This window comes from Photobacterium sp. GB-50 (genome assembly GCF_003026755.1).
In the GTDB taxonomy this organism is placed as follows: domain Bacteria; phylum Pseudomonadota; class Gammaproteobacteria; order Enterobacterales; family Vibrionaceae; genus Photobacterium.
This window is the reverse complement of sequence record NZ_PYNX01000020.1, coordinates 1-57,671: the sequence shown is the minus strand read 5'-3', so window position 1 is coordinate 57,671 and position 57,671 is coordinate 1. Positions and strand designations below refer to the sequence as shown.

The 57,671-nt window shown below is 43.3% G+C and carries 59 protein-coding genes and 3 pseudogenes (1 of these 62 running past the window's edge); 42 read left to right on the top strand and 20 right to left on the bottom strand.

Features of this window, described 5'->3' with window-relative positions:
- Positions 1-657, bottom strand: the 5' portion of a protein-coding gene (dnaN, locus tag C9J41_RS18310) for a DNA polymerase III subunit beta (RefSeq protein ID WP_107261420.1). It extends 444 nt beyond the left edge of the window; 657 of the gene's 1,101 nt are visible here — the first part of the coding sequence; its start codon is at positions 655-657; the stop codon falls past the left edge of the window.
- A 1-nt stretch (position 658) separates the two neighbouring features.
- Positions 659-2,065 (bottom strand): chromosomal replication initiator protein DnaA, encoded by a 1,407-nt coding sequence (gene dnaA, locus C9J41_RS18305; RefSeq protein ID WP_107208098.1) that lies wholly within the window; start codon positions 2,063-2,065, stop codon positions 659-661.
- A gap of 465 nt (positions 2,066-2,530) precedes the next feature.
- On the opposite strand from dnaA, the pseudogene C9J41_RS18300 reads away from it, so the two are divergent.
- The 9 genes and pseudogenes from C9J41_RS18300 to mnmE form a co-directional block, all read left to right on the top strand.
- Positions 2,531-2,764: pseudogene (locus C9J41_RS18300) on the top strand (transporter substrate-binding domain-containing protein); the annotation flags it as partial.
- Between the two features lie 51 nt (positions 2,765-2,815).
- Positions 2,816-2,995: pseudogene (locus C9J41_RS22080) on the top strand (amino acid ABC transporter permease); the annotation flags it as partial.
- 53 nt (positions 2,996-3,048) lie between these two features.
- Positions 3,049-3,276: a hypothetical protein gene (locus tag C9J41_RS18290; RefSeq protein ID WP_233220420.1), complete on the top strand. Its 228-nt coding sequence runs from the start codon at positions 3,049-3,051 to the stop codon at positions 3,274-3,276.
- A gap of 204 nt (positions 3,277-3,480) precedes the next feature.
- Complete coding sequence (rpmH, locus tag C9J41_RS18285; protein ID WP_005372258.1) at positions 3,481-3,618, top strand: 50S ribosomal protein L34; 138 nt, start codon at positions 3,481-3,483, stop codon at positions 3,616-3,618.
- 15 nt (positions 3,619-3,633) lie between these two features.
- The gene (gene rnpA / locus C9J41_RS18280) at positions 3,634-3,990 is read left to right on the top strand and encodes a ribonuclease P protein component (protein ID WP_005372259.1); all 357 of its coding nucleotides are present in this window, start codon (positions 3,634-3,636) and stop codon (positions 3,988-3,990) included.
- Positions 3,957-4,214, top strand: coding sequence for a membrane protein insertion efficiency factor YidD (gene yidD / locus C9J41_RS18275; protein WP_083784444.1), 258 nt, complete (start codon positions 3,957-3,959; stop codon positions 4,212-4,214). Before rnpA ends, yidD begins: the two co-directional genes overlap by 34 nt.
- A gap of 2 nt (positions 4,215-4,216) precedes the next feature.
- Complete coding sequence (gene yidC, locus C9J41_RS18270) at positions 4,217-5,851, top strand: membrane protein insertase YidC (protein WP_107247616.1); 1,635 nt, start codon at positions 4,217-4,219, stop codon at positions 5,849-5,851.
- Between the two features lie 151 nt (positions 5,852-6,002).
- Positions 6,003-6,665 (top strand): annotated as a pseudogene (gene yidC / locus C9J41_RS18265) (membrane protein insertase YidC); the annotation flags it as partial.
- Between the two features lie 113 nt (positions 6,666-6,778).
- Positions 6,779-8,146, top strand: coding sequence for a tRNA uridine-5-carboxymethylaminomethyl(34) synthesis GTPase MnmE (gene mnmE / locus C9J41_RS18260; protein WP_107208095.1), 1,368 nt, complete (start codon positions 6,779-6,781; stop codon positions 8,144-8,146).
- Positions 8,147-8,209: 63 nt separating this feature from the next.
- Here the strand turns inward: mnmE and C9J41_RS18255 are convergent, their stop codons facing one another.
- On the bottom strand, positions 8,210-8,761 hold the full coding sequence (locus tag C9J41_RS18255; RefSeq protein ID WP_107208094.1) for a cobalamin adenosyltransferase: 552 nt from the start codon (positions 8,759-8,761) through the stop codon (positions 8,210-8,212).
- A 135-nt stretch (positions 8,762-8,896) separates the two neighbouring features.
- Here C9J41_RS18255 and C9J41_RS18250 point away from each other — a divergent pair, with 135 nt between their 5' ends.
- The 22 genes from C9J41_RS18250 (at position 8,897) to C9J41_RS18145 (ending at position 29,896) form a co-directional block, all read left to right on the top strand.
- Positions 8,897-9,844 carry an ABC transporter substrate-binding protein gene (locus C9J41_RS18250; RefSeq protein WP_233220334.1) on the top strand — a complete coding sequence of 316 codons (948 nt, stop codon included), beginning with the start codon at positions 8,897-8,899 and terminating at the stop codon, positions 9,842-9,844.
- Positions 9,837-10,871: an iron ABC transporter permease gene (locus tag C9J41_RS18245; protein WP_107208092.1), complete on the top strand. Its 1,035-nt coding sequence runs from the start codon at positions 9,837-9,839 to the stop codon at positions 10,869-10,871. Before C9J41_RS18250 ends, C9J41_RS18245 begins: the two co-directional genes overlap by 8 nt.
- Positions 10,868-11,629, top strand: coding sequence for an ABC transporter ATP-binding protein (locus tag C9J41_RS18240; protein ID WP_107292769.1), 762 nt, complete (start codon positions 10,868-10,870; stop codon positions 11,627-11,629). The genes C9J41_RS18245 and C9J41_RS18240 overlap by 4 nt, the downstream gene beginning before the upstream one ends.
- Before the next feature lie 374 nt (positions 11,630-12,003).
- A complete protein-coding gene (gene mioC / locus C9J41_RS18235) occupies positions 12,004-12,450 on the top strand; it encodes an FMN-binding protein MioC (RefSeq protein WP_107292768.1) in 447 nt (148 codons plus the stop codon).
- Positions 12,451-12,876: 426 nt separating this feature from the next.
- On the top strand, positions 12,877-14,766 hold the full coding sequence (gene mnmG / locus C9J41_RS18230) for a tRNA uridine-5-carboxymethylaminomethyl(34) synthesis enzyme MnmG (protein WP_107208089.1): 1,890 nt from the start codon (positions 12,877-12,879) through the stop codon (positions 14,764-14,766).
- A gap of 10 nt (positions 14,767-14,776) precedes the next feature.
- On the top strand, positions 14,777-15,397 hold the full coding sequence (gene rsmG / locus C9J41_RS18225; protein ID WP_045153763.1) for a 16S rRNA (guanine(527)-N(7))-methyltransferase RsmG: 621 nt from the start codon (positions 14,777-14,779) through the stop codon (positions 15,395-15,397).
- 16 nt (positions 15,398-15,413) lie between these two features.
- Positions 15,414-16,211, top strand: a complete 798-nt coding sequence (locus C9J41_RS18220; protein WP_105061258.1) for a ParA family protein — start codon at positions 15,414-15,416, stop codon at positions 16,209-16,211.
- An 8-nt stretch (positions 16,212-16,219) separates the two neighbouring features.
- Positions 16,220-17,119: a ParB/RepB/Spo0J family partition protein gene (locus C9J41_RS18215; RefSeq protein ID WP_107208087.1), complete on the top strand. Its 900-nt coding sequence runs from the start codon at positions 16,220-16,222 to the stop codon at positions 17,117-17,119.
- 177 nt (positions 17,120-17,296) lie between these two features.
- Positions 17,297-17,686, top strand: a complete 390-nt coding sequence (locus C9J41_RS18210) for a F0F1 ATP synthase subunit I (RefSeq protein ID WP_107208086.1) — start codon at positions 17,297-17,299, stop codon at positions 17,684-17,686.
- Between the two features lie 8 nt (positions 17,687-17,694).
- Complete coding sequence (gene atpB / locus C9J41_RS18205; protein ID WP_107208085.1) at positions 17,695-18,498, top strand: F0F1 ATP synthase subunit A; 804 nt, start codon at positions 17,695-17,697, stop codon at positions 18,496-18,498.
- Positions 18,499-18,562: 64 nt separating this feature from the next.
- The gene (atpE, locus tag C9J41_RS18200; protein ID WP_005372317.1) at positions 18,563-18,820 is read left to right on the top strand and encodes a F0F1 ATP synthase subunit C; all 258 of its coding nucleotides are present in this window, start codon (positions 18,563-18,565) and stop codon (positions 18,818-18,820) included.
- Between the two features lie 79 nt (positions 18,821-18,899).
- The gene (gene atpF / locus C9J41_RS18195) at positions 18,900-19,370 is read left to right on the top strand and encodes a F0F1 ATP synthase subunit B (RefSeq protein WP_005372318.1); all 471 of its coding nucleotides are present in this window, start codon (positions 18,900-18,902) and stop codon (positions 19,368-19,370) included.
- Positions 19,371-19,386: 16 nt separating this feature from the next.
- Positions 19,387-19,920 carry a F0F1 ATP synthase subunit delta gene (atpH, locus tag C9J41_RS18190; protein ID WP_045130846.1) on the top strand — a complete coding sequence of 178 codons (534 nt, stop codon included), beginning with the start codon at positions 19,387-19,389 and terminating at the stop codon, positions 19,918-19,920.
- Between the two features lie 16 nt (positions 19,921-19,936).
- Entirely contained in the window at positions 19,937-21,478 is a 1,542-nt protein-coding gene (atpA, locus tag C9J41_RS18185) for a F0F1 ATP synthase subunit alpha (protein ID WP_005372324.1), read from the top strand.
- Between the two features lie 44 nt (positions 21,479-21,522).
- On the top strand, positions 21,523-22,389 hold the full coding sequence (atpG, locus tag C9J41_RS18180; RefSeq protein WP_005372328.1) for a F0F1 ATP synthase subunit gamma: 867 nt from the start codon (positions 21,523-21,525) through the stop codon (positions 22,387-22,389).
- A 32-nt stretch (positions 22,390-22,421) separates the two neighbouring features.
- Entirely contained in the window at positions 22,422-23,828 is a 1,407-nt protein-coding gene (atpD, locus tag C9J41_RS18175; RefSeq protein WP_107208084.1) for a F0F1 ATP synthase subunit beta, read from the top strand.
- A 17-nt stretch (positions 23,829-23,845) separates the two neighbouring features.
- Positions 23,846-24,268, top strand: coding sequence for a F0F1 ATP synthase subunit epsilon (locus C9J41_RS18170; protein ID WP_107208083.1), 423 nt, complete (start codon positions 23,846-23,848; stop codon positions 24,266-24,268).
- 242 nt (positions 24,269-24,510) lie between these two features.
- On the top strand, positions 24,511-25,869 hold the full coding sequence (glmU, locus tag C9J41_RS18165) for a bifunctional UDP-N-acetylglucosamine diphosphorylase/glucosamine-1-phosphate N-acetyltransferase GlmU (protein WP_107261430.1): 1,359 nt from the start codon (positions 24,511-24,513) through the stop codon (positions 25,867-25,869).
- Between the two features lie 215 nt (positions 25,870-26,084).
- Positions 26,085-26,855, top strand: coding sequence for a DeoR family transcriptional regulator (locus tag C9J41_RS18160; RefSeq protein WP_107247624.1), 771 nt, complete (start codon positions 26,085-26,087; stop codon positions 26,853-26,855).
- 25 nt (positions 26,856-26,880) lie between these two features.
- Positions 26,881-28,716: a glutamine--fructose-6-phosphate transaminase (isomerizing) gene (gene glmS / locus C9J41_RS18155; protein WP_107261432.1), complete on the top strand. Its 1,836-nt coding sequence runs from the start codon at positions 26,881-26,883 to the stop codon at positions 28,714-28,716.
- A 241-nt stretch (positions 28,717-28,957) separates the two neighbouring features.
- Positions 28,958-29,335, top strand: coding sequence for a helix-turn-helix transcriptional regulator (locus C9J41_RS18150; protein ID WP_107208079.1), 378 nt, complete (start codon positions 28,958-28,960; stop codon positions 29,333-29,335).
- Between the two features lie 168 nt (positions 29,336-29,503).
- Entirely contained in the window at positions 29,504-29,896 is a 393-nt protein-coding gene (locus tag C9J41_RS18145) for a helix-turn-helix transcriptional regulator (RefSeq protein WP_107208078.1), read from the top strand.
- A gap of 61 nt (positions 29,897-29,957) precedes the next feature.
- Here the strand turns inward: C9J41_RS18145 and ilvA are convergent, their stop codons facing one another.
- The 5 genes from ilvA to ilvG all read right to left on the bottom strand — a co-directional run bounded on the left by ilvA (position 29,958) and on the right by ilvG (position 36,286).
- Complete coding sequence (gene ilvA / locus C9J41_RS18140) at positions 29,958-31,511, bottom strand: threonine ammonia-lyase, biosynthetic (RefSeq protein WP_107208077.1); 1,554 nt, start codon at positions 31,509-31,511, stop codon at positions 29,958-29,960.
- A gap of 5 nt (positions 31,512-31,516) precedes the next feature.
- The gene (gene ilvD, locus C9J41_RS18135; protein WP_107208076.1) at positions 31,517-33,358 is read right to left on the bottom strand and encodes a dihydroxy-acid dehydratase; all 1,842 of its coding nucleotides are present in this window, start codon (positions 33,356-33,358) and stop codon (positions 31,517-31,519) included.
- 80 nt (positions 33,359-33,438) lie between these two features.
- Positions 33,439-34,371 (bottom strand): branched-chain-amino-acid transaminase, encoded by a 933-nt coding sequence (gene ilvE, locus C9J41_RS18130; protein WP_107247627.1) that lies wholly within the window; start codon positions 34,369-34,371, stop codon positions 33,439-33,441.
- 20 nt (positions 34,372-34,391) lie between these two features.
- A complete protein-coding gene (ilvM, locus tag C9J41_RS18125; protein ID WP_005372349.1) occupies positions 34,392-34,640 on the bottom strand; it encodes an acetolactate synthase 2 small subunit in 249 nt (82 codons plus the stop codon).
- Positions 34,640-36,286: an acetolactate synthase 2 catalytic subunit gene (gene ilvG, locus C9J41_RS18120; protein ID WP_107292764.1), complete on the bottom strand. Its 1,647-nt coding sequence runs from the start codon at positions 36,284-36,286 to the stop codon at positions 34,640-34,642. Before ilvG ends, ilvM begins: the two co-directional genes overlap by 1 nt.
- A gap of 390 nt (positions 36,287-36,676) precedes the next feature.
- Between ilvG and C9J41_RS18115 the strand changes: the two genes are divergently transcribed.
- On the top strand, positions 36,677-38,203 hold the full coding sequence (locus C9J41_RS18115; RefSeq protein ID WP_107208074.1) for a YifB family Mg chelatase-like AAA ATPase: 1,527 nt from the start codon (positions 36,677-36,679) through the stop codon (positions 38,201-38,203).
- A 65-nt stretch (positions 38,204-38,268) separates the two neighbouring features.
- Here C9J41_RS18115 and C9J41_RS18110 read toward each other — a convergent pair whose 3' ends face one another.
- The 4 genes from C9J41_RS18110 to C9J41_RS18095 all read right to left on the bottom strand — a co-directional run bounded on the left by C9J41_RS18110 (position 38,269) and on the right by C9J41_RS18095 (position 40,872).
- A complete protein-coding gene (locus C9J41_RS18110) occupies positions 38,269-38,871 on the bottom strand; it encodes a thiol:disulfide interchange protein DsbA/DsbL (protein WP_107208073.1) in 603 nt (200 codons plus the stop codon).
- 74 nt (positions 38,872-38,945) lie between these two features.
- Positions 38,946-39,932 (bottom strand): serine/threonine protein kinase, encoded by a 987-nt coding sequence (locus tag C9J41_RS18105; RefSeq protein WP_107208072.1) that lies wholly within the window; start codon positions 39,930-39,932, stop codon positions 38,946-38,948.
- Between the two features lie 298 nt (positions 39,933-40,230).
- Positions 40,231-40,497, bottom strand: a complete 267-nt coding sequence (locus tag C9J41_RS18100; RefSeq protein WP_005372361.1) for a YihD family protein — start codon at positions 40,495-40,497, stop codon at positions 40,231-40,233.
- Positions 40,498-40,671: 174 nt separating this feature from the next.
- Entirely contained in the window at positions 40,672-40,872 is a 201-nt protein-coding gene (locus tag C9J41_RS18095) for a hypothetical protein (RefSeq protein WP_107208071.1), read from the bottom strand.
- Positions 40,873-41,218: 346 nt separating this feature from the next.
- Here C9J41_RS18095 and C9J41_RS18090 point away from each other — a divergent pair, with 346 nt between their 5' ends.
- Together C9J41_RS18090 and C9J41_RS18085 are read left to right on the top strand one after the other, a co-directional pair.
- Positions 41,219-41,899 carry a FadR/GntR family transcriptional regulator gene (locus C9J41_RS18090; protein WP_107208070.1) on the top strand — a complete coding sequence of 227 codons (681 nt, stop codon included), beginning with the start codon at positions 41,219-41,221 and terminating at the stop codon, positions 41,897-41,899.
- A gap of 174 nt (positions 41,900-42,073) precedes the next feature.
- Entirely contained in the window at positions 42,074-42,733 is a 660-nt protein-coding gene (locus tag C9J41_RS18085) for a hemolysin III family protein (protein WP_107208069.1), read from the top strand.
- A 63-nt stretch (positions 42,734-42,796) separates the two neighbouring features.
- Here the strand turns inward: C9J41_RS18085 and C9J41_RS18080 are convergent, their stop codons facing one another.
- The 5 genes from C9J41_RS18080 to def all read right to left on the bottom strand — a co-directional run bounded on the left by C9J41_RS18080 (position 42,797) and on the right by def (position 48,585).
- The gene (locus C9J41_RS18080; protein ID WP_107208068.1) at positions 42,797-44,242 is read right to left on the bottom strand and encodes a TrkH family potassium uptake protein; all 1,446 of its coding nucleotides are present in this window, start codon (positions 44,240-44,242) and stop codon (positions 42,797-42,799) included.
- A 6-nt stretch (positions 44,243-44,248) separates the two neighbouring features.
- The gene (gene trkA / locus C9J41_RS18075) at positions 44,249-45,625 is read right to left on the bottom strand and encodes a Trk system potassium transporter TrkA (protein WP_107208067.1); all 1,377 of its coding nucleotides are present in this window, start codon (positions 45,623-45,625) and stop codon (positions 44,249-44,251) included.
- Positions 45,626-45,745: 120 nt separating this feature from the next.
- Entirely contained in the window at positions 45,746-47,026 is a 1,281-nt protein-coding gene (rsmB, locus tag C9J41_RS18070) for a 16S rRNA (cytosine(967)-C(5))-methyltransferase RsmB (RefSeq protein WP_107294879.1), read from the bottom strand.
- A gap of 88 nt (positions 47,027-47,114) precedes the next feature.
- A complete protein-coding gene (gene fmt / locus C9J41_RS18065) occupies positions 47,115-48,059 on the bottom strand; it encodes a methionyl-tRNA formyltransferase (RefSeq protein WP_107247629.1) in 945 nt (314 codons plus the stop codon).
- 16 nt (positions 48,060-48,075) lie between these two features.
- Positions 48,076-48,585, bottom strand: a complete 510-nt coding sequence (gene def, locus C9J41_RS18060; RefSeq protein WP_045084609.1) for a peptide deformylase — start codon at positions 48,583-48,585, stop codon at positions 48,076-48,078.
- A 357-nt stretch (positions 48,586-48,942) separates the two neighbouring features.
- Here def and C9J41_RS18055 point away from each other — a divergent pair, with 357 nt between their 5' ends.
- From C9J41_RS18055 to C9J41_RS18040, 4 genes are all read left to right on the top strand, one after another.
- Positions 48,943-50,004 (top strand): LysM peptidoglycan-binding domain-containing protein, encoded by a 1,062-nt coding sequence (locus C9J41_RS18055; protein WP_107247630.1) that lies wholly within the window; start codon positions 48,943-48,945, stop codon positions 50,002-50,004.
- A 6-nt stretch (positions 50,005-50,010) separates the two neighbouring features.
- Entirely contained in the window at positions 50,011-51,108 is a 1,098-nt protein-coding gene (gene dprA, locus C9J41_RS18050; protein WP_107287972.1) for a DNA-processing protein DprA, read from the top strand.
- Between the two features lie 2 nt (positions 51,109-51,110).
- Entirely contained in the window at positions 51,111-51,584 is a 474-nt protein-coding gene (locus C9J41_RS18045; protein WP_005372379.1) for a DUF494 family protein, read from the top strand.
- Between the two features lie 92 nt (positions 51,585-51,676).
- Complete coding sequence (locus C9J41_RS18040) at positions 51,677-52,252, top strand: topoisomerase DNA-binding C4 zinc finger domain-containing protein (protein ID WP_107287971.1); 576 nt, start codon at positions 51,677-51,679, stop codon at positions 52,250-52,252.
- Between the two features lie 43 nt (positions 52,253-52,295).
- Here the strand turns inward: C9J41_RS18040 and C9J41_RS18035 are convergent, their stop codons facing one another.
- Entirely contained in the window at positions 52,296-53,414 is a 1,119-nt protein-coding gene (locus C9J41_RS18035) for a 5-(carboxyamino)imidazole ribonucleotide synthase (RefSeq protein WP_107294878.1), read from the bottom strand.
- Entirely contained in the window at positions 53,414-53,902 is a 489-nt protein-coding gene (gene purE, locus C9J41_RS18030; protein ID WP_005372382.1) for a 5-(carboxyamino)imidazole ribonucleotide mutase, read from the bottom strand. The genes C9J41_RS18035 and purE overlap by 1 nt, the downstream gene beginning before the upstream one ends.
- A gap of 194 nt (positions 53,903-54,096) precedes the next feature.
- Between purE and C9J41_RS18025 the strand changes: the two genes are divergently transcribed.
- From C9J41_RS18025 to C9J41_RS18010, 4 genes are all read left to right on the top strand, one after another.
- A complete protein-coding gene (locus C9J41_RS18025; RefSeq protein ID WP_107208059.1) occupies positions 54,097-54,654 on the top strand; it encodes an L-threonylcarbamoyladenylate synthase in 558 nt (185 codons plus the stop codon).
- Between the two features lie 12 nt (positions 54,655-54,666).
- Positions 54,667-55,575: an oxygen-dependent coproporphyrinogen oxidase gene (gene hemF, locus C9J41_RS18020; RefSeq protein ID WP_107208058.1), complete on the top strand. Its 909-nt coding sequence runs from the start codon at positions 54,667-54,669 to the stop codon at positions 55,573-55,575.
- Between the two features lie 63 nt (positions 55,576-55,638).
- Positions 55,639-56,460 carry a shikimate dehydrogenase gene (gene aroE / locus C9J41_RS18015; RefSeq protein ID WP_107208057.1) on the top strand — a complete coding sequence of 274 codons (822 nt, stop codon included), beginning with the start codon at positions 55,639-55,641 and terminating at the stop codon, positions 56,458-56,460.
- A gap of 5 nt (positions 56,461-56,465) precedes the next feature.
- Positions 56,466-56,729 carry a DUF1488 domain-containing protein gene (locus tag C9J41_RS18010; RefSeq protein ID WP_107247637.1) on the top strand — a complete coding sequence of 88 codons (264 nt, stop codon included), beginning with the start codon at positions 56,466-56,468 and terminating at the stop codon, positions 56,727-56,729.
- A gap of 53 nt (positions 56,730-56,782) precedes the next feature.
- Here C9J41_RS18010 and C9J41_RS18005 read toward each other — a convergent pair whose 3' ends face one another.
- On the bottom strand, positions 56,783-57,331 hold the full coding sequence (locus C9J41_RS18005) for a gamma carbonic anhydrase family protein (RefSeq protein ID WP_107208055.1): 549 nt from the start codon (positions 57,329-57,331) through the stop codon (positions 56,783-56,785).
- Positions 57,332-57,671 lie beyond the last annotated feature (340 nt).

Genomic DNA, 57,671 nt, shown 5'->3' with positions numbered 1-57,671 from the left:
ACCAATTTGAATGTTGACTAACGATTCGGGGTTATCAAATAGACGAACCAACTCTAATACCCCTTTACGCGGTACGATAATTTGCTTCGTTGGTAATTCATGACCTGTATCAATCGCACACACCGCCATACGGTGGCCGTCAGTTGCGACTGATCGTAAATGCTGACCATCAGTTTCAAACAACATACCATTTAAGTAGTAACGAACATCTTGGTTAGCCATTGAAAACTGCGTGCTATCAATCAACTGACGCATACGGCCTTGTTCAAGCGTAAATTCAACTTCGCTTTGCCAATCTTCAATATTTGGGAAATCAGCAGCAGGCAGTGTGGTTAATGTATAACGGCTACGGCTTGAACGAATAAGTACGCGATCACCTTCGTAACTCACCGAGATAGTGGCATTACTTGGTAAACCACGACAAATATCGAGGAACTTACGAGAAGGTACAGTAACCGTACCGGATTCATAATCCCCTTCAAGGGCAACCTTGGCGATAAGTTCAACTTCAAGATCGGTACCCGTCATCGACAAGCAACCATCTTCTACTTTCAACAAGATATTACCTAAAATAGGCAATGATGGACGACCACCAAGTGCCGCAGCAACTTGTTGTAAAGGCTTTAATAAATATTCGCGTTCGACGGTAAATTTCATATCAAGACGACAATGTTCTAATTAGGTTTGAATAATCTTCTTTAATATCGTGGCTCTCTTCACGCAGTTGCTCGATCTTACGGCAAGCATGAAGCACGGTAGTATGATCGCGACCACCAAAAGCATCACCGATCTCAGGAAGACTGTGGTTGGTCAATTCTTTTGCCAGTGCCATTGCCATCTGACGAGGACGTGCAACACTGCGAGAACGACGCTTAGACAACATATCTGCCATCTTTATTTTATAGTATTCAGCAACAGTCTTCTGAATATTATCTATCGTGACCAGCTTTTCTTGCAGTGCTAGTAAGTCACGCAATGCTTCACGAACAAAATCAATCGTGATCGCACGACCAGTGAAGTTTGCATTGGCAATAACACGGTTCAATGCCCCTTCTAATTCGCGGACATTTGAACGAAGACGCTTAGCAATAAAGAACGCCACTTCATCAGCCAGACGAATATTATGATCTTCCGCCTTCTTCATTAAAATAGCAACGCGTGTTTCAAGCTCTGGCGGCTCAATTGCCACCGTTAAACCCCAACCAAAACGTGATTTTAATCGATCCTCAACCCCGTTAATTTCACGCGGGTAACGATCTGAAGTCAAAATGATTTGCTGATTACCTTCTAATAACGCATTAAAGGTATGGAAGAACTCTTCTTGAGAACGCTCTTTATTAGCAAAGAATTGAATATCATCAATCAATAATGCATCAACGCTACGGTAATAACGTTTAAACTCTTCAATCGCATTATTTTGTAAGGCTTTGACCATATCCTGCACAAAACGTTCTGAATGCATGTAAACCACTTTGGCGTTCGGTTTACGGTTAGCAATCGCATTACCGACCGCATGCAATAGGTGCGTTTTACCTAACCCGGTACCGCCATATAAAAACAATGGATTATACGCCGCTCCCGGATTATCAGATACCTGACGACACGCCGCTAAACCTAACTGGTTAGATTTACCTTCAACAAAATTATTAAAATTATGTTTTGGGTTGACGTTAGAACGGTATCCACCTGGCGATTCATTTTGCACCGGAGAAGGCGCAGACGCTGGCTCATGGTGGACGGCTGGTTGAGGTTCTACTTCAGGTTTTGATTTTGGCAAAGTAAAAACAGGAGGCGCAACTGGCTGCGGCGGTGCTGCAACAGGTTTGCTCCCAACTTCAAAATGCAGGCTCGGTGCATCTGCACCACAAAACTCATTAAGTAGCCGATTGATGTTATTAAGATATTTATCGCGAACCCAATCTAATACAAATCGATTAGGAGCAAATAATGTCAAAGTATGATCATTTAATTCAGCCTGAAGCGGACGTAGCCACATACTGAATTCTGTCGCAGGGAGTTCTTCTTGAAGGCGTTGAAGGCACTGCAACCATAGCGAAGATGACAAGGTAGACTCCACACTGAATAAACAAAACATAAAAGGAAGATAATTTTATACTCGCTGAACAAGGATCACCAGTAAAGAGATCGCAGAACCAGTGAATAAGATCGAACTTATGCACATAGATCGCACAACAAGATGTAAGATCAGCACAAATTAACCCACCATTACCCACAGCTATATTAACACAGCTAGCACAAAGATAAGTCTTTCATTCCCCGTTTAATGCTATTTTTACTTAAGAATGACCATTTTATCATCGCCAATTATCATCCACAGGGAAAAGTTTTCATTGTGGGTAACCTTTTCTATCAATTTCCTCGCTCAGACATACAAAAAAGACATGATGACACACGGTAATATGCTAGCAATTAAACAAATAGTTATTTCAGATAGCTGTTAATTATTATTTAGTGCCAAGGCAGAATTGATTACGCACATAAAACACGACGAATAAAAGGTAAATATCGAATGAAAAATGGGATTACACCGACCATGGTTGCCATAACGCTGGTTGCATGTTCTACCACCAGCGTTATGGCAGAAACTATGGTAAAAGTCGGTATGTCAGGACGTCATTTCCCTTTTACATTTGTTAGTAACAACAAATTACAGGGATTTGAAGTCGACCTATGGCATGAGATAAGTCAACGTAATGACTATAAGGTTAAATTTGTTATCGCAAGTTTCTCTGGATTGTTTGGACAATGATAAACAGGGCGTATTGATACTATTTCAACCAAAGGGTTTGATAACGGCTTACCTCAGATCATAATCATACCAAGCTTGGTCGGGCTAGATGCATTTAGCGCAGCCGTGATGAGTCTTAGCCTGCATTATGCCGCTTACATGTCTGAAAGTATTCGTGCTGCAATTATAATAGGGGGTGATCGAAACCAACGCTTATCCAGCAGCACTCTTAGGCGGTTAACAACAACGTATAAGCATTGGTCAAGCAATGGCATTAGACGCTGAATGATTGTTACTTGATGAGCCAACATCAGTGTTGGATCCCCCTATGGGTAAATGAGGTATTAAGCTTGATCAAACAATTAGCGCAACAACAGCAAACCATGTTGATCATTACTCATAAATTACAGTTTTCCCGTGAAGTCGCCGATAGCGTGATCTTCATCGCTGACGGCGAATTTGTCGAGCAAGGACCACCACACCAGATCTTCAGTCAACCTAAGGATCTACGGCCACAAGCGTTCTAAACACAAATTGAGATCCAATAAGGATCCTTGAACTTCGGCTAATAAAAAGTATAATGCAGCGCCCGTTGCCAGTTACACGTATATTTATTGACTCTTTGTTAGTCAGTGATTACAATTCCGCCTCTTTGTTAGAGGTGTTTGACTAATTTAAGTCAAAGACTGGTAACACACTTAAAAACTGATCAGTTAATTTAAGGTAACAAAATGTCTAAACGTACTTTCCAACCAACTGTTCTTAAGCGTAAGCGTACTCACGGTTTCCGTGCTCGCATGGCTACTAAGAACGGTCGTGCAACAATCAATGCACGTCGCGCTAAAGGCCGTAAGCGTCTTTCTAAGTAATCATCGACGATTATTTTGAAGAACTACGCTTTTTCTCGGGAGTTACGCTTGTTAACTCCCGAACATTATAAAACTGTCTTCCAGCAAGCTCATCGTGCTGGCTCTCCTCACTTAACTATTCTTGCCCGTTCTAACGAACTAAACTGCCCCCGTCTTGGTCTGGCTGTTCCAAAAAAACAGATTAAAACTGCTGTAGATAGAAATCGCTTTAAACGCATTGTGCGTGAAAGTTTTCGTCTGAAACAACATCAGCTTCCAGCAAAAGACTTCGTAGTGATTGCAAAGAAATCAGCTAACGAGTTGAGCAACGAAGAACTCTTCAAGTTGTTAGATAAGTTATGGCATCGCCTGTCTCGCCCTTCGCGTGGCTAGTCGTTGGACTAGTCCGCTTTTACCAAATGGCAATCAGTCCTCTCCTTGGGCCACGATGTCGTTTCACTCCGACCTGCTCTCAATATGCGATCGAAGCTGTAAAAACGCATGGAGCGCTAAAAGGTTGTTGGTTAGCGGCGAAACGTCTATTAAAATGTCATCCTTTAAATGACGGTGGTTACGACCCCGTTCCGCCTACTAAGCATAACGACAGAGAACATTAACTATGGGTTCCCAACGTAATATTCTGTTAATTGCCCTACTTTTTGTCTCATTCTTATTATTTCAACAATGGAATGCTGACAAAACCCCTAAGCCTCAAAGCCAAGGTGTAGCGCAACAATCGACACAAAGCAGTGATATCCCGTCACATTCTGCTGAAGGTCAGCCTCTAACTGATCAAACTAGCTCACAAAACTTAATTACCATAAAAACGAATGTACTGGAATTAACAGTCGATACGCTTGGTGGTGATGTAGTTGATGCTAAGCTGCTAAAATACAACAACACACTCGATTCAAAAGACCCGTTTGTACTGCTTAATGATACAGATGGTCATGAATACATTGCACAATCAGGTTTAATCGGCCCGAATGGTGCTGATTCTCAACAAGGTGGCCGTGCGCAATACAGCGTAACAGCAAAAGACTTTGTAATGGGTCCTGATCAAAATGAATTACGTGTACCGATGACATTTACTAAAGATGGCATCAATTACACCAAAACATTTGTTCTTAAGCGTAATGATTACGCTGTTAACGTTGATTACACCGTTGCGAACAACACAGATAAAGCAGCAAGCGTGCAGATGTATGCACAGCTTCGTCATAAGCTAAGTGATTCAGGCGGTAGCCTAACTATGCCTACTTACCTTGGTGGCGCATATTCTGCAAACGATACTAAGTACAAGAAATACAGTTTCGACGACATGAAGGAGAAGAACCTTGATGTTGCTGCGAACGAAGGTTGGGTTGCTATCATGCAACACTACTTTGTTTCTGCTTGGATCCCACGCGATGGCGCAGATCAAACGTCTCAAGTTTACTCTACAACTAGCAACGGTAACGGCTATATTGGTGTACGCATGCCAATCGAAACAATTGCACCTGGTAAGAGTAAAGAAATCAAAGCAACACTTTGGGTCGGTCCTAAGCTACAAAACGAAATGGCTGCAACGGCGAAGAACCTTAACCTAACAGTTGATTACGGTTGGTTATGGTTCATTGCTAGCCCGCTACACAAGCTATTATCATTTATCCATAGCCTTGTGGGTAACTGGGGTATTGCAATCATCATCCTAACGTTTATCGTTCGTGGTGCGATGTATCCACTAACAAAAGCGCAATACACGTCGATGGCTAAAATGCGTATGCTTCAGCCTAAGATCCAAGCAATGCGCGAGCGTCTAGGTGATGACCGTCAACGTCAAAGCCAAGAGATGATGGAACTGTACAAGAAAGAGAAAGTTAACCCACTGGGTGGCTGTCTTCCTATCTTACTACAGATGCCAATCTTCATTGCACTGTACTGGGCATTAATGGAATCGGTTGAATTGCGTCACGCGCCATTCTTCGGTTGGATCCATGACTTGTCAGCACAAGACCCGTACTACGTGCTACCTATCTTAATGGGTATCACTATGTTCTTTATCCAGAAGATGAGTCCGTCAACAGTGACAGACCCTATGCAGCAGAAGATCATGACCTTTATGCCGGTTATGTTTACTTTCTTCTTCCTGTTCTTCCCTTCAGGTCTAGTACTTTACTGGTTAGTGTCAAACATCGTTACACTGATCCAGCAAACGATTATTTTCCGTGCCCTTGAGAAAAAAGGCTTACACAGCAGTAAAAAAGCGAAGTAATCTTCTCTAGCACTAAAAAGGCGACCCTCGGGTCGCCTTTTTTATTTGCATTACTCGGACTTTAGTACGAATATTATTGGTTAAAATTTAATCTTTCTATGGCAGAGCCCGGCACGACATTATGAATCCAGATTTAAATACAGCAGCACTCCCTGATTACGGTTGGTCATCATTTATCGCCACTCCCTTACATGAACTTCTTGCATTCATTCATGGCATCGTGGGTAACTGGGGCGTCGCCATCATTATTCTAACGTTGATTGTCCGTGGCTTAATGTATCCACTAACTAAAGCGCAATACACATCAATGGCTAAGATGCGTATGCTGCAACCGAAAATCCAAGCGATGCGTGAGCGTTTCGGCGACGACCGCCAACGTCAAAGCCAAGAGATGATGGCGCTGTACAAGAAAGAGAAAGTTAACCCATTGGGTGGCTGCTTACCTTTGCTAATACAAATGCCCATTTTTATTGCGCTTTATACCGTATTGAATCTATCTACAGAGCTGCGTAACGCGCCCTTTTTTGGGTGGATCCAAAACTTATCAGCGCAAGACCCATACTATGTACTGCCGATTTTAATGGGTATCACTATGTTCTTTATCCAAAAGAATAACCCCTCTACCGTCACTGATCCCATGCAAAAGAAAATCATGACGTTTATGCCTGTAATATTCACGGTTTTCTTCTTGTACTTCCCTGCTGGACTTGTGCTGTACTGGTTAACCTCCAATATTGTCACCTTGATCCAACAAACCATTATTTTCCGTAAATTAGAACAGCAGGGCTTACATAATCGAAAAAAGACGAAGTAAGAGAATATTTGCACTGAGGTGGCTTTTTAGCCACCTTTTTTATTTGCCTAATTAGGTGTTACACGCAACACTAGTTTACAATTCCCCTGTTTTTATCAAGCAAAGCCAAGGTTATGAATCAACACATCGATACTATCGTCGCTCAAGCGACACCGCCGGGTCGTGGTGGCGTCGGCATCATCCGCGTTTCAGGTCCTAAAGCCAAAGAGGTTGCGCTTGCTGTTGCAGGTCGCGAACTGAAAACGCGTTACGCTGAATACCTTCCTTTTAAAAATGAAGATGGCACCGCACTGGATCAAGGCATCGCCCTCTTTTTTAAAGGCCCTAACTCATTTACTGGCGAAGATGTGTTGGAACTCCAAGGTCATGGTGGCCCTGTACTGATGGATATGATGATCCGTCGTATCTTAAAAATTGACGGGATCCGTGCAGCACGTCCTGGTGAGTTCTCAGAGCGCGCCTTTATGAACGATAAGCTCGATTTAGCGCAAGCAGAAGCGATTGCCGACTTAATTGATGCAAGCTCTGAAGAAGCGGCAAAGAGTGCGTTTAAATCACTGCAAGGGGCATTCTCAACCAAAGTAAATGAACTGGTTGAAGCCTTGATCCATTTACGTATTTTTGTAGAAGCAGCAATTGATTTCCCAGAAGAAGAAATTGATTTTCTTTCTGATGGTAAAGTCGGTGGTGATTTAAATGGCATTATCGAGCGCTTAAATGCAGTACGTAAAGAAGCCAACCAAGGCGCAATTATGCGTGAAGGCATGAAAGTCGTCATTGCGGGTCGCCCTAATGCAGGTAAATCTAGCCTGTTGAATGCTCTATCTGGTAAAGATAGCGCGATTGTGACAGATATTGCAGGTACGACTCGTGACGTATTGCGTGAGCATATCCACATTGATGGCATGCCTCTGCACATTATTGATACTGCAGGTTTGCGTGAAGCCTCTGATGAAGTAGAGCGCATTGGTATTGAACGTGCGTGGGATGAAATTGAGCATGCTGATCGCGTTCTGTTTATGGTTGATAGCACCACGACAGATGCGACCGATCCCAAAGAGATCTGGCCTGATTTCATTGAGCGTCTGCCGGCTGATATGGGTTTAACTGTGATTCGTAACAAAGCAGAGCTTACCGGTGAACAAGCGGGTATCTGTCATGCCAATAATCCAACCTTAATTCGATTATCAGCACGTACAGGCGATGGCGTAGATGCCCTACGTGAACACCTAAAACAATGTATGGGTTTCTCTGGTACCACTGAAGGCGGCTTTATGGCTCGCCGCCGTCACTTAGATGCCCTAGAGCGTGCCGCTGAGCACCTCGATATTGGTAAAGAGCAGCTTGAAGGCTTTATGGCAGGTGAAATTCTTGCTGAAGAGTTACGTCTTGCTCAACAACACTTAAGTGAGATCACCGGTGAATTTACATCGGATGATTTACTCGGTCGTATCTTTACCTCGTTCTGTATTGGTAAGTAAATACTAACCATTGATAACAGAAACAAGAAAACGTCATATATCTTTGATATATGACGTTTTTTATTATTTTTTATCTTCACTTTTCGGCGCTTTAGGATAATTAATACTGATATATTCTGGCTCTTCAATACCCGCTTGTTGGTTTAATACTCGGGTCAATGCAAAATAGTAGTTCACTAACAAGTTAGTAAAGCGCGGTAAGGTCTCTGGTACATTTTTACCCGAAGCGTCCACTAACACTAATTGACGAACCACTTTCTTCGCTAAACTTCGACATTGATGCAACAGCACAACCGAACCAACACCACGAGGCAAAACAAAGCGTTTATTGTTATCCGTTACCTGATCTCGGAAATGGTGGTAATCCGATTTGAGTTTCTCGATATCAGTTTCAAAAATCCCACATTTTCCCCGAATAGAACCATTGAGATGGAACAGATGTGGCTGTAACCATGCTAATGATTGGCGGATCTCCCCCTCTTCAAGTTGAGATAATGCCAGCCCTGTATAGGTGCATAATTCATCGGTTAGAATTTCAAAATCACACAGGGGGGAGTCTTCAAATATAAAGGGATAAGCCAGCTCATCAATATCACCTGAGAACTTTAATGTCATTGGTACCACCTTAAGATAACGAATCCTGCGATATTAACAGAGTGATACACGACTGTAATTGACAGCATAATCAAAATCGCTAACTATGACGCCACCTTTTGTTCGCCCAAGGAAGAGCGACAAGCAGCCTTTATCATGCTTTCGATGACTATTATGCGCCAATTTTTTCATGCTTTTTCACTGTGTACCATATTACTACTCAGCAGCCCAAGTAATGCTGAACAAGCAACAACCTACCCGCTTACAGTAATGGATGCGACTCAGAAAATGGTCTCTCTCAACAACCCACCATTGCGTGTATCATCAAAAAGTATGTTCAGTGATCAGGTATTAATTGAATTACTACCAGCTCATCAAATCACAAGCTTAAGTCGATTAAGTAACGATCCGACTTACTCTTTGATCGCTAATAAATTACCGACAACAATCCCACTATTGGATCTGAATATTGAACGCACTATCGCTAACCAACCTGATTTACTGATTGCAGCCAATTGGAGCGACCAACAAAAAGTGAATATCCTGCGTCAAGCAGGTATCAATGTTTTTGTATTTAATACCGTATATACATTAGCTGATATTGAAAAAAACATTCTCATGTTAGGTAAATTAGTTAATCAAAACCAACGCGCTCAGCAGTTAGTCGAGACGATGGATCGTAAATTAAAACAACACGTCATCATTCCCAAGCACCGACTTACCGCCGTTGAATACACCCCATGGGGCGCATCAAGCAACCGCCAATCAACCATTAATACCATTTTTGAGCAAGCAGGCTTAATCAATGCCATTGCTGCAACCCAAGGGGATAAATACGGTCAAGTACCACTGGCAAAAGAGCAGTTATTACTTATCAATCCTGATGTCATTATTGTTCCTGGAACCTGTGGTAAAGATACCAATGATAGCAGTAACACCTTTCGTCAGGAGTTATTAAACGATCCTTCACTGCAACAATTAAACGCCATAAAACACCACAAAGTGATCTGTTTGCCTCAAGCACTACGTTCAACAGATAGCCAGTATATTGTTGATGCCATTATCTATTTAAACCATCGCGTTTATGGCAAACCTCATGCCTAAATTAGCAACTTCCTATCAGTGGTTACTGACGAGCGTCATCTTTATTATTACTGTTATAGCGTATCTCAGCTTAGGCTCTGTCTCTATCCCAATAACAGATATCACAGGTCTGCTACATACTTATCTCGTCCAAGGTAGCCACGCAGCAGCGGAGCAATATCCACTCGCCAATGCTATCGTGCTCCATATTCGCCTCCCCCGTGCTTGTGCCGCCATATTAGCGGGTGGTGCATTAGCCCTTGCTGGTGCTTGTAGCCAAGGATTATTTAAAAACCCCTTGGCCAGCCCTGATATTTTAGGGATCAGTGCCGGTAGCAGCTTTGCTGCTGTTATCGCCATCGTCACAGGGATCAGTGCCACAGCTATAGGTTGGCTACCTCTTTTCACGACTATTGGTGCACTTACTAGCGCTTTATTGGTGTATATGCTCGCGGCTAAATCTCACCAACAAGGACTATTTATTATCTTGGCAGGTCTCGCAGTATCAAGCTTGCTAGGAGGCTTAACCATGGGCGTATTACTGACTGCACAACAATATGAGATCAGCGAGTTTGTCTTCTGGACAATGGGAGGATTAGACTCTCGCATCTGGCAACAGTTGCTATGGCCCACACCGATCATTGTTATTGCAGCAATCGTGCTGTTACGCCATGGCCAAGTTTTAAACTTGCTGGCTTTAGGTGAACAAAATGCCCATGGTATGGGCGTTAATGTCAGGCGCAGCCGATTCACATTACTGGTATTAACCACCGTACTCACCGCAATGGCTATTGCGGTAGCAGGCCCGATTGGCTTTATCGGCTTAATCGTACCGCATTTGGTTCGCCTTCTTTTAGGACCAGATAATCGACGGTTACTGCCATTTTCAGCTATTTTCGGCGCTTTATTTTTATTACTGTGCGATCTTCTAGCGCGAACCGTGATCGCTCCCAATGAATTGAAAACAGGGATCATTACCGCCGTGATTGGTGGCATTTATTTTATTGCCCTATTGATCCGTAGTCAGTACCAAGGGATAGCCCAATGAATACGATCATTCAAGCCAAACACCTTTCTTTTCAGCAAGGAAACAAGCCGTTATTAACCGATATCAATTTCACAATTGGCGCAGGTGAACTGGTTGGGATTATTGGTCCAAATGGTGCAGGAAAAAGTACATTATTAAAGTGTTTAGCGGGCTATTTGACGCCGTCATCTGGCGAGATATTTCTCAAAGAAAAACGACTTTCCAGTTATCGTCACCAACAACGTGCACAGCACATGAGTTATCTCCCCCAACATACAGAGCCAGCGTTCGCTTTTTTAGTCAAAGATGTAATTGGTTACGGCCGCTACAGCCACAACAACCCAATAAGTGACAAAGAGTTTAATAGAACCATCCATCAATTAAACATTGAAAAACTATTAAATCAACCACTTAATCAACTATCGGGAGGAGAACAACAACGCGTACACTTTGCTCGTCTATTACTTCAAAACGCTGATTGCATGTTACTGGACGAGCCCACAGCCAGCCTAGATATCGGCCATGAATCTGAGTTAATGAATATCCTCGCAGCGCAATGCCAACAAGGCAAAACGGCGCTGGTGGCAATTCACAACCTCAATACTGCACTTGAGTTCTGCGATCAGTTATTACTTTTACAGCAGGGTGAATTAATTGCCTTTGATACCCCAGATAACGTATTAACTCCTTCTCGATTACATCAGTTATACCAAGATAACATCACGATTTGTCGCCACCCAACATCCGATAAACTTTATCTGACGCCACGAAGAAAATAGATCCTTTCTTTCATCATAAAACGATAGGATCGACCTGTTTGTTATGATCATAAGCCTGTGATTAAAATATCAAGATCGTGTGGGTAAGATCATTAGCGATATATTATCCACAACAGTATGATCTCCAATCTAAGATCATCTATCTACTTTATAACTCGACCTTTTCTTATAAAGTACCCACATATTTTCCTCTTAATTAAGACTTAATTTGCTGGTGGATATCAGTTAGCCATAGATAAGTGAATAAAATGGCGATAACCTACAGCAAAGAATATCTAATTGATGATAAAAATCATCGAAATTAACAATCAACACGAGCTAGATCTTTGCTAATTCAAAGGCTCTAGCTTTTTCTATCTATATAAAGGATAACTATGAGCTCACTTAGCCTTATTACCGGTAGTACTTTAGGTGGCGCTGAATATGTCGCCGATCATTTAGCAGAATTGCTCGAAGATAATGGCCACCAAGCTGAAGTCATCAATCAAGCAGAGTTTTCAGAGCTCGATCAAGACACTATCTGGCTAATCATTTGCTCAACTCACGGTGCTGGCGACTATCCTGATAACTTTTTGCCATTTGTAGAGCAACTCACTCAACAACAACCCACACTGAGCGGTGTTAAATTTGCTGTCATTGGGCTTGGTGATAGTAATTACGATACCTTCTGTGCGGCAGGTAAGAAAATAGAAGGATTATTACTTTCTTTAGGTGCAAACCAGCTCGGTGAACGTCTTGATATTGATGTTTCAGAGACACCAGTGCCTGAAGAGCCTGCTGAAGCATGGTTTAATAACTGGAAAAACTTAATTACTGATTAAAAAACCATCAACAGTTACTCAGTTTCCAGCTTATTTCGATCTTTTTTCTGTGGATAACTATAGATCTAAACGGTGATCAACCCATAGTTATCCATTTAATAACTTATATGACTTCCTCCCCCTGTGCATAAGTGGCTTTTTTGATCCCAGCCTATACACGATCAGATCCAAGCTCCTGCACAAGAAATGATCCTTCTTAAATACATGATCATTAGGATCATTTGTCGGTTATCCACACGATCGTACGATCCTAATAGTAGATCTAATAGAAGATCTCTTTAAAAAGATCTTATATATATTTAAAGAGCGTAATTAAACTGATCAAATGATCTTGATGAAATATTCTCTCTTGCACAGAAAAAGGATAGAATGTCCGCCCTTTGCTCGAGTTAACTCACTGGCTATTTAAATACCTGAGGAAGTTCCATGTTTTACCAGGAAAAATTTGATGTCATCGTTGTGGGTGGTGGTCATGCAGGCACAGAAGCCGCATTGGCAGCAGCCCGAATGGGACAAAAAACCTTACTGTTGACCCATAATATCGATACGTTGGGCCAAATGTCGTGCAACCCAGCTATTGGCGGGATCGGGAAAGGACACCTGGTTAAAGAAGTTGATGCCCTTGGTGGATTAATGGCGCAAGCCATTGATAAAGGTGGTATTCAATTTCGTACACTGAACTCATCGAAAGGTCCTGCAGTACGTGCGACTCGTGCTCAAGCAGACCGCGCATTATACAAAGCAGCTGTTCGTAACGTATTAGAAAACCAAGAAAATCTAATGATTTTCCAACAAGCCGTCACTGATTTAATTGTTGAAAATCACCGTGCTGTTGGTGTTGTAACGGAAATGGGCTTAAAGTTTCACGCCAAAGCCGTTGTGTTAACTGTTGGTACTTTCCTTGGTGGTAAGATCCACATTGGTATGGAAAACTACAGTGGCGGACGTACTGGTGATCCTGCATCGAATGCCCTCGCGGATCGTCTACGCGAATTACCATTACGTGTTGATCGCTTAAAAACAGGTACTCCTCCACGTATTGATGCGCGCAGTGTTGATTTCAGTGTGCTTGAAGAGCAGCACGGTGATAACCCGACACCAACATTTTCATTTATGGGTAAGTCGTCGGATCATCCACGTCAAATCCCATGTTTTATTACTTACACCAATGAACGCACACATGAAGTAATCCGCAATAATTTGGATCGTAGCCCAATGTATGCCGGTGTTATTGAAGGAATTGGTCCACGTTACTGTCCTTCGATTGAAGATAAAGTGATGCGTTTTGCAGATAAAAATAGTCACCAGATCTTCATTGAGCCGGAAGGCTTAACGACAAATGAATTATACCCAAACGGGATCTCCACCAGCTTACCGTTTGATGTACAAATGCAAATTGTTCGTTCAATGAAAGGCTTTGAGAACGCAACCATTATGCGTCCAGGTTATGCGATTGAATATGATTTCTTTGACCCTCGCGATCTAAAACAAACCTTCGAAAACAAATATATCGATGGTCTGTTCTTTGCAGGACAAATTAACGGTACGACAGGTTACGAAGAAGCGGCAGCACAAGGCTTAATGGCGGGTATGAACGCCGCGCTTCAAGTTCAAGATAAAGAAGGCTGGAGTCCTCGTCGTGATCAAGCATACATGGGCGTATTGATTGATGATCTATCAACGATTGGTACTAAAGAACCATACCGTATGTTTACTTCTCGTGCCGAATACCGCTTATTGCTTCGTGAAGACAATGCTGATTTACGCTTAACCCCAATGGGTCGTGAGTTTGGTTTAGTTGATGATGCTCGCTGGTCTCGTTTCAATCAAAAAATTGAAAATATGGAACTTGAACGTCAACGTCTGAAAGATATTTGGATCAATCCAAAATCGGATCATGTTGATGAATTAAACAAAATTCTTAAAGCACCAATCGCTCGTGAAGCGAGTGGTGAAGATCTTCTTCGTCGTCCTGAAGTGACTTACGAACAACTGACAAGCATCGAAACATTTGCACCAGCGCTTGACGATATTGAAGCGCGTGAGCAAGTTGAGATCCAGGTGAAATACCAAGGTTATATTGATCGTCAGCGTGATGAAGTTGAAAAATCCCTGCGTCATGAAACTACTAAGCTGCCATTTGATATTGATTACAGCAATGTTAAAGGCCTATCGAATGAAGTAGTGGTAAAACTTAATGATGCAAAACCTGAATCAATTGGTATGGCATCACGTATTTCAGGTATTACCCCTGCTGCGATTTCGCTGTTATTGGTTTATTTGAAAAAACACGGCTTATTAAAAAAAGGCGAATAAGGGCTAAACAATGAAACAACGATTAGTACAACTTATCGCCCAAACTGAACTGCAGGTCACAGAACAGCAACTTGACCAGCTGATCGGTTATGTAGAACTGCTGCACAAATGGAATAAAGCGTATAATCTGACGTCAGTCCGTGATCCTAACGAAATGTTAGTTAAACATATTATGGATAGTATTGTCGTCAGCCAGTATTTAGATGGCGCTAGTTACATTGATGTTGGAACAGGACCGGGACTGCCAGGTATTCCGTTGGCGATTATGTGTCCTGATAAATCATTTACCTTGTTAGATAGCTTAGGTAAACGCATCCGTTTTATTCGCCAAGTGATCCATGAGCTAAAAATTACCAATGTGACGCCAGTACAAAGTCGCGTTGAAGAGTTTGAAGCCGGTGATGGCTTTGATGCAGTGTTAAGTCGTGCGTTTGCTTCAATGGCCGATATGGTTAACTGGTGCCACCATCTACCAAAATCAGGTGGTCAGTTCCTCGCATTGAAAGGCCAATATAACGAGCAAGAAGCGGCAGAACTGCCAGAATGGTGCTCAGTTATAGAAGTGAAATCTTTACAGGTTCCTGATTTAGAAGGTGAGCGTCATCTAGTAGTCTTGACGGCAAAGGATTAATTGTTGAGGTTTTCTTGTGGGAAGAATCATAGCGGTAGCAAATCAAAAAGGTGGTGTGGGTAAAACCACCACCTGTGTAAATTTAGCAGCATCCTTGGCTGCAACCCAACGTAAAGTATTAGTGGTTGATCTTGATCCACAAGGTAATGCAACCATGGCCAGTGGGGTTGATAAATACCAAGTTGATGCCACCGCTTATGATCTTTTGGTCGAGGAAACGCCATTTAATGACGTTGTTATAAAAGAAACGACGGGGGGCTATCATTTGATAGCCGCTAATGGTGATGTCACTGCTGCTGAAATAAAGTTGATGGAAGTGTTTGCCCGTGAAGTGCGTCTACGTACTGCACTTGCCAAGGTTCGTGATGACTACGACTATATTTTTATTGACTGTCCCCCTTCGCTAAACTTACTCACCATTAATGCTATGACAGCGGCGGATTCCGTATTAGTGCCGATGCAATGTGAGTATTTTGCTCTTGAAGGCTTAACAGCATTAATGGATACCATTAGCAAGTTAACAGCGGTGGTGAATAGTGAACTTAAAATAGAAGGTTTACTGCGCACCATGTTTGATCCTCGGAATAGATTAGCTAACGAAGTCTCTCAACAGCTGAAAAAACACTTTGGTGACAAAGTCTATCGTACCGTTATTCCACGCAATGTCCGTTTAGCAGAAGCGCCAAGCCATGGTCGTCCTGCGATGTATTACGATAAGTATTCTAGTGGCGCTAAAGCCTATTTAGCGCTCGCGGGTGAAATGATTCGTCGTGATGAATTAGCATTACAAACGGTGACTTCTGAGGACGCATAAGGCTTTTCATGAATTTTAATAAACGTGGTTTAGGCAAAGGCCTTGATGCCTTGCTTTCTACCAGTGCAGTCGCACAAGCTAAGCAACAAACCCATCAACAAACAGCACTTTCGACTTCAAACAATGACAGTGAATTACGGGACCTTGCGATTGAACTGCTGCAATCGGGTCAGTTCCAGCCGCGTAAATCGATGGCTGATGATACGCTTGCGGAGCTTGCTGAATCGATTCAAGCCCAAGGGATCATTCAACCTATTGTTGTTCGACGTTTAGCTGATCAACGTTTTGAAATTATTGCCGGTGAGCGTCGTTGGCAAGCGGCTAAAATCGCAGGATTAACGACGGTGCCTTGTTTGGTTAAAAGCGTTGATGATCGCGCGACAATTGCTATTGCGTTGATTGAAAATATTCAACGTGAAGATCTCAATGTAATAGAAGAAGCGGTGGCTTTAGCACGACTACAGCAAGAGTTTTCACTGACTCACCAGCAAATTGCTGAAGCGGTCGGGAAATCACGTGCTGCCGTCTCTAACTTATTGCGTTTAAACCAGTTAAGCGAGCCTGTTAAACAATTAGTGGAGCAGAAAAAACTCGAAATGGGTCATGCAAGGGCTTTATTATCCTTAGATGAAACACAACAGTTAGCTGTAGCACAAAAAATTGTCAATAATTTGTTAACTGTACGTGAAACTGAAAAACTGGTTAAAACACTTTTAAATCCATCAATACCTAAAGTGCCTGCATCACAAAGTGAACATGTTGTTTTATTACAAAACAGGCTAACTGAGCAATTAGGCACTAAGGTGGCGATTAATCAAACTAAAAGTGGCAAAGGAAAAATCGTTATTAACTTTGAACAGCAAGACAAGTTAGAGCAAATTCTTGCAATTCTCGATAATAAAATGTGATGTTAGAGCTGCAATTTTTGTTAAAAAAATAACATCATCGTGATCAAGTTAGAGTGTTGTAAAATCTAACTGTTTTTTTTGCTGCTATTTGATTGCAATCAATCTAATGAGCCGTATAATTTTCGCTGTTTTCCCAAGCACGGATTGTGTAAAGGAATGGACTCGAGGAACGAATACATGGTATCGACGCTAGCTAAACCGGGACGCCAACTGGCAAAACGGTTGCTGTTACTACAATCTGGCGTCGTGATAGCAACGGCATTAACGGCAGTTTTTGCTGTCAATGTTGACTGGGGAATCTCTGCATTGATTGGCGGTGGCATCTTTGTTATTGCCAATACTGTCTTCGCGATGTGTGCCTTCATGTTTAGTGGTGCTAGGAATGCACGGCTAGTCATGGCGTCATTTTATGGCGGAGAAGTGCTTAAAATTCTTATCACAGTCATCCTTTTTGCCATTGCTTACCTGTATATGGGAGTGGAACTTGTTCCTCTCAAACTAACCTATTTGCTGGCCCTTGGTATTAATATTTTTGGACCGGTTTTATTCATTAACAACAACAAATAGGATGAGTTATGGCTGCGCAAGGTGAAGCGCTAACGTCTGCAAGTTATATCACTCACCACTTGACCAACTTATCAACCGATAAATTGGGCTTAGTGAGTGAAGGTAGCTTTTGGGCGGTAAACATAGATAGCCTTATCTTCTCTGTTTTGACCGGTTTAGCTTTTCTATGGCTATTTCGTTCAGTAGCGAAGAAGGCATCATCAGGAGTTCCAAGTAAAGTACAATGTTTTGTCGAAATGGTTGTTGAATTCGTTGATACCAACGTCAAAGATACTTTCCATGGCCGCAATCCACTTGTAGCTCCGTTAGCACTAACTATTTTCTGCTGGATTTTACTGATGAATATCATGGACCTTGTGCCTATTGATTTCATTCCGTATGCCGCACAAAGTATTGGGATCCCTTATATGAAAGTGGTTCCAAGTGCTGACGTTAACATCACCATGGCAATGGCGCTAGGCGTGTTCGCATTGATGATTTACTACAGCATCAAAGTGAAAGGTCTTGTCGGTTTTGCTAAAGAACTGGCTCTTCACCCGTTCAATCACCCTATCATGATCCCGTTTAACCTTCTTCTTGAAGTGGTATCGCTATTAGCGAAGCCTATTTCACTAGGTATGCGTTTATTCGGTAACATGTTTGCAGGTGAGGTGGTGTTTATCCTAATCGCGGCACTAATGCCGTGGTGGGCTCAATGGCTAGGCTCGGTACCGTGGGCTATTTTCCACATTCTGGTCATTACAATTCAAGCTTTCGTATTCATGATGTTAACTATCGTGTACCTGTCTCAGGCACATGAAGACAATCATTAACGATTTTTTGTAACATTTTTTATTATATTGGCGTTTTGCCGACAACTATAAACTGGAGATAGTGATGGAAACTTTACTAAGCTTTTCTGCAATTGCCGTGGGCATCATTGTAGGTCTTGCTTCCCTTGGTACAGCGATCGGCTTCGCACTTCTAGGTGGTAAATTCCTTGAGGGTGCTGCACGTCAACCTGAAATGGCTCCAATGCTTCAAGTTAAGATGTTCATCATCGCTGGTCTACTTGATGCGGTACCAATGATCGGTATCGTAATCGCGCTGCTATTCACATTCGCAAACCCATTTGTTGGTCAGCTAGCTGGTTAATAAATCGTAATGTCAGCTTGTTTCAAGCTGACATTAAGTAGCAAATGGACTCTAGCAACCCTTTTAAAGGAGATGCGTTGTGAATATGAATGCAACTTTGCTGGGTCAAGCTATCGCTTTCTTCCTCTTCGTGGTGTTCTGCATGAAATATGTATGGCCACCGATTATGGAAGCGATTGAAGAACGTCAGAAAAAAATTGCTGACGGCTTGGCTGCCGCAGATCGCGCAGCTAAAGACCTTGACCTTGCACAAGCGAATGCTTCTGATCAACTAAAAGAAGCGAAACGCGCTGCGAGCGAGTTGATCGAGCAAGCAAACAAGCGTAAAGCTCAAATTATCGATGAAGCGAAAACGGAAGCACAAACTGAGCGCGAGAAAATCCTTGCGCAAGGTATGGCTGAAATTGAAGCGGAACGTAATCGTGCTCGTGATGAGTTAAGAAAACAAGTTGCAACTCTAGCTGTGATTGGTGCTGAGAAGATCATTGAGCGCTCCATTGATGTGGATGCTCAAGCCGATATTCTTAACAAAGTCACTGCAGAACTGTAATTAAAGGGGCAAGCATATGTCACAAATGACTACAATCGCACGCCCCTACGCTAAAGCAGCTTTTGACTTTGCGGTCGAGACGAACCAACTAGCTCAGTGGGCAGAAATGCTGAACTTTGCCAGTGAAGTAGCAAAAAATGACACTATGCAGGATGTACTGGATAGCGGATTTGCTGCGGATAAGCTAACTGAAATTTTTGTTTCAGTATGCGGTGAGCAACTCGATGAATTCGGTCAAAACCTTCTAAAGGTGATGGCTGAAAATGGACGCCTTAAGGCGCTACCTGATGTCTGTGATGAATTCATGCTGATGAAACATGAGCATGAGCACACCATCGAAGCGACAGTAATTTCTGCTATTGCTTTAGATGATAATCAACTAGATGCCATTAGCGTGAAACTTGAGCAGCGTTTAGCGCGTAAAGTTATGCTGACTTGCAGTGTAGACGAGACCCTGATTGCCGGGGTTGTAATTAGAGCTGGAGACCTTGTTATCGATAACTCTGTACGGGGCAAATTGAACCGTCTGAGCGATACTTTGCAGTCTTGATTTGGGGAATTGGAGCATGCAACTTAATTCCACGGAAATTAGCGCACTGATCAAACAACGTATTGAAAACTTCAACGTTGTAAGTGAAGCGCGTAACGAAGGTACTATCGTTTCTGTAAGCGACGGTATTATTCGTATCCATGGCCTTGCTGACGTAATGCAAGGTGAAATGATTGAACTACCAGGCGGACTATTCGCACTAGCACTTAACCTTGAGCGTGACTCGGTAGGTGCAGTTGTAATGGGCCCTTATGCTTCTCTACAGGAAGGCATGAAGGTAACCGGTACTGGTCGTATTCTTGAAGTACCTGTAGGTCCTGCGCTACTTGGTCGTGTTGTAAACACACTAGGTCAGCCTATCGATGGTAAAGGTCCAATTGAAACAGAGACATTCTCTCCTGTTGAAGTAATTGCACCGGGTGTAATCGATCGTAAATCTGTTGATCAACCAGTACAAACTGGTTACAAAGCAGTTGACTCAATGATCCCAATCGGCCGTGGTCAGCGTGAGCTTATCATCGGTGACCGTCAGACCGGTAAAACAGCGATGGCTATCGATGCCATCATCAACCAGAAAAATTCTGGTATCTACTCTGTGTATGTGGCTATTGGCCAGAAAGCTTCAACTATCGCTAACGTAGTTCGTAAGCTGGAAGAGCACGGCGCACTGGAAAACACTATCGTAGTTGTAGCATCAGCATCAGAAGCTGCTGCGCTACAATACCTAGCACCATACTCTGGTTGTGCGATGGGCGAATACTTCCGTGACCGCGGCGAAGATGCACTGATCGTATACGATGACCTGTCTAAGCAGGCTGTTGCTTACCGTCAAATCTCACTATTGCTTAAGCGTCCACCAGGCCGTGAAGCATTCCCTGGTGATGTTTTCTACCTTCACTCTCGTCTTCTAGAGCGTGCTTCTCGTGTAAGCGAGCACTACGTTGAGAAATTCACTAACGGTGAAGTGAAAGGTCAAACCGGATCGCTAACGGCACTACCGATTATCGAAACCCAAGCGGGTGACGTATCGGCATTCGTACCGACTAACGTTATCTCTATCACCGATGGTCAGATCTTCCTACAAACAGAGCTATTCAACGCTGGTATTCGTCCTGCTGTTGACCCAGGTATCTCTGTATCGCGTGTAGGTGGTGCTGCCCAAACCAAGATCATCAAGAAACTGTCGGGTGGTATTCGTACCGCACTTGCACAGTACCGTGAACTTGCAGCGTTTGCACAGTTCTCGTCTGACCTTGATGACGCTACTAAGAAACAGCTAGATCATGGTCAGAAAGTAACTGAACTGATGAAGCAAAAACAATACGCGCCAATGTCTGTATTTGAGCAAGCGGTTGTTATCTTTGCAGCTGAAAAAGGCTACTTGAATGATGTTGAGCTAACTAAGCTTGCTGATTTCGAAGCAGCGTTACTTTCTTACGCGAAAGGTCAGTTTGCTGAGCTTGTAGCTCAGATAGATGAAACGGGTGCTTACAACGATGAAATCGCTGCGCAGTTTGCAAAACTGCTAGAAGATTTCAAAGCGACCCAGACTTGGTAATTGGTTGGTGATCGCTTGCGATCACCTTCTAACGGAGAGTAACGATGGCCGGCGCAAAAGAGATTCGTAACAAGATCGGTAGTGTTAAAAACACGCAAAAGATCACTAAAGCGATGGAAATGGTGGCTGCTTCTAAAATGCGTAAAACGCAGGAAGCAATGGAGTCATCACGTCCATACGCACAAACTATGCGCAAAGTGATCGGTCATATCGCCCTTGGTAGCCTCGAGTATAAGCATCCTTATCTTGAAGAGCGTGAAGCCAAGCGCGTTGGTTACATCATTGTTTCAACTGACCGTGGTTTGTGTGGTGGCTTGAACATTAACTTGTTCAAAAAAGCGATCACCGATATTAAAACATGGTCAGATAAAGGTGCGGATGTTGATTTAGCGCTAATTGGAGCTAAAGCAACAGCATTCTTTAATAGCTACGGCGGTAACGTAGCAGCTCAAGTATCAGGCCTTGGTGACACGCCAAGTGTTGATGAGTTGATCGGTACTGTTGGCGTAATGCTGAAGAAATATGATGAAGGCCAACTGGATCGTCTGTATGTGGTTTACAACCAGTTTGTAAATACCATGGTACAGCAACCAGTGATTGATCAATTGTTGCCTTTGCCTAAGTCAGAAGACGAAGAAATGCAGCGCAACCATTCTTGGGATTATATTTATGAGCCCGAGCCTAAACCGCTACTAGATACCCTATTGGTTCGCTATGCCGAATCACAAGTGTACCAAGGTGTGGTTGAAAACCTTGCCAGTGAGCAAGCGGCACGAATGGTAGCGATGAAAGCTGCAACAGATAATGCAGGGGATCTGATTGATGAACTGCAACTTGTGTACAACAAAGCCCGTCAGGCTGCGATCACACAAGAACTGTCAGAAATCGTTTCTGGCGCATCTGCTGTTTAAGGCAAAGAATTAATAAGTTTAGAGGATTAACGATGGCTACAGGTAAGATCGTACAGATCATCGGTGCGGTAGTCGACGTAGAGTTTCCACAGGACTCTGTACCACAGGTATACGATGCCCTTCATGTTGATGCGAAAGAGAACGGTACACTAGTACTGGAAGTTCAGCAGCAACTTGGTGGTGGTGTTGTTCGTGGTATCGCTATGGGTACTTCTGATGGCTTACGTCGTGGTTTGTCTGTTGAAAACACAGGCCGCCCAATTGAAGTGCCAGTAGGTACAGCGACTTTAGGACGTATCATGAACGTTCTTGGTCAACCTATTGATGAGTGTGGTGAGATCGGTGAGCAAGAGCGTTACGCTATTCACCGTGAAGCACCAAGCTATGAAGATCAGTCAAACGTAACTGAACTCCTAGAAACAGGTGTTAAAGTTATCGACTTAATCTGTCCATTCGCTAAGGGTGGTAAGATCGGTCTGTTTGGTGGTGCGGGTGTTGGTAAGACCGTTAACATGATGGAACTTATCAACAACATCGCCCTAAAACACTCAGGTTTATCTGTGTTTGCAGGTGTTGGTGAGCGTACACGTGAAGGTAACGATTTCTACTTTGAAATGCAGGAAGCAGGTGTTGTTAACATCGAAAAGCCTGAAGAATCAAAAGTAGCAATGGTTTACGGTCAGATGAACGAGCCACCAGGTAACCGTCTACGTGTTGCATTGACTGGCCTTACTATGGCTGAGCGTTTCCGTGACGAAGGTCGTGACGTACTGTTATTTATCGATAACATCTACCGTTACACCCTTGCAGGTACTGAAGTATCAGCACTACTAGGTCGTATGCCATCTGCTGTAGGTTACCAGCCTACACTAGCAGAAGAGATGGGTGTACTTCAGGAGCGTATCACGTCAACGAAGTCTGGTTCTATCACGTCAGTTCAGGCGGTATACGTACCTGCCGATGACTTGACTGACCCATCACCAGCAACAACCTTTGCTCACTTAGATGCAACAGTTGTACTTTCGCGTCAGATCGCATCGCTAGGTCTATACCCTGCGATCGACCCATTGGATTCAACATCACGTATGCTTGATCCATTGGTTGTAGGTCAAGAGCACTACGACATTGCTCGTGGCGTTCAGAGCCTACTTCAACGTTATAAAGAGCTAAAAGACATCATCGCTATTCTTGGTATGGACGAGCTATCTGAAGAAGATAAGCAAGCTGTATCACGTGCACGTAAGATTGAACGTTTCCTAACTCAGCCTTACCACGTAGCAGAAGTCTTTACTGGTGACCCAGGTATCTACGTAACGTTGAAAGACACACTACGTAGCTTCAAAGGCTTATTAGCGGGTGAATACGACGATATCCCAGAGCAGGCATTTATGTACTGTGGTGCGATTGAAGACGTATTAGAAAACGCGAAGAAGCTGTAAGCTAATTAGGAGGCGACATGGCAGCGATAACTTTCCAGTTGGAAGTAGTCAGTGCTGAGAAACGTCTGTTCTCTGGTCGTGCTGAAAATATTCAAGTAACGGGTAGTGAAGGTGAGCTAGGTATTCATGCCGGTCACACGCCACTACTTACAGCTATTACCCCTGGCATGGTACGTATTACCAAGCAAGGTGGTGAGGAAGATGTAATCTATCTTTCTGGCGGTATGCTTGAAGTTCAGCCTTCTGCAGTGACGGTATTAGCTGATACAGCTATTCGTGGTATTGATTTAGACGCCGCGAAAGCAGAAGAAGCTAAGCGTCAAGCTGAGGAGCGCATCCATAATCAGCATGGCGATATTGACTTCGCACAGGCAGCCAGTGATTTAGCGAAAGCCATTGCTCAGCTTCGAGTAATTGAACTAACTAAACGCGCACGCTAGTCTGACGCTAAAGTAATATAAAAAGCGACCATTAAGGTCGCTTTTTTTATTGCTAAAAATCTTATTGATTGATGTTGTTTGGGGATATTTATTATTACAAAAATGATTTTCTATTAAGACTTTTGCGAGGTATAGCTGTTATTTCTTAGTGAGAATTAAACAATTACGCTTAAATCTAGTGAAACTTGACGGTACAATACCAATTAAATAACAAATTTATGCATCAAGAGGGACATCCCATCATGCGCTTTAGTGCTGTGATTTTAGCTGCGGGAAAAGGCACCCGTATGTATTCTAACTTGCCAAAAGTACTTCATACTTTAGCAGGAAAGCCGATGGTCAAACATGTAATTGATACATGTAATGATCTTGGTGCGAAAAATATTAATTTAGTTTATGGCCATGGTGGTGACACCATGCAACAAGTATTGGCTCAAGAATCAGTTAATTGGGTACTACAAGCTGAGCAATTAGGAACAGGACACGCGGTTAATCAAGCGACCCCGAACCTTGCTGATGATGAAAAAGCATTGATTTTATACGGTGATGTGCCACTAATTAGTGCACAAACGTTAGAAAACCTGCTGGATGCTCAGCCTGATGGTGGCATTGCCTTACTAACCGTTGTTCTTGATGATCCAAGTGGTTACGGTCGTATTGTGCGTCGTAATGGTCCCGTAGTTGCGATCGTAGAGCAAAAAGATGCCACTGAAGAGCAAAAGCTCATAAAAGAAATCAATACTGGTGTCATGGTGGCTAATGGCGGTGATCTTAAGCGTTGGTTAGCGGCGCTTAAAAATGATAATGCGCAAGGTGAATATTACCTAACCGATATTATTGAGATTGCCCATGATGAAGGTCGTGCCGTCGAAGCGGTACACCCTGTAAGCCCTATTGAGGTTGAAGGTGTAAATAACCGTATTCAACTTGCGCGCCTTGAGCGAGCTTTCCAAGCTCAACAAGCTGAGCGTTTATTAGAGCAAGGTGTGATGTTACTCGATCCTGCTCGTTTTGATTTACGTGGCGAATTACAATGCGGTACCGATGTTGAAATTGATGTTAACGTGGTGATTGAAGGCAGCGTTAGTATTGGTGATAACGTCGTGATTGGCGCCGGTTGTGTGCTTAAAGACTGTGAGATTGATGATAACTCAATTATCAGCCCATACAGTGTGATTGATGGTGCGACGGTAGGTGAAGCCTGTACGGTCGGTCCATTTGCTCGTTTACGTCCAGGTACGGAGCTTCAAGCTCAAGTGCATGTGGGTAATTTTGTTGAAATCAAGCAAACGCGTTTAGGTGAAGGCTCTAAAGCGGGTCATTTAACTTACCTTGGTGATGCTGAGATTGGTGCTAACGTCAATATAGGTGCAGGTACTATTACTTGTAACTACGATGGCGCGAACAAATTTAAAACTGAAATTGGCGATGATGTATTTGTTGGCTCTGATACTCAACTTATCGCCCCAGTTAAAGTTGCAAGCGGTGCAACCATTGGTGCCGGTGCAACGATTAATCGTAATGTTGGAGAAGGTGAGTTAGTGATCACTCGCGCACCCGCACGAACGATTCAAGGCTGGAAACGCCCAACCAAGAAGTAATTTTCAATTACGTTATCATTTTTAAAGCAGGAGTTTCTCCTGCTTTTTTATTGTCTATCTCCAACCCCCGGCCCTATATTCCTCTAGCTTTTCCATTCCAGTAGTTATTTCGAGAGAAAAATTATACCGAATCTGCATATTTGTTATTGATCGATTAATTTTTAAAACGCTATACTAAGTTTCAAACTGAAACTTAATCTATCATTTCAAAACTTATGTCTAAACGTAATACGCAACAACGTCGCCATGCTATTGCAGCTATGGTTGGTATTGAAGGTGAAGTTAGTGTGGATACACTTGCTAGTCACTTCTCGACCTCTGAGGTCACAATTCGTAAAGATCTCGCGGCATTAGAAAGTTCTGGCTTATTGCTACGCCGATACGGTGGTGCCATTGCTATGCCGAGTGAAATAGTTGCAACTGGCTTAGAAGAAAAAGTTTCAGAACGAAAGTCAGCGATTGCGATTGCTGCCGCTGATCTGATCCGAGATCACAATCGCATTATCGTTGATTGTGGTAGTACAACAGCAGCATTAATTAACCTACTAAGCACTAAACAAGGCTTAGTGGTAATGACTAATTCTTTACAAGTCGCGAATGCACTAAATGCACTTGAAAATGAACCGACCTTATTGATGACAGGCGGTACATGGGATCCGCATTCGGAATCCTTCCAAGGCAAAGTTGCAGAATCCGTATTGCGTTCATACGATTTTGATCAGCTATTTATTGGTGCTGATGGCATTGATATCACGCGTGGCACAACCACCTTTAATGAACTGACGGGGCTAAGTCGAGTGATGGCGGAAGTTTCTCGCGAAGTGGTGGTAATGATTGAGTCTTGTAAGGTCGGACGAAAAATTCCGAATTTAGAGTTAACGTGGCAAGGGATCGATACTTTAATTACCGATAATGGCATGAGTGATGCTGATACTGTTGCGATAGAACAACAGGGTGTGCGCGTGATTCGTGCCTATAGTGAATAATAACAAGTTATAAAGGATAGCAGTTATGTGTGGGATTGTAGGTGCGGTAGCACAACGTGATGTAGCAGAGATCTTAGTCGAAGGCTTACGTCGATTAGAATATCGCGGGTATGACTCAGCAGGTCTTGCCGTTGTTGATGAACAATTTAAATTACAACGCTTACGACGTATGGGGAAAGTTCAAGCTTTAGCTGATGCCGTTAATGAAACGCAAGTTATTGGTGGAACGGGGATCGCACATACACGTTGGGCAACACATGGCGAACCCTCAGAAGCTAACGCCCACCCCCATGTCTCTGGTGAGCATATAGCGATTGTTCATAATGGGATTATTGAGAATCACCAAGCATTGCGTGATCTATTACAACAACGAGGCTATGTGTTTCATTCTCAAACCGATACTGAAGTAATTGCACATTTAGTTGAGTGGGAACTGCGAACTGCCGATTCTTTATTAGCCGCTGTGAAGCAAGCTGTTGCTCAACTAGAAGGCGCTTATGGTACCGTAGTGATGGATAGTCGCGATCCGGAACGTTTGGTTGTTGCGCGCTCTGGTAGCCCGTTGGTGATCGGATTAGGTGTAGGTGAAAACTTTATTGCGTCTGATCAATTGGCTTTGCTGAATGTGACTCGTCGCTTTATGTTTTTAGAAGAAGGTGATGTTGCCGAAGTCACCCGTCGTGATATTCGAGTTTATAATCAACAAGATGAGTTGGTTGAACGTGAAGTCACCGAATCTCATATTCAACATGATGATACGGATAAAGGTCATTATCGTCACTATATGCAAAAAGAGATCTTTGAGCAGCCAAGCGCTCTGATCAATACCATGGAAGGCAGGATCCGCAACAATCGCGTGATCTTGGAAAGTTTTGGTAATGAAGCGAAAACGATCTTTGATCATGTTGAGCATATTCAAATTATTGCTTGTGGTACCTCCTATAACGCGGGCATGGTGGCACGTTACTGGTTTGAATCTATTGCAGGAATTAGCTGTGATGTTGAAATTGCCTCTGAATTTCGCTACCGCAAATTTGTTACCCGTCCAAATAGCTTACTGATCACCCTTTCTCAATCAGGTGAAACAGCAGATACCTTAGCGGCACTGCGTTTAGCAAAAGAAAAAGGCTATATGGCTGCGATGACAATTTGTAATGTTGCAGGCTCATCTTTGGTACGTGAATCTGATTTAGCTTTTATGACCCGCGCGGGGGCTGAAATTGGGGTCGCATCAACTAAAGCGTTTACTACGCAGTTAGTCGCGTTATTAATGCTTGTAACTGCATTAGGTAAGCAGCAAGGTACGATTGATAATGAGCAAGAAGAAAAAATCGTTCATTCACTACAGCAATTACCAAGCTTTATTGAGAAAGCATTAACGCTTGATAAGTCGATTGAGCTATTGGCTGAAGAATTCAGCGATAAACAACATGCATTATTTTTAGGTCGTGGTGAGTTCTACCCGATTGCTGTTGAAGCTTCACTTAAATTAAAAGAGATCTCGTACATTCATGCAGAGGCTTATGCGGCTGGTGAATTAAAGCATGGCCCACTTGCGTTAGTTGATGCTGAGATGCCTGTTATCGTGGTGGCACCTACCAATGATTTATTAGAAAAGCTCAAATCTAATATTGAAGAAGTACGTGCTCGCGGTGGCTTACTGTATGTGTTTGCCGATAGTGAAGCTGGATTTGAAGAGACCAGCGGCATGAAAATCATGACCATGCCCAGTGTGGATGAAATCATCGCACCGATTTTTTATACCATTCCGATGCAGTTGTTGTCGTATCACGTGGCTTTAATTAAAGGTACTGATGTTGATCAGCCTCGTAATTTAGCCAAAGCGGTGACTGTTGAGTAATGTCAAATGAGAAAAGGCGCAACTTGCGTCTTTTTTATCGGTACTCTTGATAGCGTTTACCGTGTTGCGAAATAAAAAAATGCCTGATTATCCATACGATGTGCGATTCAAATTAAGAATAAAAGTCTGCTTTGATTTTATCTTATTGAATATTAAGAATTAAAAAAAATGAAAAATTGGCTCATCATCTGCACTGCAACAAATAGTGAAGCGTTCTTCACTATCTGATTGGAGAAGGTGTATGACAGAGCCAAAGACAAAGATTGCCGCTAGGATCAAGGAGGCTCGTGAATGGAAAGGATTAACCCAAGTACATATGGCCCAGCAGTTGAAAGTCGCTCGCCAAACGTATCTTGATCTAGAGACCGGAAAAACAGAGCCTAAAGTACGATTATTGTCTGAGATCTCGGAGATCACTGAGAGACCATTAACTTGGTTTGTTTATGGTGATGAAGGGATTGAAATTTTAGAAAGTGAGTATAAGGAAGAAATTGATCGCTTATTGCAATTTTTTAGTCACTTGCCACATTCTGCTCGCCACGTTATTTTGCAGCAATGTATCAACTTAGCGAGTTTTATGGCGGAATACACCCGTGCTTTAACACATAAAAATAAGTAGCGAATAACGATCTTCCTTGGTGCCTATTTAATTGTTCATTTCGATCTTTTTATTGTCTATCTTTGGTGACAGTGAATATGGCGTATCACATTTTTGTACTAGCACCCATAGACATCTATTTTAGCGAAGAATAGTTTAAACAAAGTTTATGGGTTTAGTGCGGTATAAATGTCGATGATGAGTGAATATAGTGTTGAGCGTGAGATTAATAACGCAATAACAGAAATAGCGCATATTGCACAAAAGATTCGAGAAGCGAGAGAATGGAAAGGGGTCACTCAAGTGAGTATGGCTAAGCAGCTAGGTGTTGCTCGTCAAACTTACCTTGATGTGGAATCGGGGAAAACAGAGCCTCGAATATTAATGCTAATGAATATAGCAAAGATAACAGGGCGTCCTTTGCATTGGTTTATTTCAGACGACAGTACACCTGAATATGGTGATATCAATCGATTATCGGTTATGTATGCGCAGGTACCTTCTCCTTTACGCCAAAAAATGATCGAACAAAATATTAATCTGATTTCCTGTTGCCTTGAATATGTTTCAAACAGTCGTTAATCATGTTGATTGTTATAAAAAAAGCAGCGATTACGCTGCTTTTTTTGTTAGGGACTATTCATTACTGAGCAAGAAAAAACTTATAGGCTGGATTTTCTGTTTCGTCTTTCCATTGATAGCCCAATTCGCGTAAGTGGCTAGTAAATGACAGCAAATCTTTGTCTTCAAGTTCAAAGCCACATAAAACACGACCATAATCTGCCCCATGATTACGATAATTAAATAAGCTAATATTCCAATGACAACCAAGGGTATTTAAAAAGCGAATAAGTGCACCTGGGTATTCAGGGAACTCAAAGCTATATAAACGTTCTTTAAGCGGTTTTGATGGTCTACCCCCAATCATATAACGAACATGGACTTTCGCCATTTCGTCATCAGATAAATCGACCACCGGATATCCGCCTTTTCGCAGATCTTTAATGATGCCATCAAGTTCTTCTTGGCCTTGCATTAAACGCACACCGACAAAAACATTGGCCAGCGCATCATCGTTATAACGGTAGTTAAATTCGGTTACCGCTCGCCCCCCAATCAAATGGCAGAAATCAAGAAAAGCTCCCGGACGTTCAGGGATCGTAACGGCTAATAACCCTTCACGTTTTTCACCTAACTCACAACGTTCTGAAACATAGCGTAGACCATGAAAATTCAAGTTTGCGCCTGATAAAATCGCAGCAAGTTGCTGATCGCGGATTTGATGCAGCTCGACGTATTTTTTTAGCCCAGCAAGAGAAAGTGCCCCCGAAGGTTCAGCAATCGCGCGGGTATCTTCAAAGATATCTTTAACCGCCGAGCAAATTTCATCACTGCTGACCGTGATAACATCATCAAGGTATTGCTGACATAAACGGAAGGTTTCACTACCAATACGTTTCACAGCTACACCATCAGCAAACATGCCGACTTGATCTAATGTGACTGGTTGGCCTGCATCAAGCGCTGCTTTTAAACAGGCAGAATCTTCAGCCTCAACCCCAACCACTTTAATTTCAGGTAGTAGCTGTTTGAGTAAAACGGCAACGCCTGCCGCCAAACCACCGCCACCAACCGGTACAAAAACACAATCAAGATGACCATTTTGTTGCACCAACTCAATACCAATTGTGCCTTGTCCTGCGATCACCGATGGGTGATCGAAAGGAGGGATAAAGGTATAGCCGTGTTGTTGCGCTAATTGTTCGGCATAGCCCTTAGCTTCATCAAAATTACTGCCATGCAGCACGACAATACCACCAAAACTACGTACCGCATCCACCTTGATATCAGGTGTCGTACGTGGCATCACAATCGTGGCTTTAACCCCGAGTTGCTGGCTCGATAAGGCTAAACCTTGTGCATGATTACCGGCAGAGGCTGCAATCACTCCTGCCGCTTTTTGCGGCTCAGTCAGCTGCGACATCATGTTATAAGCGCCACGTAACTTAAACGAGTGAACCGGCTGGCGATCTTCTCGTTTTAGTTGGATCTGATTTGCAATCCTTGCGCTCAGACGAGACATATTTTGCAATGGGGTGACTTGTGCCACCTCATATACTGGCGCTCGAAGGATATTGCGAAGATAGTCGGCTCCGCTAAGTAGCACTTCATCCGTGGCCTGTTTCACTTCGCTCATGATGATTATCCTTCTAGTTTAGACTTATCGCGCACTGCGCCTTTATCTGCACTGGTGGCGAGGTTGGCATAGGCTTTTAGGGCAAAAGAAACCTGACGTTCACGATCGACAGGCTTCCAACCGCGTTGGTTCGTTGCTTCACGACGTGCCGCGAGGGTTGCATCATCGACATTGAGCTCAATGCTACGGTTTGGAATATCAATGGCGATAATGTCGCCATTTTCGATCAGGCCAATCGTGCCACCGTTTGCTGCTTCAGGCGAAACGTGACCAATAGATAGGCCACTGGTACCGCCAGAGAATCGACCGTCAGTGATCAACGCACATTCTTTGCCAAGACCCATAGATTTAAGGTAAGTGGTCGGGTACAACATTTCTTGCATACCAGGGCCACCTTTAGGTCCTTCATAACGAATAACCACGACATCGCCTGCTTTCACTTTACCTGCAAGAATCGCTTCAACAGCGGTATCTTGGCTTTCAAACACAACGGCAGGACCTGTAAAGGTTAAGCAACTTTCATCAACGCCTGCGGTTTTAACAATACAGCCATCAAGTGCCATATTGCCTGACAGTACAGCAAGACCGCCATCTTGGCTAAAGGCAAACTCTTTACTACGAATACAGCCATTTTCTCGATCATCGTCAAGCGTTTCCCAACGGCAATCTTGCGAGAATGCTTGCGTGGTTCGGATACCCGCAGGGCCTGCGCGGAAGAACGTTTTAATTTCTTCTGAATCCGTTACTTTAATATCGTAGTGTTTGAAGCTTTCGGCAAAGGTTTCACCCAGAATATTGTGACAATCGTTATGGAAGAGACCTGCGCGATCCAGTTCACCTAAAATACTGTAAACGCCACCTGCTCGGTGAACATCTTCCATATGATATTTCGGTGTTGATGGTGCAACTTTACAGAGGTGTGGAACAATACGAGACATGCGATCAATATCGGTCATGGTGAAATCAATTTCACCTTCTTGCGCTGCGGCTAAAAGGTGTAAAACGGTATTAGTTGATCCCCCCATTGCAATATCTAATGCCATCGCATTTTCGAAGGCTTTTTTATTGGCAATGTTACGTGGCAATGCGGTTTCATCGTCTTGCTCATAGTAACGCTTAGTTAGACCAACAATACGCTTACCCGCGTTAATAAATAGCTGCTCACGATCAGCATGCGTGGCTAGCATTGAACCATTTCCTGGCTGGCTTAAACCAAGCGCTTCGGTTAAACAGTTCATGGAGTTAGCCGTGAACATACCAGAGCACGAACCACAGGTAGGACAGGCTGAACGTTCGATCTGCTCACTTTGCTCATCAGATACTTTAGGATCGGCACCTTGGATCATTGCATCAACCAAATCGAGCTTGATCACTTGCTCTGAAAGCTTGGTTTTACCGGCTTCCATTGGTCCGCCAGAAACAAAAATAACCGGAATATTTAAGCGAAGTGATGCCATTAACATTCCAGGGGTGATTTTGTCACAGTTTGAGATACATACCATCGCATCGGCACAGTGGGCATTCACCATGTACTCAACAGAATCTGAAATAAGCTCACGTGATGGGAGTGAATACAGCATACCGCCATGCCCCATCGCAATACCGTCATCAACAGCAATGGTATTAAACTCTTTGGCAATACCGCCCGCTTCTTCTATTTGCTTTGCGACTAATTGACCGAGATCTTTTAAGTGGACGTGACCGGGAACAAATTGGGTAAACGAGTTCACAACGGCAATAATCGGCTTACCGAAATCTTCATCTTTGACGCCAGTGGCACGCCAAAGCGCACGAGCACCAGCCATATTTCGGCCATGGGTTGTGGTTGCTGAACGGTATTTAGGCATAACAGAAAATCCTTTTTGAGCACTGTCGCTAATGCATTAGCGACAGTTTTGATATGTATTGGTTGGGTTGTGAAGGGCAATTACTTTTGTGGATAAACGTAATCTAACCAGCCCCATTTATCTTCTGTTTCACCATTGAACAGACCGAAGTAAGCGGCTTGCAGCTCTTTGGTGATAGGGCCTCGTTTACCTTCACCGACGGTAATTTGATCCACACTGCGTACCGGTACGATTTCAGCTGCTGTCCCTGTCATGAAGATTTCATCGGCAAGGTAAAGTGCTTCACGAGCAATGTTTTCTTCACGTACTTCGTAACCCCGTTCTTTAGCTAGGATCATAATCGTGTCACGGGTGATGCCGGGTAAAATTGCGCTAGTTGTTGGTGGTGTTGAAAGAACGCCGTTACGAATGACAAAGATATTTTCACCAGCGCCTTCTGATAGATAACCATCAACACTTAATGCGATCCCTTCTGCGTAACCATGGCGACGTGCTTCGCTACCAACCAGTAATGATGATAGGTAGTTACCACCAGCTTTCGCTGCGGTTGGAATGGTATTTGGTGCGGCACGATTCCAGCTAGAAATCATCGCATCAACGCCATTTTCCAGTGCTTCCTCACCTAAGTAAGAGCCCCAAGGGAAAGCGGCAACAATCAAATCCATTTTTGTATCAACGGGAGGACAAACCCCTAGGCCAACATTCCCCACATAACCCAATGGGCGAATGTAAGCAGAATCGAGTTTATTGACTCGGATCGTTTCACGGCAAATTTCCATTAGTTCATCGCAGCTGTATGGGATTGGGAAGCGATAAATTTTTGCCGAATTTTTTAGCCGTACCATATGTTCTTCATGACGAAAAATGGCTGGGCCTTTTGGCGTGTTGTAGCAACGGATCCCTTCAAATACTGAAGTACCATAGTGCATTGCGTGGGTTAAAACGTGAACATTAGCATCAGCCCAAGGCACTATTTCACCGTTAAACCAAATGTAATCTGCTGTATTTGCCATTTTGAATTCCTTTCTAAAATTTAATCCAGTAACTGCAGGGGGGAAGTCTCTACACTGATGATGTCCCACAGTTTTTCAATTTGGTTGATAAGCGTCGATATAGGACGAGTACTATCGACGATAATTTCGATTCTGGCTATCTTGCTGTGATGATTTTGTGTTGCATCGACTTTTTTTATGATGAAGCCACGATGGCGGATCACACGTAAAATTCGCTCAAGTAATACAGGCTTATCATTAGCGGTAATGTTGAGTAAATATCTTTCCATTAGGTGTTCTCCAGCATATCTTGGTTTGCAGCACCCGGTGGAACCAGTGGCCATACATTTTGTTCTTCATCAATTAGCACATGCAGTAAGTAAGCGGTTTTACTGGCGAGCATTTCTTCCAGTGCAGGAGCCACTTCTTCTTTGCGAGTAATGGTTTTTCCCGGAATATCAAACGCTTTAGCTAACATCACAAAATCAGGGTTATCATCTAGGATGGTTTCACTGTGGCGACCATCAAAAAACAGCGATTGCCATTGACGTACCATACCTAAGCGCTGGTTATTGATAAGTACCATTTTGACGGGAATACTGCGGCGCTTTAAGGTTCCCAATTCTTGTACATTCATCATAAACGAGCCATCACCAGAGATCAGAATAGATTGATCATCAGGACGGGCAACACTGGCTCCCATTGCTGCAGGTAAACCAAAACCCATGGTGCCAAGGCCGGCTGAAGTAATGTAGTTTTGTGGCTCACGAGGTTGAATATGCTGTGCGGCCCACATTTGGTGCTGACCAACATCGGTTGATACCATGCTGCTATCAGGCATCATATCTGACAATTGCTTAAGCAGTAATGGCGCGTAAATCAGATCGCCTGGATGGTCATAACGCCATTTGCCAATTTTACGAATATGTTCACTGTGAGTGAGCCAACGGCTGATATCTTGGCTCAGCTCTAACTGAGGCAAAATAGTATTAATATCGCCACGTAATGGCGCATCAGCATGACGTAATTTACTAAATTCAGCGGCATCAATATCAATATGAATCACTTTTGCGTGTGGCGCAAAGGTATCCAATTTTCCGGTTACACGATCATCAAAACGGGCACCAACCACAATTAATAAATCCGCTTCCTGTACCACTAGATTGGCCGCTTTTGTGCCGTGCATACCAAGCATGCCAAGATAATGGGGATCATGGCGTTCAATAGAGCCTAAGCCTTTTAATGTACTGACCGAAGGCATCGGATTAAGGTTTAAAAATTGACGTAACGTATCGGTTGCATGGGCAATTTGCACCCCACCACCGACATACATTACGGGACGATGACTTTGATCTAATAACTGTTGAGCTGCAGTGATAGCTTCACTATTAACCGTTGGAACCGCTGGTGGTTCAATTGGGGGGAGTAATTCGGTTGGCGCTTGTGCAAGCTGTACATCTTTGGCTATATCGACAATAACAGGGCCCGGACGACCAGCTTTAGCGACTACGAATGCTTCAGCAAGGGTTGGTGCAAGTTCATTGATATCGGTGACCAGATAGCTGTGTTTGGTACATGATAAAGACATCCCAATCACATCCATTTCTTGGAAGGCATCGGTTCCAATATGGGTGCTGGCAACTTGTCCAGTAATCGCAACTAGGGGGACTGAATCCATAAAGGCGTCAGCAAGTCCAGTGACGAGGTTTGTGGCACCTGGACCTGATGTTGCCATACAGACAGCGACATCTTGGGTGGATCGGGCCATACCAATAGCAGCCATTGCTGCTCCTTGTTCGTGACGGCAGAGGATATGCTCTACTCCACCATCATATAACGCGTCATAAATTGGCATGATGGCACCGCCTGGGTAACCAAATACGGTTTTGATACCCTGCTGATGCAGCGCTTTTACGACTAATTCTGCCCCTGTCATCGCAGCTCCTTGCTTGCTTTGCGAGATCTATTTGAGATGATAACGATTACTCAAATCCATTTGTTGAAAAAAGCCCCCGAACTTCTCAGTGCGGGGGCTTTTTGTTTGCGTCTTTGCGCTACTTTGCGCCAGCAAATCCCCGCTGCGGTGACATAATCACCACAATGACTTTAATAATGAGTACGAGGGATGTTGTTAAGCGCATGTATATTTGTCCAACTTTTGTTGTCTAGTTGTTGCTATATGTTAGTGGTAACACAGACATCTATCGCATGACAAGCAAAAACTGTGGTTTTTTTAGCAAACGAGCTGCATTTACAGGCATCTTATGAAACTAAAAATAAATATTTCATTAACGAATGTTTTTTTATCTCAGTGAGGTGATGGTTCATGACGCTTGCGATTGTTCATAGTCGAGCTTGTGTGGGAGTGCAGGCTCCACCTGTAACGGTAGAAGTCCACTTAAGTAATGGGTTGCCAAGTTTTACATTAGTAGGGCTACCTGAAACTACGGTAAAAGAGGCTAAAGATCGGGTTCGAAGTGCAATTATTAATGCGAATTTTGAGTTCCCATCACGACGTATCACAGTCAACTTAGCCCCTGCTGATTTGCCTAAAGAAGGAGGGCGATTTGATTTACCTATAGCGTTAGGTATTTTAGCGGCATCAGGTCAGATCCCAACAGATAAATTATCAGAGCATGAGTTTATCGGTGAATTAGCATTATCAGGAGAGTTACGACCTGTAAAGGGGGCACTGCCTGCTGCTTTAGCTGCATTAAAGGCGAAGCGTTGCTTTGTGGTGCCTGACAGTAATGGCGATCAAGTGGCTCTCGTCGGTAAAGAGGTTCATAAATCAGCATCCAATCTATTAGCCGTTTGTGGCTATTTATGCGGTCAACAACAATTAGCATTAAATTTTAGTGAGCAGCTTAAAGAAACAGCGGCTCCTTTAGAGCGAGATATGCAAGATATTATCGGGCAGCAACAAGGGAAACGTGCGCTAGAAATAGCCGCCGCAGGCGGTCATAATGTTTTGTTCCTCGGTCCTCCGGGGACGGGAAAAACTATGTTGGCATCAAGGTTATGTGATTTACTGCCGCCGATGAGTCATGAGGAAGCGTTAGAAACCGCGGCCGTCACCTCGCTCACACCACAATCCTTACACCAAGGAAATTGGTTAAAAAGGCCTTTTCGTACGCCACACCATTCGAGCTCTATGGCGGCATTAGTGGGCGGTGGTTCGGTACCTAAACCGGGAGAAATATCGTTGGCGCACAATGGGCTTTTATTTTTAGACGAGATGCCTGAATTTGAACGTAAAGTTTTAGATTCTTTACGCGAGCCATTAGAGTCAGGTCATATTGTGATTTCTCGTGCGACCAGTAAAACAACGTTTCCTGCGCGATTTCAATTGATCGGTGCGCTGAACCCAAGCCCTTCTGGGTATTATGACGGTAACCAAACACGTACCAACCCACAGGCGATATTACGTTATTTAAGTCGGTTGAGTGGCCCATTACTTGATAGGTTTGATATGTCGATTGAGATCCCTGCTCTACCCCGAGGAACGTTAACTAAAGGGGGAGATCGAGGTGATTCAACAGTAACGATTAAAGCGCGGGTCGATCATGCTCGTCAGCTAATGTTGACTCGCAGTGGTAAGGTGAATGCGCTGTTATCGACGCGAGAGTTAGAGCAGTATTGCCCACTTCAGCAAGCTGATGCGGCATTTTTAGAAAATGCGCTTCATCAGTTAGGTTTATCGGTACGAGCTTATCATCGAATCATTAAAGTGGCGCGTACGATAGCGGATTTGGCGGGAGAGCCTGATATCTCTCGAGGGCACTTAGCGGAAGCGTTAGGCTATCGCGCAATGGATAGGCTGCTTAAGCAGATTAATAGCCAAGTTATATAACAAAAAGTGTCGTTATTTGGATAATAAAAAAGGGCATTACAGCCCTTTTTTATTTTTAGATGATATTACTTTTTCAGTAAGTAGTTTACTAACTCAAAGTATTCGTTCGCTGATTTGATTTTACCTGTTTGTACAAGGTACTTGTTGTTAACCACAACAGCAGGCACACCGGTTAAGCCTGCATCTTCAAAGGCTTTATCAGAACGGCTTACCATTGAATTTACTGCAAAGCTATTATATGCACCATCAAATTCAGCCGCAGGAACTCCCTCATCAATGAAGATTTGACGCACTTCTTCTTCATTACGTGGTGGCTTGTTCATGGTGTGGATACGGTTAAAGAACACCGGTACCATTTTATCTTGAACACCTAATACCACAGAAGTCGCGAAGGCTTTACTCATTACTTTACCCATTGGGCCGCCCATGAATGAAACATGCCTTTTTTGGAACTTTACATTTTCAGGCAATTTAGTTTTTAGCTGTTTGATCATAGGTTCAAACTGATAGCAATGCGGGCAGTATAAAGAGAAGTACTCAGTCACAATGGGGGTTTCAGATTTTGGTAGATCGAGAACTTTGTAGTAATCACCTTCAGTAAATTTTGCGGCGTGCACTGAAAATGATAGTAACGCTGCACTAGCTAGCGTGAGTAACTTCTTGAACATTGATATAACTCCCTGATTATCCTTATCACGGTTATAAATATAACCTGAATTTTTATGTTAATACGTTTTTGTGTTTACCACTGTGGCATGAGTTGTAATGGTGCATCATGCAGCGAGGCAATTTGTTCTTTGAATGCAAGAACTTGCCCTTCCCAGTATTTTGCATCAGCAAACCAAGGGAATGCACGGGGAAATGCAGGATCTTGCCATCGTTTTGCTAACCATGCCATATAATGCACCATTCTAAGACCGCGTAAAGGCTCGATTAGTTGCAATTGACGTTGATCAAAATCTGCAAATTCACCATAAGCTTCAAGTAACGTATCCAGTTGGGCTAGTTGATCGGCGCGCTCACCGTTTAATAGCATCCATAAATCTTGGACAGCAGGACCATTACGAGCATCATCAAGATCGACAAACATTGGGCCATCACGCCATAAAATATTACCTGGGTGACAGTCACCATGAAGACGAATCGCTTGCCAATCAGACGACCAATGCTGTTCAAGGTTTTTAATCAGTAGATCAAGATCGGCAAAAAAAACATTCTTAAGATGATCGGGTATAAACTGACTGTGCTCTAATAATTTTCGAGGCTGATAGACGTATTCATCCAGACCCATGGTTGGACGGTGTTGAAAAGGCTGGCGTTGCCCCACGAGATGAATGCGACCTAAATAGCGACCGACCCATTCTAATTGGTCAAAATTATCGACTTCAAATTGTCGACCGCCGACACTTGGAAATAAAGCAAAACGATGACCATTAAAGGTATGTAGTGTTTTCCCATTGATATTTAGAGGTGCGGCAACAGGAATTTCATTGTCAGCCAATTCTTGTGTAAATTGGTGCTCTTCTTCAATTTGCTCATCACTCCAACGTTCTGAGCGATAGAACTTGGTGACATAACGTGCGCCATCTTCAGCTTTAAACTGGTAGACCCGATTTTCATAACTATTGAGAGCCAGTAATCCTGATTCTGCACGAACATCAATGCTATCTAAGGCATCAAGTAGCAAATCAGGTGTGAGATTCGAAAAACAAAAATCGTTTTTTTCCATGAAACAGCCTTAAAGATGGAAATTAAGGCTGCAGTTTACCTTAATCTTGAGATAACGAGAATTCAGGGGTAGATCTCTCCCGCCCTAGCGAACATGTGTTGTCATTAGTTTAGCGAAGACGTCGAATAAATCGAGTGTCGGCGCTGAGTGTTAACCATTAATATGTATCACGCTTTGTTAATAACATAATTGTAACGCAAGGCGATGGTTCAGCCTAAAATCAGTGCTTAAACTGGTGGTTTGGGCACAAAAAAGCCAGTGAATATTCACTGGCTTTTAACGTTAAATAATAGTGAGATTATTTAATAATACCGCGAGCGCGTAAGATAGCGGTTTTGAAATCATCTTCACAATCTTTTGCAAGCCCAGGGATCATGGCGTCTTTATCACTGTTACGCATCTTCAAATGATAAATCAGTACATCATCAGTGAGTGACTCTAATGGGCCGTTATACTTTGCTTCTTCAGCCAGTTTTAATAAAAACTCCACTAAATTTAGATCAGGATCTTTTTGCCATTCAGGATGAAGCAGTTCGATGAGCTCATTGACGCGATGCGTTTTCATAGTGACTCCGTAGTTGAGGCTGAGTGATCGTTATTACGAGCAAATTGTCATAGTTTTAATAGGGGTAAATTATAACAAAGCACACGGGGTTACAATCTGTTGTGCGGTGCTGTAATGACAAAACGAAGTAAAAAAAGCAGCCGAAGCTGCTTTATCTCAATCGTTTTATTATCATTACGCGATATTTTGCTTGGCGATTAATGACTGTATTTGAGTCTCTAACTCATCACGCTTTAGTTTTATATCGTTATTCGTCAATGAAATCTCAACAACGGCTGTCTGTTTCGTTTTAAAATGTGGAGCATGAGCCGTTGCACGAAGGCGTGAAGGGCTACGAGGGGTACTTACATACCTGACGGGAGATGCTGGTCGCATAAATCACCTGTTGTCAGGCTCATCCATGGCCGGAAGTTAGCAAGCTGATCGCTGAAGGGAAAATTCCCTACTGGGTTTACCCCATCCATCAGTATATCGCTTGGTTGTTAATTAGTTTGCGCTGAGAATAACAATAGCAATTTTAAAAGTCGAGTAAAAAGTAGCCGCTAAAATGCTAAGATTGAAGCATTAAGATGGTTGATTAAGCATGCCGTAAAAAAAGAATAGTAAAAGTGCTTTCGCTTGGCGTATTCAGATCCGTTTATGTTGTAATACGATGTGTGTATTACACTGCACATATTTTATGGAATAACCATATTATAAAAGAAGCCTTTGGAGAGGATGTATGGAGCAAGAGCAGCAACGCATTGTTGCCAACCGAAATTTATCTTATCGATTAGCTGAGTCTATAGGCCGCCGTATTTTGGCGGGAGAAACAGCGCCTGGTGATATTTTACCGGGTGAAGTCGAATTAGGTGACATGTATGGTGTAAGCCGTACAGCTGTTCGTGAGGCAATCAAAATGTTGGCTGCCAAAGGAATGGTGTTGCCTCGGCCACGTATTGGTACACGCGTGATGCCGAAAAAGAATTGGAACTATCTTGATCAAGATTTACTGGCTTGGTTAGATTTTGATGCCGATTCTGAATTATTAGAGGAATATCAACAAGCGCGTTTAATGTTAGAGCCAGAAGCGGCAGCATTAGCAGCTATTCATGCAACAGATGAGGAGCGTAAAGAGCTACAAAAGCTGTTGGCTGAAATGCATGAAATGGGCGATAACTTCGATCAAGAACATTGGATTGAAGTCGACACACGTTTCCATCAACTGATTTATTTTTCCTCTGGAAATCATTTTATTAGTCCGTTTGGTAACTTGTTTAAAGCGGTATTTGAAAACTACTTCCGTGTTGTTACGCGTGAACGTATTTTAAAACTTGATGCTCACCAACAAATCGTTGATGGCATTATTGCTCGCGATCCAGATGCTGCTCGACAAGCCACCTTATCACTACTACAAAAATAATAACTAACGGAGTATCGCTTATTTATCACGAGCGCTCCGTTTTTATTACGTATATTTTTATCTCATTATTATAAATATCACGAATCCTGACTTGCTTATTTTCAGCTTACAAGTGTAAGCTGAGTGGTGTGGTTATAGTAGAATAATGTCATGTTAGCGTGAGGTGGTTGAGTGATGAACAAATCGGTGGCAACTGAACAAGGGTATTCTGTTGCAGAGGAAGTAGCGAACAGTATAAGCCATGGGATCGGGCTATTATTTGGCTTGCTTGGGTTGTATTTATTACTTGAGAAAGCATTCTCTGTTAATGCTGACACGTTAAGTCTTATCAGCTATACCGTGTATGCGGTGAGCATGATATTGCTCTATTTAGCCTCTACCCTCTACCATTCGGTTTCATCACCTAAAGCGAAACGTGCGTTAAAAACGTTCGATCATTGTGCGATTTATCTTCTTATTGCTGGTACTTATACGCCTTTTTTATTGATTTCTCTGCGGACGCCATTAGCCATTGGTTTGATGAGCGTGATTTGGGGACTGGCGATTATCGGTATTATTGCCAAAATTGCATTTGTTTATCGATTTGAGAAATTATCACTGATCACTTATTTAACCATGGGTTGGTTATCGCTAATTATGATTTATCAATTAGCACTTATTTTATCGACGGGTGGTTTAGTGTTACTTGCTTTAGGCGGTGTGATTTATTCACTTGGGGTGATTTTCTACGTCAATAAACGTATCCCGTATAACCATGCAATTTGGCATTTATTTGTATTAGGTGGTTCTATTTGCCACTTTTGTGCGATTTATTTCTACGTCAAACCTGTGTAGTTCATCGCGTTGAAATGGATAAAAAAGGGAGCGCAATGCGCTCCCTTTTTGTTTTTAGTGCTATTAATCTCGCCAAAATGCAGGTGAAAATACGACTAACACAGTCAAAATTTCTAAACGTCCCATCAACATACCTAAGCTTAAGGTCCATTTTGATAAATCAGGCAAACTCGCGAAGTTACCCGTTGGACCGATAATACTCCCCATCCCCGGCCCCACATTAGCAACAGCGGTGACAGCACCTGTAATGCTGGTGATGGGATCAAGCCCTTGTAGACCTAATATCGCAGCAATGAAGATAATGGTCATGATAAAGGTCAATACTAATGCAACAACCGAGCGCACAATATCGTCAGTGACCGGTCTATCATTATAGCGTTGGACAAATAGCGCCGATGGGTGGATAGATTGCATAATTTGCTTACGTAGTAAGGCAAACGCGATCTGGAATCGAAAGATTTTTATTCCGCCACTGGTCGACCCTGAGCAAGCGCCTACCAATAAAGTGAAGGCGAAAATAATACTTGGCAATGGTCCCCATGCGGTGAAATCACCTAAACCAAAACCTGTTGTTGTCACAACAGATATGATGTTGAAAAATGATAATCGCAGCGAATCCATCAACGAATAATCTTTATTGAAGAACAAGCATGCAGCCACAATTAAACTGGCAACGGTCACAAACAAGGCATAGCCTTTTACTTGAGCATCACCAAATAAGGTTTTTGGATGGCGTTTTTTCAAGGCTTGGACAAACAGCAAAAATGGCAAGCCGCCAGCAAACATGAAGACTGTGGCAACCCATTGTGCACTGTGCGAGAAGTGATTCATGGAGCCATCAGAAGTGGAATAACCGCCCGTCGAAATGGTTGTGAAAGCATGGTTAATGGCATCAAATGTATTCATCCCTGCAAACATAAACGAGATAATGCAAAGCAGAGTTAACGTGAGATAAACATTAACGATATTCTTTGCAACGCTCTTGGTTCGAGGTGAGCTTTTATCTGACCAATCTGATGATTCGGTTTGGAATAAACGCATACCACCGACGTTCAGCATCGGGAGGATCGCTACTGCCATCACGATAAAGCCAACCCCACCGAGCCATTGCAGTGTTGATCGCCACAGCAAAATACTGGGTGCCATATCATCTAAACCACTTAAAACGGTAGAGCCCGTTGTGGTGATCCCTGACATAGTTTCAAAGTAAGCATCGGTAAAACTAATGTGATTAATAAATACAAAAGGTAAGGCCGCAAAAGCACTGGCGACAGTCCAAACTAAGGTGGTGATCAAGAACATGTCTCGCACGCTAAGCTTAAACTCTGGGGTTTTACCTAAAGTTAAAAATAAAAAGGCAACAGAATGGGTGATCAGCACCGCAGTGGCGAAATCAATAAACCCTTCGGTACCGGTAAAAAAGGCGACTAATGTCGGCACGTACATGAACAGGGCTAGCTTAGACAGCACTAACCCTAGTACAAACAGTATGGGACGATAATTAACCATGATCAGTTACAAGAAGAAAGGACTAGGTTGGAAGAGACGTTCAACATCTGGGATGTACTTCTTATCAACAAGGAACATCACCACGTGATCGTTTTGCTCGATGACGGTACGGTCATGGGCGATTAATACTTCTTCTCCACGGACAACAGCACCAATGGTGGTACCCGGTGGTAATTTAATATCGCTGATTGCACGACCAACCACTTTAGAGGTACTGGAATCACCATGAGCGATTGCCTCAATGGCTTCTGCAGCGCCGCGACGCAATGATGATACATTAACGATATCGGCTTTTCGCACGTGGGTTAATAGCGCTGAAATCGTCGCTTGTTGCGGTGAAATCGCAATATCAATGGTACCGCCTTGCACCAAATCAACGTAAGCACCACGCTGGATAAGCACCATCACTTTCTTTGCGCCCATACGCTTAGCAAGCATGGCTGACATGATATTGGCTTCATCATCGTTAGTAACCGCAATAAAGACATCGATCTGCTCGATATGCTCTTCGCTGAGCAATTCCTGATCTGAGGCATCACCACAAAATACGATGGTATTTTGTAGCATTTCAGACAAGTTCTCAGCACGCTCTTGATTACGTTCAATCAGTTTGATGCTGTAGCTTTGCTCTAAACGACGAGCTAAACCAGCACCAACGTTACCACCACCAACAATCATCAAACGCTTATAAGGCTTCTCTAGGCGCTGAAGTTCACTCATTACGGAACGAATATGGTTACTTGCGGCGACAAAGAAGACTTCATCATCAGCTTCAATGATCGTGGTACCTTGTGGACGAATCGGTTTACCTTGACGGAAAATCGCCGCTACGCGGGTATCGATGTGTGGCATGTGTTCACGCAATGCAGATAATGCATTACCAACTAGCGGACCGCCATAGTAGGCTTTTACCGCAACAAGGCCGACTTTATCTTCTGCAAAGCTAACAACCTGTAATGCGCCTGGGTATTCAATCAGTTTTTCAATGTAATCGGTCACCAATTCTTCTGGTGCGATTAAGTGATCAACAGGAACCGCATCAGATTGAAACAGTTGTTCTTTCTCTCGTAAGTATTCAGGTGAACGAATACGAGCAACACGGTTAGGCGTATTGAAAAGAGAGAACGCAATTTGACATGCGATCATGTTAGTTTCATCGGAGTTCGTAACAGATACCAACATATCAGCATCTTGTGCCCCTGCTTCTCGTAACGTGCGAGGGTGACTGGCAAAGCCTTGTACAACTCGAAGGTCGTATTTGTCTTGCAGTTCACGCAGACGCTCGGGATCCTTATCAACGATAGTGATATCGTTATTCTCACCAACCAAGTTTTCAGCAAGGGTGCCGCCAACTTGTCCGGCACCGAGAATAATAATTTTCATAGTCTATGCCTGATGTAAATGCCTGTAGAGATCAGCTGTAAGTACAACGTTCTGATCGGCGTTATAAAATATGAAAAAGCGGAATCTTGAGAGCAAGTTCCGCTTTTATTTAAACAATGATTACTCTGCTTTTGTTAGTACAGCGTAGTAAAAACCATCCATCGACTCTTCACCTGGCAGAATTTGACGACCAGGTTTCGCTGGATCGCTGCCAATTAATGTCGCATCTGACGTTCGTGCTAAAAACGCTTTTACCTGATCGCAGTTTTCTTGTGGCGTAATAGAGCATGTCGCGTAAACCAACGTACCGCCCGGTTTTAATTGCAGCCACATTGCGTCAAAGATCTCTGCTTGAAGTGTTGCCAGTGCCGCAATATCTTCGCCACGACGTAGCCACTTAATATCAGGGTGACGACGAATAACCCCCGTCGCTGAACATGGCGCATCTAGCAAAATACGATCAAATTTGTCACCTTGCCACCATTGTTCTGGGTAACGGGCATCAGCGCATAATACGGTTGCATCAAGGTTCAAACGTGCCAAGTTTTCGTGTACACGTTTAAGGCGATTTTCATCACAGTCAATCGCAACCACTTTGGTTGATGGTACATGCTCCATGATGTGGGCTGTTTTACCACCAGGAGCTGCGCAGCAATCAAGAATTAACTCACCCGCTTTAGGCTGTAAATAATCCACCGCTAACTGAGCAGCAGCGTCTTGTACCGAGACCCAGCCATCACTAAAGCCAGGAAGCTGAGTGACATCGCATGGCGAAACTAAACGTAGAGCATCTGCAGCCTGTGGGTGTAACTCGGTTGCAATGTCCTCGGCATCTAATAAAGCGCGGTAGGCATCGCGAGTATTGTGTTGGCGATTAACACGTAGCCACATCGGTGCTTTGGTGTTATTCGCTTCACAGATATCAGCAAATTGCTCGGGATAGCTTTCTTTTAATAACTTTAATAGCCAGCTTGGATGACCATATTTACCCGCATCATGGCTGATAGCTTGCGTATCTAAGGTTTCTTGTTGACGCTGATAATTACGTAAAATAGCGTTAATAAGCCCGCGAAGTTGTGGCTTTTTAAGTGTTTTCGTTGCATTTACTGTTTCAGCTACTGCGGCATGTGCTGGAATTCGCATGTACCCGAGTTGATATAAGCCCACTAAAATTAAGTGGTGGAATACGCGTTGCTTACCTTTTAACGGCTTATCCATTAACGCTTGAGTAATAGATTCTAAGCGAGGAAGCCAGCGAAGTACGCCATAGCAGATCTCTTGCAATAAAGCGTGGTCACGCTCTCTGATATCTTGTTGCGCAGCAGGAAGCGCGGCGGTTAATGACTGCCCTTGATCGACGACCTGATAAATAACTTTGGCCGCTGTGGCTCTTACATTCATAGCTGTTTCCTGAACTCGCCGTTAGTGCTGGCGATAACAATGTGGAACTTAAAAAGAAAAGCCAGTGACTACACACTGGCCTTGATATTTATAGCTGAGCGCCAGATTCAAACCATTCTCGACGAGAATTAAGCAAATCTGCTGCTGTCATCGCTTTCTTACCTGGCGGTTGCAGCGATAATAAGCGCAATGCGCCATTACCTGTCGCAACTAAGATACCTTGCTTATCAGCAGATAAAATTGTACCCGGTGCTTTACCTTGATTGTCAGCTTCAACAGCCGCTTGCCAAACTTTGATGTTTTGCTCTGCAACGGTGAAGTAACTCATTGGCCACGGGTTAAACGCACGAACGCAGCGCTCAATCGCAGCGGCATCCATTGTCCAATCAATTAACGCTTCTTCTTTGCTCAGCTTCTTGGCGTAGTTTGCTTGCTCATCGTCCTGCTTAACGGCTACGGCTGTGCCATTAGCAATATCAGATAAGCAATCAATTAAGGCATCAGGGCCAAGATCGGCTAATTTTTCGTACATGGTAGCGCTAGTATCTGATGCTTCAATTGGCAAGGTTGCCACTTTTAGCATATCACCCGTATCAAGGCCGATATCCATCTGCATGATAGTTACGCCAGTTTCTGTATCTCCCGCCCAAATAGAGCGTTGGATCGGCGCTGCACCACGCCAACGTGGAAGAATAGAACCGTGTACATTAATACAACCTAAACGTGGCGTATCTAATACTGCTTGCGGTAATAATAAGCCGTATGCCACCACAACCATGATATCTGCGTCAATGGCAGCTAATTCTTGTTGTGCTTCTTCATTGCGTAATGAAGCCGGTTGATAAACCGGAATATCATGTTCAAGCGCGATATTTTTAACTGGGCTTGCCGTTAGTTTTTTACCACGACCCGCTGGGCGATCAGGTTGAGTGTAAACAGCAACAACTTGGTGCTGTGAAGACAACAACGCCGCCAAATGACGGGCGGCGAAGTCAGGAGTACCTGCAAAAACGATGCGTAATGGTTTGCTCAAGGTAACCTCTAAATAATTAGTTTTTTGCGTTATGGCGTTTAATTTTTTCTAGTTTCTGTTTAATGCGCTGACGTTTTAAAGGTGATAAATAGTCAACAAATAGCTTGCCAGCTAAGTGATCTAATTCATGTTGTACACAAATCGCCAATAAGCCATCAGCTTTGAAGCTGTATTCTTTACCGTCACGATCCAGCGCAGTAACACTTACGCCTGCTGCGCGTGGTACAAAACCTCGCGCGGTAGGAACCGATAAACAGCCTTCTTCGATACCATCTTCACCGTGCTCTTCAGTAATTTCAGGGTTCACTAGTACCATAGGTTGGTTACGTTCTTCTGATACGTCAATCACTACAATACGTTGGTGAATATCAACTTGGGTTGCCGCAAGACCAATGCCTTCTTCGTCGTACATGGTCTCCAACATATCATCGATAATTGTTTGGATTTCAGGTGTTATCGCTTCGACTGGTTTAGCTACAGTACGTAGGCGTTCATCAGGAAAGGTTAGAACGTGTAATACAGACATAAGGACTCGAATTCGTTAACGGAAACTAAAAAATAAAACGCTGTTGGTCTAATTCTAGTCATTTTAAAGATCAAATAACAGTACCGAATTTTTTGTCATAGGTGAAAGACAAAGAATGAAAAAGCGTCCGTCAGTATTTTATTGGCAAAGTGATTAGTGTTAGCCGTAAGCAAACTTGACGCTATTGAGTTGCAACAGTTATCTATAAATAGTGACGTGAACCGAAAAGCGCTTTTTGCTCATCGTTAAACAGTCGACATATCAATAGGCTAATGCCAGTCTGAGACGATAAACGTATTTTATTTGTTGTAAGGCGGAGCCTTACGATTCGGTTGTGTTATCCAAGGAAGCGATCTCATGAAGCAATTGGGCATTATTCTTAGCTTTATGCTTTTTATCCCCTCTCTGTTTGCTGCGCCATCTCCATTACTTAAAAAAGATATACCAGAAGTCTACATCGTTAAGAAAGGTGATACGTTGTGGGATATTTCTGGGGTGTTTCTCGAAAATCCATGGTCATGGCCACAATTGTGGGAAAAGAATAGCTACATTAAAAACCCACACCTTATTTACCCAGGTGATCGCCTCCATCTTATCTGGGTTAATGGGCAGCCAAAACTGAGTTTGAAAAAGCATGTAAAACTGTCGCCAAAAGCGCGAGTTATTCGTGATCCTATTACGACCCTACCGGGATACTTAATGTTGGAGTACGTGGCTGAAAATAAATTAATCAGTCAAGAATCAGCCAAAACACAACCGCAAGTGTTAGGCTCAAGCGATGAACGTGGTTACTTGTCTGTCGGTGATATTGTATGGGCAGATCAGCCTTTGGCACCGACAACACAATGGCGTGTTTACCGTATTGAAGAAACGTTTACACGTAATGATTCAGCAACGGAGACAAGCCCTGAAGTTGATGTAAAGGTCATGACATTAAAGGAGATTGCTGATTTAACCGTCACTGCAGCCGATGATAAAACCAGTCAATTACGGGTTGATACCTACCGTCAGGAAATCAGTCAAAACGATATTTTATTACCATTATTAGTGAGCGGAGAGCCTAACTTATCGTTTTCACCCTCAACACCGCCAGAGTCAATGACTGCCAATGTGATTGGGCAACTTGAAGGGCGTAGCTACATCTCTAGCTTCGATGTTGTGGTATTAGATCGTGGGCATTTAGATGGTGTGGAATCAGGCTTTGTATTTGATTTATACAAACAAGGCGCCAAAGTTCAAGGTAAAAAAGGCAGTTACCATTACAAAGATAACCCATTAGCAGGCTCTACCCAGTTGGGGGAAGTCTCAGTGGGTAAATTAATGGTGCTTCGTCCTTATGAGCACTTTAGTTTAGCTGTGGTGATGCAAAGCTTAGAACCATTCAAGCCGGGTGTTATTGCTGTTCCACCAACGCGTTAAGATCTCATGAGTGAATCACTCTACCCATGGTTAGTATTAGCGATGACACCGTATTTAGGTGGTCATCGCATTAATAAACTTTTGCGTCATGTTTCGGCGCAACAATGTGTTGGCTCTTCATTTGATCAGTTGTGTCAGCTAGGTTTGACTCACCAACAAGCCACAGCGATTACTTCCCCCAACCAACAGCGTATCGATCAAGCGTTGCGTTGGCAGCAACATCCGGATCAACATATTTTGACTCTAGATTCTCCTGCTTACCCTTATTTACTGAAACAAATATCATCTCCACCGCCACTGTTATTTGTCCGTGGTGAGGTCGCTTATTTAGCTCAACCACAAGTGGCGATTATTGGTAGTCGCGCCGCTTCCATTGATGGTAGAGAGGCGGCATTTAATTTCGGGTATGCACTAGGGCAAGCGGAGTATGTGGTTACCAGCGGACTTGCTTTAGGAATTGATGGACAAGCTCATCTGGGGGCATTGAAGTCCGGCGGCGCTACCGTTGCGGTGTTAGGCTCTGGTTTAGATCAGATTTATCCTGCTCGCCATCGTCAGTTAGCGAATGAGATTGTAGAGCAAGGTGCATTGGTTTCAGAGTTTTGGCCTGATGAAAAACCTCGTCCACAAAACTTTCCGCGTCGCAATCGAGTGATCAGTGGATTGTCGACAGGCGTATTGGTAGTTGAAGCGGCAGAAAAAAGCGGCTCATTGATTACTGCGCGTTATGCGTTAGAGCAAGGACGAGAAGTGTTTGCCCTTCCAGGCTCTATCTATAATGCGCAAAGTCGAGGCTGTAATGCATTGATAAAATCTGGTGCTAAACTGGTAGAAAGCCCCGCAGATATCTTTAATGAAGTCGGAACCTTAACTGAGTGCGCAATAAATAACCAAATAGGCTTGCCTTTTCCACAACCTGAAAATGAAGAATTGCCATTTCCAGCTCTGTTGGCTAACGTAGGCACCGAAGCAACACCCGTAGATGTAGTTGCTGAACGCTGTGAACAGCCTGTCCATGAAGTATTAACCCAACTTTTAGAGTTGGAATTACTGGGCCTGGTCAGTGCAGTACCTGGTGGTTATGTCAGAACGAGGAGGAGCTAGTCATGATGGACATTCTTATGTACCTGTTTGAAACTTACATCCAAAGTGATGCTGAGTTGATGTTTGATCAAGATGAACTTTCCGAAGAGTTAATTCGTGCTGGGTTCCATCAAGATGATATTTATAAAGCGCTTAATTGGTTGGAACAACTCGCAGCGTTACAAGAAACTGAACATACTCCTTATGTAAATAATTGCGCAGCAACATCAATGCGTGTGTATACCGAGCAAGAGATGATCCGTATGGATGTCACTTGTCGCGGTTTCTTGATGTATCTTGAGCAAATCCATGTGCTAAATGCCGATACCCGTGAAATGGTGATTGATCGGATCATGGAGCTCGATACCAATGAATTTTCATTAGATGATTTGAAGTGGATTATCTTAATGGTGCTGTTTAATGCCCCCGGTAATGAAACAGCGTATAGCCAGATGGAAGAGTTGCTATACGGTGCGGAAGACGGCGCAGTGCATTAAAATTAGCGGGCCTTAAAGTGGCCCGTTATTGTATCTATGCTATTTGTCGCGATAGCGTGTAAAACGCGATATTCCTTTTTAAGCGAGCAGTAATGACAACCAATAACCCACCTTTATTCTCTGCCCATGAGCAGGCGCTATCACATACACCGTGCCCACAATGTGGTGGCGAATTAGTGATGCGATTTGGTAAGCGTGGTCCTTTTCTTGGTTGCGATCATTATCCGAGTTGTGACTATATTCAGCGATTAAATCACAACGATGGACATGTAGTGAAAGAGCTCGATATGCCTTGTCCTGAATGTGAGAGCCCATTGGTATTACGCCAAGGTCGTTATGGGATGTTTATTGGGTGTTCAGCATACCCTGCTTGTCACTATTTAGCCTCAACGGAAAAAAAAGCAGAGAATACCTATGTTGGATGTCCTGAATGTCATAAAGGCCATTTAACTGAGCGTAAATCCCGTTATGGCAAAGTGTTTTACGCCTGTGATCAGTATCCAAGCTGTCGCTTTGCTGTGAATAACAAACCCGTTGTCGGTACGTGCCAACAATGTGGCTTTGGTTTGCTAATTGAAAAGAAATTAGCCAGTGGTGTGAAACTGCAATGTGCAGATAGAAAGTGCCATGCTTATCAAGATCCTGATAGTGTTGATAAAACAGCATAAAAAAAGCCTGCTCAGACGCAGGCTTTTTAAATTGGAGTAAATATTAACGCGGCAGTGCGGGGAAATCCTTCTCATCCAGCAAGCTTGATAACATGATCAAACGATACTGCAATTGCTCTGGTGTATCAGCACACACGTTAATGTGCCCCATTTTACGCCCTGCTCGTTTTTCTTTACCGTACCAGTGTACATGGCAACCTTCTTGGGCATAAACCACATCAGGAATGCTATCTAAACCTAAGATATTGATCATCGCACTTGGACGAATGAGTTGAGTACTACCAAGAGGAAAATCACATACCGCGCGTAAGTGGTTTTCAAACTGACATGTTTCTGCACCTTGCTGTGTCCAGTGGCCTGAGTTATGAACCCGTGGTGCGATTTCGTTTACCAGTAGTTCGCCATCGAGATCGAAAAACTCGATAGCTAACACGCCGACATAATCAAGGCTATTAGCGACGGCACGGAACATGTTATCGGCTTGCGCTTGCAGTGGTGAGTCACCCACAATCGCAGTTGATAAACTTAGTACGCCATCAGTATGGATATTCTCAGTTAAGTTAAATACCTGAATATCACCACTGCGATTACGGGCACCAATCAATGATACTTCGCGTTGAAAAGGAATAAATTGCTCAGCAACAATAGCCTGATTAGGAGAATCAGCAATACATTGCGCCATTTCAGGCCAAATATCATCAATCTGTGCGCTTTCTTTTAAGCGCCACTGCCCTTTACCGTCGTAGCCACCTAATGCACTTTTTAACACCAGCGGTAACCCGATTTTTTCAATTGCAGTAAGAAGATCTGCACGTTCAGTGATTTCATGGTATTTAGCATTGCGCACGCCAGCATTATCTAATAACGCTTTTTCTAGACGACGATCGCCACCGGCTTTGATTGCTTCTGGCGTTGGGAAGAACTTCTCGCTGGCAGCACAAATATCTAAAATATCGTGAGGAATATGTTCAAACTCGGCAGTGATCGCATCAACGTCATTAATCGCTTCAACGAGCGAGTTCGACATTGCTTGTTGGGTAAGAGGATGAACCACTTTATCACTCTCTACATCATAAGCGATCACATTGATGTTAAGAGGAGCGCCAGCCAGTGCCATCATACGGGCAAGTTGGCCAGCACCAAGGACTAGCACATTATTCATTATGCATCCTCTGCTGGATTTGGGTTGCTTAATACCGTTTCTGTTTGCTCTTTGCGGAAAGCATCAATAGCGGCCAGTACTTGCTCATCTTGAGTGCCGATAATTTGTGCGGCTAAGAGACCTGCATTGGCAGCCCCTGCATCACCAATTGCTAAGGTACCAACAGCAATACCTTTGGGCATTTGAACGATAGAAAGCAATGAATCCATTCCTTTTAATGCACGTGATTGCACTGGTACGCCTAATACAGGCACGCTAGTGAAAGCCGCTGTCATCCCCGGTAAGTGAGCTGCACCGCCAGCACCTGCGATGATCACTTTAATGCCACGCTCTTGTGCACTTTCAGCGTATTCGGCTAGTAAATGTGGCGTGCGGTGAGCCGAAACGACCTTTGTCTCATAAGGAACATTGAAACGATCAAGCATCTCAGCCGCATGTTGCATGGTTGGCCAATCAGATTTTGAACCCATGATAATTCCAACTTTCATCTCATTCTCCTTCAGGTCATAACTTAACATCGTGTTGATGGCTGCATTATACGGTGATTTAGCTCAAAGGAAAACGTTTGCGTCATGAATATTGACTGTCTTATAACCGAGCATGGAGTTGTGACTAAGGAGTAGGTAGAATGAAATTGAGAAAGTAAAACAACAATATTTGCTGAACAAATAATGAGGATACTGTGGAGAATTTTGCTCAAGTCGTCGCAGCTTTAAAGCAAGGTGAAGTGATCGGGTACCCAACCGAAGCGGTGTTTGGTGTCGGCTGTGATCCGGATAATCAAGAAGCGGTTGAAAAACTATTAGCGATCAAACAACGCCCAGTGGAAAAGGGCTTAATTTTGATCGCGGCGAATTACGATCAGCTGCTGTCATATATTGATGAAAACCAATTGACCGAACAACAAAAGCAAACCGTGATGGCAACATGGCCAGGGCCTGTGACTTGGGTAATGCCGACTAAGCCTAATGTTCCCTCGTTTTTAACGGGGCAATTTACTACGATTGCGGTACGTGTGAGTGATCATCCACTCGTGCAACGCTTATGCTTGGAGTTTGGTAAACCTATCACCTCAACCAGCGCAAACTTAACAGGCCAAGAGCCAGGTCGAACAGCGCAAGAGGTTGAACAACAGTTAGGGCATTGTTTAGCTGCAATCTTGCAAGGGGAAACAGGCGGACGCACCAATCCTTCCGAGATACGTGATGCGCTTAATGGCAATATCTTCCGTCAAGGGTAAGGGATAAAGAGTATGGATAGCCAAGTAGATAAAAGTGCAGTTAAAGCCTTTTTGTTGGATTTACAAGATCGTATTTGCCAAGCATTAGAGCAACAAGAAACAACCGTCGCGTTTGAACAAGACCAATGGCAGCGTGAAGAAGGTGGCGGTGGTCGTAGTCGTGTATTACGTGATGGCGAAATCTTCGAGCAAGCAGGTGTGAATTTTTCTCATGTTTATGGTGCTGAAATGCCAGCTTCTGCAACAGCACATCGGCCAGAATTAGCCGGTCGTCGTTTTGAAGCGATGGGCGTGTCATTGGTTATTCACCCTCGCAACCCTTATGTGCCAACCTCTCATGCCAATGTTCGCTTCTTTATCGCAGAAAAAGATGGTGAAGCTCCGGTTTGGTGGTTTGGTGGTGGCTTTGATCTTACCCCGTTCTATCCTTTCGAAGAAGATTGCCAACACTGGCATGATACAGCTAAACAGTTGTGTGCGCCGTTTGGTGATGATGTTTATCAACAGCACAAAGCATGGTGTGATAAATACTTCTTCTTACCGCACCGTAATGAAACCCGCGGTATAGGCGGTCTATTCTTTGATGATCTCAATCAATGGGGATTTGATAAGAGTTTTGCTTATATGCAAGCGGTAGGTAATGGCTTTATCAATGCCTACATGCCGATAGTACAACAGCGTTATTATCTACCCTATGGTGAACGTGAACGGGAGTTTCAGTTATACCGTCGTGGACGTTATGTCGAATTTAATTTGGTTTATGATCGTGGCACTTTGTTTGGTTTACAGAGTGGCGGAAGAACGGAATCTATTTTAATGTCGATGCCACCATTAGCACGTTGGGAGTACTGCTATGAACCAGAGCCCAATTCAGCAGAAGCGCGACTGTATCAAGATTATTTAAAACCACGAGAGTGGTAATCAATTATTGAGCTCAGATCACGGAGTGATAGAGCCTTCTTAATATAAAGAGAGAATTCGTATATGGATAAGTACGTCGTATTTGGTAATCCGATCGGACAAAGTAAATCTCCGTTCATTCATACCTTATTTGCCCGTCAAACGAGCCAACAGATGACATATACCAGTCAACTTGTTGCCATTGATGGTTTTGTGCAAGCGGCAGATATGTTTTTTAATGATGGTGGTAAAGGTTGTAACATTACTGTGCCATTTAAAGAGCAAGCTTATCAATATGCGACCAAGCTAACTGAACGTGCTCGCTTGGCTGGTGCCGTAAATACACTTAAGAAATTGGATGACGGCGGTGTATTGGGTGATAACACTGATGGTGAAGGCCTTGTTCAAGATCTGATAAATCAACAGGTCGAATTAAAAGATCAACGCATCTTATTGTTAGGTGCCGGTGGTGCTGCTCGTGGTGTGCTTTTACCATTATTAGCACAGCAACCTAAACAATTGGTTATAGCCAACCGCACAGTAAGCAAAGCAAAACAATTGGCAGAGCTGTTTTCTTCTTACGGTAATGTTATTGCACTAGAGCACGCCGAACTCGAAAACCAAACCTTTGATGTGATCATCAACTCAACGTCAGCCAGCCTATCTGGAGATGTGCCAGCGATATCTCCAACGGTGATTGGTACGAATACCACGTGCTATGACATGGTGTATGGCTCAGCAATAACCTCTTTTAATGGTTGGGCGAAAGAGCATGGCGCAGTAAAGGTGTTAGATGGGTTAGGAATGCTCGTTGGACAAGCTGCTGAAAGCTTTATGTTATGGCGCGGGCTTCGTCCGGGAGCTAAACAAGTACAACGTGAGTTGCGCCGAACTTTACAAGAGTAAAAGTAATGAACCAAGATATTCTATTTTCAGATATTCAATCATGGGATGCTGTTCGCCAAGCCGTTAACTTCCCTGCTCAGCAAGGCGGCGCACTGATCATCTGTTGGGTAACCTTAAACTGGCTACAACAGCACAGTGGTAAAGCCTTAAATAACGAAGCTGATATCCTCGCTGAGTTTTCTTCATTGCGTTTTGATCTTGAAGAGTTGGCTGAAGAAATGATTGAAGATGAATGTTTTGACGATAATGGTGATGTCGTTATTGGCTAAGTCACTCAAATAATTATCGAGAAGCCTTATCGTTAGATAAGGCTTCTTTTTATTTACAGCGGAAGTTCTTCGCAAAGGTACTCATTTTTGAGTCGCACATAGTTATCTGCTGATTGTGATAAAAAGGTTTTCTCTTTGTCCGTTAAAGGGCGGGCTTGTTTGGCGGGACTGCCAACATAAAGAAAACCAGATGCTAGGCGTTTATTGGGTGGAACCAAACTGCCTGCGCCAATGATGACATCATCTTCGATAATAGCCCCATCTAAAATAATTGCGCCCATCCCCACTAAAACACGATGACCTATTTGGCAACCATGTAACATCGCTTTATGTCCCACCGTTACATCATCACCAATAATCAGCGGAAAGCCATCAGGGTGATCATCACTGACACGGCTAACGTGTAGCACGCTACCATCTTGAATATTCGTACGTTTACCGATAGTGATGTAGTTCACATCGCCACGCGCAGCGACTAAAGGCCAAATACTACTGTCATCATCACAGCGAATATCCCCCACTAAAACACAAGATGGATCAACATAGACATTATTTTCCAGTGTTGGATGAATATTTTTATAGCTACGTAATGAGGAAGTCATAGTAATACCTGTATAGGGGACGGATTTTTAACCAAGAGTAACTAAATAGACGCGTGAATTGTAGTCAATCAATAGCACTCTGAGTATTATTTGTTCGAGTGATTAAATATGTCAGAATTATTTCACTTTAGCCCTTGCTAATGTGATCGAACTCTCTATACTACGACCCCACTGAGACAGACAACGGCGCAAGCGGTTACCGAGTTCAGTATTGTTCTTTAACAATTTGACCATGCAATCTGTGTGGGCACTCGTTGAAAAGTTAAGTCGAAAGATTTATCAATGATACTAGTGACCAATACAAATAACTTCGGTTATTTGGCACAGTCAATTCAAATAT

Excerpts from the sequence above, each read along its gene's own strand:
- C9J41_RS18040 (WP_107287971.1), top strand. The coding sequence starts at position 51,677 with ATGACAACCAATAACCCACCTTTATTCTCTGCCCATGAGCAGGCGCTA.
- def (WP_045084609.1), bottom strand. The coding sequence starts at position 48,585 with ATGTCTGTATTACACGTTCTAACCTTTCCTGATGAACGCCTACGTACT.
- ilvM (WP_005372349.1), bottom strand. The coding sequence starts at position 34,640 with ATGGAAAGATATTTACTCAACATTACCGCTAATGATAAGCCTGTATTA.
- C9J41_RS18240 (WP_107292769.1), top strand. The coding sequence starts at position 10,868 with ATGAATACGATCATTCAAGCCAAACACCTTTCTTTTCAGCAAGGAAAC.
- atpH (WP_045130846.1), top strand. The coding sequence starts at position 19,387 with ATGTCACAAATGACTACAATCGCACGCCCCTACGCTAAAGCAGCTTTT.
- C9J41_RS18035 (WP_107294878.1), bottom strand. The coding sequence starts at position 53,414 with ATGAATAATGTGCTAGTCCTTGGTGCTGGCCAACTTGCCCGTATGATG.
- glmU (WP_107261430.1), top strand. The coding sequence starts at position 24,511 with ATGCGCTTTAGTGCTGTGATTTTAGCTGCGGGAAAAGGCACCCGTATG.
- trkA (WP_107208067.1), bottom strand. The coding sequence starts at position 45,625 with ATGAAAATTATTATTCTCGGTGCCGGACAAGTTGGCGGCACCCTTGCT.
- atpA (WP_005372324.1), top strand. The coding sequence starts at position 19,937 with ATGCAACTTAATTCCACGGAAATTAGCGCACTGATCAAACAACGTATT.
- atpE (WP_005372317.1), top strand. The coding sequence starts at position 18,563 with ATGGAAACTTTACTAAGCTTTTCTGCAATTGCCGTGGGCATCATTGTA.
- C9J41_RS18150 (WP_107208079.1), top strand. The coding sequence starts at position 28,958 with ATGACAGAGCCAAAGACAAAGATTGCCGCTAGGATCAAGGAGGCTCGT.
- C9J41_RS18170 (WP_107208083.1), top strand. The coding sequence starts at position 23,846 with ATGGCAGCGATAACTTTCCAGTTGGAAGTAGTCAGTGCTGAGAAACGT.
- ilvD (WP_107208076.1), bottom strand. The coding sequence starts at position 33,358 with ATGCCTAAATACCGTTCAGCAACCACAACCCATGGCCGAAATATGGCT.
- atpD (WP_107208084.1), top strand. The coding sequence starts at position 22,422 with ATGGCTACAGGTAAGATCGTACAGATCATCGGTGCGGTAGTCGACGTA.
- mnmG (WP_107208089.1), top strand. The coding sequence starts at position 12,877 with ATGTTTTACCAGGAAAAATTTGATGTCATCGTTGTGGGTGGTGGTCAT.
- C9J41_RS18090 (WP_107208070.1), top strand. The coding sequence starts at position 41,219 with ATGGAGCAAGAGCAGCAACGCATTGTTGCCAACCGAAATTTATCTTAT.
- mnmE (WP_107208095.1), top strand. The coding sequence starts at position 6,779 with ATGAATCAACACATCGATACTATCGTCGCTCAAGCGACACCGCCGGGT.
- C9J41_RS18115 (WP_107208074.1), top strand. The coding sequence starts at position 36,677 with ATGACGCTTGCGATTGTTCATAGTCGAGCTTGTGTGGGAGTGCAGGCT.
- glmS (WP_107261432.1), top strand. The coding sequence starts at position 26,881 with ATGTGTGGGATTGTAGGTGCGGTAGCACAACGTGATGTAGCAGAGATC.
- C9J41_RS18045 (WP_005372379.1), top strand. The coding sequence starts at position 51,111 with ATGATGGACATTCTTATGTACCTGTTTGAAACTTACATCCAAAGTGAT.
- ilvG (WP_107292764.1), bottom strand. The coding sequence starts at position 36,286 with ATGACAGGGGCAGAATTAGTCGTAAAAGCGCTGCATCAGCAGGGTATC.
- dprA (WP_107287972.1), top strand. The coding sequence starts at position 50,011 with ATGAGTGAATCACTCTACCCATGGTTAGTATTAGCGATGACACCGTAT.
- rsmB (WP_107294879.1), bottom strand. The coding sequence starts at position 47,026 with ATGAATGTAAGAGCCACAGCGGCCAAAGTTATTTATCAGGTCGTCGAT.
- rpmH (WP_005372258.1), top strand. The coding sequence starts at position 3,481 with ATGTCTAAACGTACTTTCCAACCAACTGTTCTTAAGCGTAAGCGTACT.
- C9J41_RS18245 (WP_107208092.1), top strand. The coding sequence starts at position 9,837 with ATGCCTAAATTAGCAACTTCCTATCAGTGGTTACTGACGAGCGTCATC.
- ilvA (WP_107208077.1), bottom strand. The coding sequence starts at position 31,511 with ATGAGCGAAGTGAAACAGGCCACGGATGAAGTGCTACTTAGCGGAGCC.
- atpG (WP_005372328.1), top strand. The coding sequence starts at position 21,523 with ATGGCCGGCGCAAAAGAGATTCGTAACAAGATCGGTAGTGTTAAAAAC.
- C9J41_RS18145 (WP_107208078.1), top strand. The coding sequence starts at position 29,504 with ATGTCGATGATGAGTGAATATAGTGTTGAGCGTGAGATTAATAACGCA.
- C9J41_RS18160 (WP_107247624.1), top strand. The coding sequence starts at position 26,085 with ATGTCTAAACGTAATACGCAACAACGTCGCCATGCTATTGCAGCTATG.
- C9J41_RS18080 (WP_107208068.1), bottom strand. The coding sequence starts at position 44,242 with ATGGTTAATTATCGTCCCATACTGTTTGTACTAGGGTTAGTGCTGTCT.
- C9J41_RS18210 (WP_107208086.1), top strand. The coding sequence starts at position 17,297 with ATGGTATCGACGCTAGCTAAACCGGGACGCCAACTGGCAAAACGGTTG.
- C9J41_RS18215 (WP_107208087.1), top strand. The coding sequence starts at position 16,220 with ATGAATTTTAATAAACGTGGTTTAGGCAAAGGCCTTGATGCCTTGCTT.
- C9J41_RS18005 (WP_107208055.1), bottom strand. The coding sequence starts at position 57,331 with ATGACTTCCTCATTACGTAGCTATAAAAATATTCATCCAACACTGGAA.
- hemF (WP_107208058.1), top strand. The coding sequence starts at position 54,667 with ATGGATAGCCAAGTAGATAAAAGTGCAGTTAAAGCCTTTTTGTTGGAT.
- C9J41_RS18100 (WP_005372361.1), bottom strand. The coding sequence starts at position 40,497 with ATGAAAACGCATCGCGTCAATGAGCTCATCGAACTGCTTCATCCTGAA.
- C9J41_RS18095 (WP_107208071.1), bottom strand. The coding sequence starts at position 40,872 with ATGCGACCAGCATCTCCCGTCAGGTATGTAAGTACCCCTCGTAGCCCT.
- yidC (WP_107247616.1), top strand. The coding sequence starts at position 4,217 with ATGGGTTCCCAACGTAATATTCTGTTAATTGCCCTACTTTTTGTCTCA.
- C9J41_RS18110 (WP_107208073.1), bottom strand. The coding sequence starts at position 38,871 with ATGTTCAAGAAGTTACTCACGCTAGCTAGTGCAGCGTTACTATCATTT.
- C9J41_RS18290 (WP_233220420.1), top strand. The coding sequence starts at position 3,049 with ATGAGCCAACATCAGTGTTGGATCCCCCTATGGGTAAATGAGGTATTA.
- ilvE (WP_107247627.1), bottom strand. The coding sequence starts at position 34,371 with ATGGCAAATACAGCAGATTACATTTGGTTTAACGGTGAAATAGTGCCT.
- purE (WP_005372382.1), bottom strand. The coding sequence starts at position 53,902 with ATGAAAGTTGGAATTATCATGGGTTCAAAATCTGATTGGCCAACCATG.
- C9J41_RS18250 (WP_233220334.1), top strand. The coding sequence starts at position 8,897 with ATGCTTTCGATGACTATTATGCGCCAATTTTTTCATGCTTTTTCACTG.
- C9J41_RS18105 (WP_107208072.1), bottom strand. The coding sequence starts at position 39,932 with ATGGAAAAAAACGATTTTTGTTTTTCGAATCTCACACCTGATTTGCTA.
- aroE (WP_107208057.1), top strand. The coding sequence starts at position 55,639 with ATGGATAAGTACGTCGTATTTGGTAATCCGATCGGACAAAGTAAATCT.
- C9J41_RS18085 (WP_107208069.1), top strand. The coding sequence starts at position 42,074 with ATGAACAAATCGGTGGCAACTGAACAAGGGTATTCTGTTGCAGAGGAA.
- C9J41_RS18255 (WP_107208094.1), bottom strand. The coding sequence starts at position 8,761 with ATGACATTAAAGTTCTCAGGTGATATTGATGAGCTGGCTTATCCCTTT.
- rsmG (WP_045153763.1), top strand. The coding sequence starts at position 14,777 with ATGAAACAACGATTAGTACAACTTATCGCCCAAACTGAACTGCAGGTC.
- C9J41_RS18055 (WP_107247630.1), top strand. The coding sequence starts at position 48,943 with ATGAAGCAATTGGGCATTATTCTTAGCTTTATGCTTTTTATCCCCTCT.
- atpB (WP_107208085.1), top strand. The coding sequence starts at position 17,695 with ATGGCTGCGCAAGGTGAAGCGCTAACGTCTGCAAGTTATATCACTCAC.
- mioC (WP_107292768.1), top strand. The coding sequence starts at position 12,004 with ATGAGCTCACTTAGCCTTATTACCGGTAGTACTTTAGGTGGCGCTGAA.
- yidD (WP_083784444.1), top strand. The coding sequence starts at position 3,957 with ATGGCATCGCCTGTCTCGCCCTTCGCGTGGCTAGTCGTTGGACTAGTC.
- C9J41_RS18010 (WP_107247637.1), top strand. The coding sequence starts at position 56,466 with ATGAACCAAGATATTCTATTTTCAGATATTCAATCATGGGATGCTGTT.